This window comes from Phyllobacterium sp. YR620 (genome assembly GCF_900104165.1).
Classification (GTDB): Bacteria; Pseudomonadota; Alphaproteobacteria; order Rhizobiales; family Rhizobiaceae; genus Phyllobacterium; species Phyllobacterium pellucidum.
The window spans coordinates 974,093-1,028,224 of sequence record NZ_FNJP01000001.1 but is presented as its reverse complement, the minus strand read 5'-3'; the positions used below and the strand labels follow the sequence as shown (position 1 = coordinate 1,028,224).

Annotated in this window: 61 protein-coding genes (2 of these 61 only partly in view); 28 read left to right on the top strand and 33 right to left on the bottom strand. The window is 59.5% G+C overall.

Annotation, left to right across the window (positions count from 1 at the left end; all coding sequences use genetic code 11):
* The 4 genes from BLR72_RS04820 to BLR72_RS04805 form a co-directional block, all read right to left on the bottom strand.
* A protein-coding gene (locus BLR72_RS04820) for a virulence factor family protein (protein WP_091945640.1) crosses the window boundary here: on the bottom strand, positions 1 to 1,026 show its 5' portion. It extends 357 nt beyond the left edge of the window; 1,026 of the gene's 1,383 nt are visible here — the first part of the coding sequence; it begins with the start codon at positions 1,024 to 1,026; its stop codon lies beyond the left edge, outside the window.
* On the bottom strand, positions 1,023 to 3,653 hold the full coding sequence (gene mprF, locus BLR72_RS04815) for a bifunctional lysylphosphatidylglycerol flippase/synthetase MprF (protein WP_091945637.1): 2,631 nt from the start codon (positions 3,651 to 3,653) through the stop codon (positions 1,023 to 1,025). The genes BLR72_RS04820 and mprF overlap by 4 nt, the downstream gene beginning before the upstream one ends.
* Before the next feature lie 186 nt (positions 3,654 to 3,839).
* Positions 3,840 to 4,373 (bottom strand): hypothetical protein, encoded by a 534-nt coding sequence (locus tag BLR72_RS04810; protein WP_091945634.1) that lies wholly within the window; start codon positions 4,371 to 4,373, stop codon positions 3,840 to 3,842.
* Positions 4,374 to 4,581: 208 nt separating this feature from the next.
* Positions 4,582 to 5,277 carry a fumarylacetoacetate hydrolase family protein gene (locus BLR72_RS04805; protein WP_091945631.1) on the bottom strand — a complete coding sequence of 232 codons (696 nt, stop codon included), beginning with the start codon at positions 5,275 to 5,277 and terminating at the stop codon, positions 4,582 to 4,584.
* A 136-nt stretch (positions 5,278 to 5,413) separates the two neighbouring features.
* Here BLR72_RS04805 and BLR72_RS04800 point away from each other — a divergent pair, with 136 nt between their 5' ends.
* Complete coding sequence (locus BLR72_RS04800; RefSeq protein WP_091946588.1) at positions 5,414 to 6,679, top strand: glucoamylase family protein; 1,266 nt, start codon at positions 5,414 to 5,416, stop codon at positions 6,677 to 6,679.
* 127 nt (positions 6,680 to 6,806) lie between these two features.
* On the top strand, positions 6,807 to 7,709 hold the full coding sequence (locus BLR72_RS04795; RefSeq protein ID WP_027231610.1) for a diacylglycerol/lipid kinase family protein: 903 nt from the start codon (positions 6,807 to 6,809) through the stop codon (positions 7,707 to 7,709).
* Between the two features lie 52 nt (positions 7,710 to 7,761).
* Here the strand turns inward: BLR72_RS04795 and BLR72_RS04790 are convergent, their stop codons facing one another.
* From BLR72_RS04790 to BLR72_RS04755, 8 genes are all read right to left on the bottom strand, one after another.
* Entirely contained in the window at positions 7,762 to 8,205 is a 444-nt protein-coding gene (locus BLR72_RS04790; protein WP_036814356.1) for a hypothetical protein, read from the bottom strand.
* A 120-nt stretch (positions 8,206 to 8,325) separates the two neighbouring features.
* Complete coding sequence (locus BLR72_RS04785; RefSeq protein WP_244506639.1) at positions 8,326 to 9,198, bottom strand: alpha/beta hydrolase; 873 nt, start codon at positions 9,196 to 9,198, stop codon at positions 8,326 to 8,328.
* Positions 9,199 to 9,209: 11 nt separating this feature from the next.
* Positions 9,210 to 10,829 carry an NTP transferase domain-containing protein gene (locus tag BLR72_RS04780; RefSeq protein ID WP_091945625.1) on the bottom strand — a complete coding sequence of 540 codons (1,620 nt, stop codon included), beginning with the start codon at positions 10,827 to 10,829 and terminating at the stop codon, positions 9,210 to 9,212.
* Entirely contained in the window at positions 10,826 to 11,539 is a 714-nt protein-coding gene (locus BLR72_RS04775) for an XdhC family protein (protein WP_091945622.1), read from the bottom strand. Before BLR72_RS04775 ends, BLR72_RS04780 begins: the two co-directional genes overlap by 4 nt.
* 2 nt (positions 11,540 to 11,541) lie before the next feature.
* A complete protein-coding gene (locus tag BLR72_RS04770; protein WP_175492266.1) occupies positions 11,542 to 11,877 on the bottom strand; it encodes an XdhC family protein in 336 nt (111 codons plus the stop codon).
* Positions 11,878 to 11,894: 17 nt separating this feature from the next.
* Positions 11,895 to 13,172, bottom strand: coding sequence for a vWA domain-containing protein (locus tag BLR72_RS04765; RefSeq protein ID WP_244506616.1), 1,278 nt, complete (start codon positions 13,170 to 13,172; stop codon positions 11,895 to 11,897).
* Complete coding sequence (locus BLR72_RS04760) at positions 13,162 to 14,109, bottom strand: AAA family ATPase (RefSeq protein WP_091945617.1); 948 nt, start codon at positions 14,107 to 14,109, stop codon at positions 13,162 to 13,164. The genes BLR72_RS04765 and BLR72_RS04760 overlap by 11 nt, the downstream gene beginning before the upstream one ends.
* Positions 14,110 to 14,116: 7 nt before the next feature.
* Positions 14,117 to 14,572: a flavin reductase gene (locus tag BLR72_RS04755; RefSeq protein WP_051615011.1), complete on the bottom strand. Its 456-nt coding sequence runs from the start codon at positions 14,570 to 14,572 to the stop codon at positions 14,117 to 14,119.
* Positions 14,573 to 14,797: 225 nt separating this feature from the next.
* On the opposite strand from BLR72_RS04755, the gene BLR72_RS04750 reads away from it, so the two are divergent.
* From BLR72_RS04750 to purB, 5 genes are all read left to right on the top strand, one after another.
* Positions 14,798 to 15,877: a branched-chain amino acid ABC transporter substrate-binding protein gene (locus BLR72_RS04750; RefSeq protein ID WP_091945614.1), complete on the top strand. Its 1,080-nt coding sequence runs from the start codon at positions 14,798 to 14,800 to the stop codon at positions 15,875 to 15,877.
* The gene (locus BLR72_RS04745) at positions 15,877 to 16,884 is read left to right on the top strand and encodes a P1 family peptidase (protein WP_091945611.1); all 1,008 of its coding nucleotides are present in this window, start codon (positions 15,877 to 15,879) and stop codon (positions 16,882 to 16,884) included. Before BLR72_RS04750 ends, BLR72_RS04745 begins: the two co-directional genes overlap by 1 nt.
* Positions 16,885 to 16,954: 70 nt before the next feature.
* Positions 16,955 to 17,620 (top strand): ribulose-phosphate 3-epimerase, encoded by a 666-nt coding sequence (gene rpe / locus BLR72_RS04740; RefSeq protein WP_091945608.1) that lies wholly within the window; start codon positions 16,955 to 16,957, stop codon positions 17,618 to 17,620.
* Positions 17,617 to 18,354: a DUF2259 domain-containing protein gene (locus BLR72_RS04735; protein WP_091945607.1), complete on the top strand. Its 738-nt coding sequence runs from the start codon at positions 17,617 to 17,619 to the stop codon at positions 18,352 to 18,354. Before rpe ends, BLR72_RS04735 begins: the two co-directional genes overlap by 4 nt.
* A 90-nt stretch (positions 18,355 to 18,444) precedes the next feature.
* A complete protein-coding gene (gene purB / locus BLR72_RS04730) occupies positions 18,445 to 19,749 on the top strand; it encodes an adenylosuccinate lyase (RefSeq protein WP_027231621.1) in 1,305 nt (434 codons plus the stop codon).
* Positions 19,750 to 19,799: 50 nt separating this feature from the next.
* Here the strand turns inward: purB and BLR72_RS04725 are convergent, their stop codons facing one another.
* Positions 19,800 to 20,612 carry a VOC family protein gene (locus BLR72_RS04725; protein ID WP_244506615.1) on the bottom strand — a complete coding sequence of 271 codons (813 nt, stop codon included), beginning with the start codon at positions 20,610 to 20,612 and terminating at the stop codon, positions 19,800 to 19,802.
* Positions 20,613 to 20,925: 313 nt separating this feature from the next.
* On the opposite strand from BLR72_RS04725, the gene BLR72_RS04720 reads away from it, so the two are divergent.
* A complete protein-coding gene (locus tag BLR72_RS04720; protein WP_091945598.1) occupies positions 20,926 to 21,474 on the top strand; it encodes an RBBP9/YdeN family alpha/beta hydrolase in 549 nt (182 codons plus the stop codon).
* On the opposite strand, the gene BLR72_RS04715 is transcribed toward BLR72_RS04720, so the two are convergent.
* Together BLR72_RS04715 and BLR72_RS04710 are read right to left on the bottom strand one after the other, a co-directional pair.
* A complete protein-coding gene (locus BLR72_RS04715; protein WP_091945593.1) occupies positions 21,471 to 22,238 on the bottom strand; it encodes an HpcH/HpaI aldolase family protein in 768 nt (255 codons plus the stop codon). The genes BLR72_RS04720 and BLR72_RS04715 overlap by 4 nt on opposite strands.
* A 119-nt stretch (positions 22,239 to 22,357) precedes the next feature.
* Entirely contained in the window at positions 22,358 to 22,675 is a 318-nt protein-coding gene (locus BLR72_RS04710; RefSeq protein ID WP_027231625.1) for a DUF1476 domain-containing protein, read from the bottom strand.
* A gap of 315 nt (positions 22,676 to 22,990) precedes the next feature.
* Between BLR72_RS04710 and purC the strand changes: the two genes are divergently transcribed.
* The 6 genes from purC (at position 22,991) to BLR72_RS04680 (ending at position 26,554) form a co-directional block, all read left to right on the top strand.
* A complete protein-coding gene (gene purC, locus BLR72_RS04705; protein ID WP_027231626.1) occupies positions 22,991 to 23,755 on the top strand; it encodes a phosphoribosylaminoimidazolesuccinocarboxamide synthase in 765 nt (254 codons plus the stop codon).
* Positions 23,756 to 23,789: 34 nt separating this feature from the next.
* A complete protein-coding gene (gene purS, locus BLR72_RS04700; RefSeq protein ID WP_027231627.1) occupies positions 23,790 to 24,029 on the top strand; it encodes a phosphoribosylformylglycinamidine synthase subunit PurS in 240 nt (79 codons plus the stop codon).
* Positions 24,030 to 24,048: 19 nt separating this feature from the next.
* The gene (locus BLR72_RS04695; protein ID WP_091945588.1) at positions 24,049 to 24,306 is read left to right on the top strand and encodes a hypothetical protein; all 258 of its coding nucleotides are present in this window, start codon (positions 24,049 to 24,051) and stop codon (positions 24,304 to 24,306) included.
* Positions 24,303 to 24,971, top strand: coding sequence for a phosphoribosylformylglycinamidine synthase subunit PurQ (gene purQ, locus BLR72_RS04690; RefSeq protein ID WP_091945585.1), 669 nt, complete (start codon positions 24,303 to 24,305; stop codon positions 24,969 to 24,971). The genes BLR72_RS04695 and purQ overlap by 4 nt, the downstream gene beginning before the upstream one ends.
* A 402-nt stretch (positions 24,972 to 25,373) precedes the next feature.
* Positions 25,374 to 26,033: a glutathione S-transferase family protein gene (locus tag BLR72_RS04685; protein ID WP_091945581.1), complete on the top strand. Its 660-nt coding sequence runs from the start codon at positions 25,374 to 25,376 to the stop codon at positions 26,031 to 26,033.
* A 104-nt stretch (positions 26,034 to 26,137) separates the two neighbouring features.
* Complete coding sequence (locus tag BLR72_RS04680) at positions 26,138 to 26,554, top strand: hypothetical protein (RefSeq protein ID WP_027231631.1); 417 nt, start codon at positions 26,138 to 26,140, stop codon at positions 26,552 to 26,554.
* 256 nt (positions 26,555 to 26,810) lie between these two features.
* Here BLR72_RS04680 and BLR72_RS04675 read toward each other — a convergent pair whose 3' ends face one another.
* Both BLR72_RS04675 and BLR72_RS04670 read right to left on the bottom strand, forming a co-directional pair.
* Entirely contained in the window at positions 26,811 to 27,032 is a 222-nt protein-coding gene (locus BLR72_RS04675) for a DUF1127 domain-containing protein (protein WP_027231632.1), read from the bottom strand.
* Positions 27,033 to 27,116: 84 nt separating this feature from the next.
* Positions 27,117 to 27,350, bottom strand: coding sequence for a DUF1127 domain-containing protein (locus tag BLR72_RS04670; protein ID WP_139202494.1), 234 nt, complete (start codon positions 27,348 to 27,350; stop codon positions 27,117 to 27,119).
* 93 nt (positions 27,351 to 27,443) lie between these two features.
* Here BLR72_RS04670 and BLR72_RS04665 point away from each other — a divergent pair, with 93 nt between their 5' ends.
* Complete coding sequence (locus tag BLR72_RS04665) at positions 27,444 to 28,859, top strand: aminotransferase-like domain-containing protein (RefSeq protein WP_091945573.1); 1,416 nt, start codon at positions 27,444 to 27,446, stop codon at positions 28,857 to 28,859.
* 174 nt (positions 28,860 to 29,033) lie between these two features.
* Here the strand turns inward: BLR72_RS04665 and ttcA are convergent, their stop codons facing one another.
* From ttcA to rpsD, 3 genes are all read right to left on the bottom strand, one after another.
* Complete coding sequence (gene ttcA / locus BLR72_RS04660) at positions 29,034 to 29,876, bottom strand: tRNA 2-thiocytidine(32) synthetase TtcA (protein ID WP_091945570.1); 843 nt, start codon at positions 29,874 to 29,876, stop codon at positions 29,034 to 29,036.
* A 67-nt stretch (positions 29,877 to 29,943) separates the two neighbouring features.
* Positions 29,944 to 30,873, bottom strand: coding sequence for a glutaminase (locus BLR72_RS04655; protein ID WP_091945566.1), 930 nt, complete (start codon positions 30,871 to 30,873; stop codon positions 29,944 to 29,946).
* 70 nt (positions 30,874 to 30,943) lie between these two features.
* Positions 30,944 to 31,561: a 30S ribosomal protein S4 gene (gene rpsD / locus BLR72_RS04650; RefSeq protein WP_027231636.1), complete on the bottom strand. Its 618-nt coding sequence runs from the start codon at positions 31,559 to 31,561 to the stop codon at positions 30,944 to 30,946.
* A gap of 296 nt (positions 31,562 to 31,857) precedes the next feature.
* Here rpsD and BLR72_RS04645 point away from each other — a divergent pair, with 296 nt between their 5' ends.
* On the top strand, positions 31,858 to 32,859 hold the full coding sequence (locus BLR72_RS04645; RefSeq protein ID WP_091945563.1) for an extensin-like domain-containing protein: 1,002 nt from the start codon (positions 31,858 to 31,860) through the stop codon (positions 32,857 to 32,859).
* Positions 32,860 to 32,877: 18 nt separating this feature from the next.
* Here BLR72_RS04645 and BLR72_RS04640 read toward each other — a convergent pair whose 3' ends face one another.
* From BLR72_RS04640 to BLR72_RS04630, 3 genes are all read right to left on the bottom strand, one after another.
* Entirely contained in the window at positions 32,878 to 33,066 is a 189-nt protein-coding gene (locus tag BLR72_RS04640) for a DUF3008 family protein (protein WP_091945559.1), read from the bottom strand.
* A 136-nt stretch (positions 33,067 to 33,202) separates the two neighbouring features.
* Positions 33,203 to 33,742 (bottom strand): DUF992 domain-containing protein, encoded by a 540-nt coding sequence (locus BLR72_RS04635; protein ID WP_091945555.1) that lies wholly within the window; start codon positions 33,740 to 33,742, stop codon positions 33,203 to 33,205.
* Positions 33,743 to 33,907: 165 nt separating this feature from the next.
* Positions 33,908 to 34,324, bottom strand: a complete 417-nt coding sequence (locus tag BLR72_RS04630) for a winged helix-turn-helix transcriptional regulator (protein ID WP_036814544.1) — start codon at positions 34,322 to 34,324, stop codon at positions 33,908 to 33,910.
* Positions 34,325 to 34,471: 147 nt separating this feature from the next.
* Here BLR72_RS04630 and BLR72_RS04625 point away from each other — a divergent pair, with 147 nt between their 5' ends.
* Together BLR72_RS04625 and BLR72_RS04620 are read left to right on the top strand one after the other, a co-directional pair.
* Positions 34,472 to 35,113, top strand: a complete 642-nt coding sequence (locus tag BLR72_RS04625) for an NAD(P)-dependent oxidoreductase (RefSeq protein ID WP_091945552.1) — start codon at positions 34,472 to 34,474, stop codon at positions 35,111 to 35,113.
* A 144-nt stretch (positions 35,114 to 35,257) separates the two neighbouring features.
* The gene (locus BLR72_RS04620) at positions 35,258 to 36,304 is read left to right on the top strand and encodes an LLM class flavin-dependent oxidoreductase (RefSeq protein ID WP_091945549.1); all 1,047 of its coding nucleotides are present in this window, start codon (positions 35,258 to 35,260) and stop codon (positions 36,302 to 36,304) included.
* A 10-nt stretch (positions 36,305 to 36,314) separates the two neighbouring features.
* Here BLR72_RS04620 and BLR72_RS04615 read toward each other — a convergent pair whose 3' ends face one another.
* From BLR72_RS04615 to BLR72_RS04600, 4 genes are all read right to left on the bottom strand, one after another.
* The gene (locus BLR72_RS04615) at positions 36,315 to 37,538 is read right to left on the bottom strand and encodes a hypothetical protein (RefSeq protein WP_091945547.1); all 1,224 of its coding nucleotides are present in this window, start codon (positions 37,536 to 37,538) and stop codon (positions 36,315 to 36,317) included.
* 262 nt (positions 37,539 to 37,800) lie between these two features.
* Complete coding sequence (locus BLR72_RS04610; protein WP_091945544.1) at positions 37,801 to 38,244, bottom strand: hypothetical protein; 444 nt, start codon at positions 38,242 to 38,244, stop codon at positions 37,801 to 37,803.
* Positions 38,245 to 38,412: 168 nt separating this feature from the next.
* Entirely contained in the window at positions 38,413 to 39,279 is an 867-nt protein-coding gene (murI, locus tag BLR72_RS04605; protein WP_244506614.1) for a glutamate racemase, read from the bottom strand.
* Positions 39,254 to 40,105, bottom strand: a complete 852-nt coding sequence (locus BLR72_RS04600) for an RNA methyltransferase (protein WP_091945538.1) — start codon at positions 40,103 to 40,105, stop codon at positions 39,254 to 39,256. The genes murI and BLR72_RS04600 overlap by 26 nt, the downstream gene beginning before the upstream one ends.
* A gap of 188 nt (positions 40,106 to 40,293) precedes the next feature.
* Here BLR72_RS04600 and BLR72_RS04595 point away from each other — a divergent pair, with 188 nt between their 5' ends.
* Positions 40,294 to 41,508, top strand: a complete 1,215-nt coding sequence (locus BLR72_RS04595; protein ID WP_091945535.1) for an NADP-dependent isocitrate dehydrogenase — start codon at positions 40,294 to 40,296, stop codon at positions 41,506 to 41,508.
* A gap of 151 nt (positions 41,509 to 41,659) precedes the next feature.
* Positions 41,660 to 41,974 (top strand): YciI family protein, encoded by a 315-nt coding sequence (locus BLR72_RS04590; RefSeq protein WP_027231647.1) that lies wholly within the window; start codon positions 41,660 to 41,662, stop codon positions 41,972 to 41,974.
* A gap of 412 nt (positions 41,975 to 42,386) precedes the next feature.
* On the opposite strand, the gene alaS is transcribed toward BLR72_RS04590, so the two are convergent.
* Entirely contained in the window at positions 42,387 to 45,050 is a 2,664-nt protein-coding gene (alaS, locus tag BLR72_RS04585) for an alanine--tRNA ligase (protein WP_091945532.1), read from the bottom strand.
* A gap of 251 nt (positions 45,051 to 45,301) precedes the next feature.
* Complete coding sequence (recA, locus tag BLR72_RS04580; protein ID WP_027231649.1) at positions 45,302 to 46,393, bottom strand: recombinase RecA; 1,092 nt, start codon at positions 46,391 to 46,393, stop codon at positions 45,302 to 45,304.
* Between the two features lie 317 nt (positions 46,394 to 46,710).
* Between recA and BLR72_RS04575 the strand changes: the two genes are divergently transcribed.
* Both BLR72_RS04575 and BLR72_RS04570 read left to right on the top strand, forming a co-directional pair.
* Entirely contained in the window at positions 46,711 to 47,661 is a 951-nt protein-coding gene (locus BLR72_RS04575) for a carbohydrate kinase family protein (protein WP_027231650.1), read from the top strand.
* A 14-nt stretch (positions 47,662 to 47,675) separates the two neighbouring features.
* Positions 47,676 to 48,593 carry a pseudouridine-5'-phosphate glycosidase gene (locus BLR72_RS04570; RefSeq protein ID WP_091945529.1) on the top strand — a complete coding sequence of 306 codons (918 nt, stop codon included), beginning with the start codon at positions 47,676 to 47,678 and terminating at the stop codon, positions 48,591 to 48,593.
* Here the strand turns inward: BLR72_RS04570 and BLR72_RS04565 are convergent.
* Positions 48,586 to 49,248: a YiaD family glycine zipper/OmpA-like lipoprotein gene (locus BLR72_RS04565; RefSeq protein WP_091945527.1), complete on the bottom strand. Its 663-nt coding sequence runs from the start codon at positions 49,246 to 49,248 to the stop codon at positions 48,586 to 48,588. The genes BLR72_RS04570 and BLR72_RS04565 overlap by 8 nt on opposite strands.
* 278 nt (positions 49,249 to 49,526) lie before the next feature.
* On the opposite strand from BLR72_RS04565, the gene BLR72_RS04560 reads away from it, so the two are divergent.
* The 3 genes from BLR72_RS04560 to BLR72_RS04550 all read left to right on the top strand — a co-directional run bounded on the left by BLR72_RS04560 (position 49,527) and on the right by BLR72_RS04550 (position 50,980).
* Positions 49,527 to 49,787: a CopG family ribbon-helix-helix protein gene (locus BLR72_RS04560; RefSeq protein ID WP_091945524.1), complete on the top strand. Its 261-nt coding sequence runs from the start codon at positions 49,527 to 49,529 to the stop codon at positions 49,785 to 49,787.
* A 2-nt stretch (positions 49,788 to 49,789) separates the two neighbouring features.
* A complete protein-coding gene (locus tag BLR72_RS04555; RefSeq protein ID WP_091945522.1) occupies positions 49,790 to 50,095 on the top strand; it encodes a type II toxin-antitoxin system RelE/ParE family toxin in 306 nt (101 codons plus the stop codon).
* 171 nt (positions 50,096 to 50,266) lie between these two features.
* Entirely contained in the window at positions 50,267 to 50,980 is a 714-nt protein-coding gene (locus tag BLR72_RS04550; RefSeq protein WP_091945519.1) for an SDR family oxidoreductase, read from the top strand.
* On the opposite strand, the gene BLR72_RS04545 is transcribed toward BLR72_RS04550, so the two are convergent.
* Positions 50,977 to 51,672 (bottom strand): ArsR/SmtB family transcription factor, encoded by a 696-nt coding sequence (locus BLR72_RS04545; RefSeq protein ID WP_091945516.1) that lies wholly within the window; start codon positions 51,670 to 51,672, stop codon positions 50,977 to 50,979. The two genes, BLR72_RS04550 and BLR72_RS04545, sit on opposite strands and share 4 nt — an antisense overlap.
* Positions 51,673 to 51,804: 132 nt before the next feature.
* On the opposite strand from BLR72_RS04545, the gene BLR72_RS04540 reads away from it, so the two are divergent.
* Positions 51,805 to 52,137 carry an NIPSNAP family protein gene (locus BLR72_RS04540; protein WP_091921943.1) on the top strand — a complete coding sequence of 111 codons (333 nt, stop codon included), beginning with the start codon at positions 51,805 to 51,807 and terminating at the stop codon, positions 52,135 to 52,137.
* Entirely contained in the window at positions 52,134 to 52,481 is a 348-nt protein-coding gene (locus BLR72_RS04535) for an antibiotic biosynthesis monooxygenase family protein (protein WP_091921944.1), read from the top strand. Before BLR72_RS04540 ends, BLR72_RS04535 begins: the two co-directional genes overlap by 4 nt.
* On the opposite strand, the gene BLR72_RS22380 is transcribed toward BLR72_RS04535, so the two are convergent.
* Both BLR72_RS22380 and mbfA read right to left on the bottom strand, forming a co-directional pair.
* Entirely contained in the window at positions 52,478 to 52,618 is a 141-nt protein-coding gene (locus BLR72_RS22380; protein WP_153669021.1) for a hypothetical protein, read from the bottom strand. The genes BLR72_RS04535 and BLR72_RS22380 overlap by 4 nt on opposite strands.
* Before the next feature lie 227 nt (positions 52,619 to 52,845).
* Positions 52,846 to 53,829 carry an iron exporter MbfA gene (mbfA, locus tag BLR72_RS04530; RefSeq protein WP_091945513.1) on the bottom strand — a complete coding sequence of 328 codons (984 nt, stop codon included), beginning with the start codon at positions 53,827 to 53,829 and terminating at the stop codon, positions 52,846 to 52,848.
* 135 nt (positions 53,830 to 53,964) lie between these two features.
* Between mbfA and BLR72_RS04525 the strand changes: the two genes are divergently transcribed.
* Positions 53,965 to 54,132, top strand: the start of a protein-coding gene (locus BLR72_RS04525; RefSeq protein ID WP_091946583.1) for a LysE family translocator. It continues 453 nt past the right edge of the window; only the first 168 of its 621 coding nucleotides appear in the window; the start codon lies at positions 53,965 to 53,967; its stop codon lies beyond the right edge, outside the window.

The window sequence follows — 54,132 nt, the reverse complement described above, 5'->3', positions numbered from 1 at the left end:
GCCGAGGAGAACCACCGGCAGTTTGCCGGATGGATCGGCTTTCGCGACGATCCGGCCGATATCCTTGGCGATGTCCTCGGGCTTGCGCAGCGTCCAGAAATAGCGAAGCGAATCGACGCCAACGACATGAACGCCTTCCTTGGCAATGATGTCGCCGACCGACTTGTCGATATCGCGCCAGCCGCCATCGCCCGAGAAGAAGACGGCGAGATATTTAGGATCGCCGTTTGTTGCCGGCACGTCGATGATCGGCAGCGACTCAGCCGAAGCATCTTCCTTGGCGATTTCGACTGCCGCGTCCGCCGCGATCTGCAGCCGCTCGGGACGCGTTGCGCCGAGCTTTTCCTGCGCGAGGAAAAAGCCGGTGCTGGGTGGGCCCTTGGGGTCGGCGTCCGGCTTCTCGCGCACGATCGTTGCCGGATTGGGCAGATCGGCATCGTAGGAGTAGCTGAAGCCGTCATTGCCCACGGCCTCATAATCGGCGCCCTCGCAGGACGGAAGCTTGGTCTTGAGCCCGACCGAGGGATCGATAACGACCGCTCCCGCCAGGGTTGCCGCCGGCGTATCGGCCACCGAGGCATAGGCCATCACGGCGCCCTCGCCGATGCCAACGACTACCGGATGCATATAGGTATCGACAGCGATCATGCGCTGCGCCTCCTTGGCAATGCCTTCGAGGTCGGAGACGAAATAAGTGCAATCGCCGGTATCCTGATCGAGTTCCTTGCGCCACTTCTCAAGATCGACGGTCAAGACCAGAAAGTTGCGGTCGAGCAGGAGCTTGCTCAGCGCTTCGTCGTCGGCAGCCAAGCCACCTTTTTGCGAAACGACGATAGCGATACCCGACGGCTTGCCATCCGGCTGCAGCAACGGCACGTCCGTGAGCCGTTCGGACGAAACAAGAATGCGCTTGCCTCCGCCGCCGAACCCGAACCGCGGAAGGTAGTGAAGTGCTGCAGAAAGACCGATACTGACGATCAGCAATGCAAGAATGACGAGCAGGGTGCGCCTGCGCAGGAATTTCATCGTTTAAAGACCTCAAAGGGGCTGCCGCTCACCAGATTCGTCGCATCAATGAGCGAGCGGGGCGTCGCGAGGCCCGGTGGGCAAATCAGGTAATAGGGTGTCCATTTCGGGCCGAACTTATCCTTGAAAGCGCGCAATCCGTCAAATCGATAAAACTCGGCGCCGCGCCGGTAGATAAAGGAGCCGATCCGGTTCCATCGCGAGGCAAGATGACTGTCGGACAGACCCGACAATGGCGCCGCACCAAGATTGAACCAATGATAGCCCTCGTTCTTTGCCGCCATGAGCAGATTGGCAAATAGCCCGTCCATGACGACGCTGGAGGCATCCGGTACATGGCGCATCAGGTCGACGGCAATTTCTTCCTTGTTGGCGCCGCGCCACATATTGGCGAATGCGACGATCTTGCCCTCCTTGCGCAGGACACCGACGTCGAAATTGGCAAGGTAGGCGTTTTCAAACGAACCAAGCGAGAAACGCTTCTCTGAACCCGATTTCATCTCGAGCCAGGCGTCCGAGACCTCGCGCAGCTCGTCCATGATGTCCGGCGTATTCTCCCTCGCAATGACCTCGAATGTTACGCCCTCTTTTTCGAGGCGGCGCGCCGCGTAACGCAGCGGCTGGCGCTTCGAGCCCTCAAGCGAAAAGTCGGTCAGGTCTACGCGTGCAACTTCGCCAAGCTTCAGCGCTGTCAGGCCCATATCGAGGAAAAGTGGCAGCCTTTCAGGACCTACGCCATAGAACACCGTGCGCGATCCCGTTCGGTCGGCAAGACCGCGAAACGCCCAGGCGAGATCCGATATGACGGTCCCGTCGTTGCCCACGGGCTCGCCCATCGAAACAAGACTTCCGCCGGAGCGGGCATACATGACGAAACCCCTGCCCTGCGGATCCATTAGGAAGCGCTTGTCACCGAGCAGTGCCAGCGCATCGGAGGCACGCGGCGATGTGGCGACGACCTCGGGCACCTGATCGGGAATAGGCTGGGCCTTGAGCTTGCTGCGGCCGACGCCATTGATGACCGTATTGATCGTAACGGCTGCGAGAATGGTGAGGACGAGCACCGTCGCCCGCAAGAATCGCGAGGCCTGGGCATCCCAGGCGAACTCCCACCAGAGTTCGTTGGCATATTCGACATGGTGATAGGCAAAGAATCCGAGCCAGATTACCGCAAAGGCCGTGGTCCCGATGCTGGCGAGCCAGCCCCATGTGAGTGTGAAGCGTTCGTTGAGCGGCCTGCGATAGAAGGAATCGCGGAACAGGAGCAGCGTTCCCGCCATCAAGGTCAACATGAGCGCTTCTTCCCAGGCGAGACTCTTTGTAAGCGCGAAGATCGCGCCTAGGCTGAACAGAATGAGGGCGAGAAACCAGGCGCGCCAGAGCCGCCGGGCCAGGCCGCGAGCAACGATGAGCAACGCGAGGCCAACGAAGCTCGCGCCAAGATGCGACATTTCGAGAAACGGCATGGGCAGGATGTCTGCCAGCACTTCGAGGCGGGAGTGCAGGCCGGGAATGACCGCCGAAATCAGGAGAACGATGCCGCCAAGGAACGCGATGCCGGCTGAAAGCGGCGGTATCAGCGGCTCGAACATTCGCGCAGCCATCATCGTCGGCGCGGCGAGCAGATGGCGTTTGCGCAAAATCTCGGAAACGACGAAACCGGCGATCGCGATCAGAAAAGGGATAAGCGTATAAATCAGGCGGTAGGCGACCAGTGCGGCGATAGCGTCGGGATTCTGGCCAAGGCCAAGGCCGGCAATAATCGTCGCTTCGAAAGCGCCGATACCGCCTGGTGCATGGCTGACGATGCCGAGCGCGACTGCGACCACGTATACGAGCGCGAAGGCCGGAATGCTTCCAACCGAGCCCGCAGGCAGGAGAACGTAGAGCGTTGCAGCGGCGGCGGCGACATCGACAAGTCCGGCGATGATCTGCAGCAGAGCGCCCTGCGACGACGGGAGGCGTACCGACATGCGGCCGATCCGCAGCGTACGCTCGCGGCGCGACAGCCAATAGAGAAGCACCGCGACTGCCACAAGAATTCCCGTGCCAATCACCTGATCGACGATGGGGCCGAACGAGACCACCCACGGAATGCGTGTCGGGTCGATGACCAATGCAACGGCGATGAGGATCGTAAACGCGAACCAGATCGCCAGCCACGACGTGCCGATGATGCGACCGATATCGGCGATATCGATCCCCTCGGCGGCATAGACCCTGTAGCGCAAAGCTCCGCCGGTCAGAAGCGAGAAGCCGAGTGCGTTGGAAATGGCGTAGCCGGCGCCGCCGGCCATGGCGGAAATGTGATAGGGAACGCGTTTCGGCGCAATCGTCTCAACTGCAACAACGTCGTAAAGTGCAACGGCGGCAAAGCTGACGATCGTGAAAACAAGCGCGACCAGCAGCGTGCTTGTCGGAATGGCATGCAGCGACCGCTTCACGTCATGCAGCGAAATCTCGCTGGAAAAATGGGCGAGGACGAGCAGGCTGACGATGGCCACGCCAATGCCGAGCGCGGCGAACATCGCCGATCTGGCCTTCTTGCCCCACCAGGGAAGGCGAGACTTCGCGCGGGCTTCCAGCCTTTGCATCTGTTTTTCGTGGTCTGCGACAGCCGTCGTCATGGGTTATTCCAAAATCAGAATGGATCTGAAGGAAGCGAATTGCACCGTTTCAAGGTTGGCGCATTAGCCCTGCAATAATGGCGGGATTGAGCCCAGAATAAAGGCTAAATAATCTTTCATCTTCCGGTGGCCCGGATGACGATATGCGATCAGTTATTACAGTCTTACTGGGAGATCAATCTTGGATCATGCCGCGTCGAGCAATAGTTGCCGATGGCTCCCCGGCGCACGCACGCGGCCGACGGCCTTTCGCGGCGGGTTGAGACCCATTCCCTTGGCAATGGCGGTTGCTACCGAGTTGCTGTTCTGGATCAGGAAAGAGTAGCGCAGATCCGATTGCCGGATACGGTTCGCTACATCGATTGCCGCCCGCCAGCGCGCAGCAATCGTCGCGTAGCTGCCCTCCAGCATCATCGTCGTGCGCGAAGTGGGCCGCACGTAAAATTCCGGGAAATAGACGAGATCGCGCTTGGCATAGTCGGTGACGACAGCAGTCAGCGCGCCGCCAATCGCGCAATAGTTGAAACTTCCATCCGGATTTGCGGCGCCACCGTTGATTTCAAACAACGGACGCCCGGCCTCATCTGTCCAGACCACAAAGTTGTGGCTGGCGATCCCGCCGAATCGCGGGATGGGATAGGCGCCAAACAGAATGCGGTGTTCCATCAAATCGGTGCTCTGAGATACGAAATAGAAGAAGATGGATCTCAAATACCTCATTTATTTTCAAACACAAGGCCGCGAAGCTTCACGGAAATGCGAGGGGATTTCGCTTAGCCGGCACATATTTGCCTAAGCTGCGCCAATAGCGTGGAAATCCCCGCAACGGCCGGAGAGATTCCGCAAAGAATTATTTTCGCCGTCGCTATCTATCTCGGAAGAAACAAGTTCGGTTCGTTGGCAAAATTGTGTTGGGTTGCAGGCCGCCCTAGACGACCCGAACCTGAATTTCACCGACTCCATCAACGCCGCCATGCATTTCATCGCCGCGTTGCACGGCGCCGACACCGGCCGGCGTGCCGGTAAAGATCAGGTCACCCGGCTGCAGCGTGAACAGTGTCGAGAGGTAAGAAATAGTCTCCGGAACCTTCCAGATCATCTGGTCGAGGTCGCCGCGCTGGCGTTCGGTCCCGTTCACCTTCAACCAGATGGCGCCGGCAACCGGGTGGCCGATCGCCGCCGCCGGCACAATCGGCGAGCATGGCGCCGATGCCTCAAACGCCTTTCCGACCTCCCAGGGGCGGCCGAGCTTCTTGGCCTCGCCTTGCAAGTCACGCCGCGTCATGTCGAGCCCGACGGCATAGCCGTACACATGATCCAGCGCATATTCGACGCTGATGTCGGAGCCGCCCTTGGCAAGCGCCACAACGAGCTCCATTTCGAAGTGAACATCGTTGGTCGCTGTGGGATACGGAAAATCGCGCCCCTCGGTCAGGAGACTATCAGGGTTCTTCTGGAAGAAGAATGGCGGCTCGCGGCTCGGGTCATGTCCCATTTCGATGGCGTGGTCAGCATAGTTGCGTCCCACACAATAGATGCGGTGAACCGGGAAAAGCTTGTCCAGACCGGCCACGGGCAATGCCGGTTGCGGAAGCGGGTCAAAAACAAAACGGGCTTCAAACATCTATTCGCCTCTTTCGGGTTTTACCGGCTGCGCCTTCTCTCTCGGCGCCATGCGTACTATAGAGTCGAGACGCCCGCCTGATGCAACCCGGCATATGCAGCGGCATAATGCCCTTGGCAAGGATATTGCGCCTCCCATGCATCTTCGATTTGACTCGGCCCCAGCGTTTCATGGCGAGGACAGCGATGAAGCACTGCTTGAGCGGGTGCAGCGCGCAAGCTTCGGCTATTTCTGGGATGGCGCGCATCCCCATAGCGGTCTTGCCCGCGACAGGTCTGGCCGGACAGCTGATCCGAACAATGACCTCGTCTCGATAAGCGGCTCTGGCTTTGCATTCGTGGCGATCATTGTCGCCCTCGAACGCGGCTGGATCAAACGCCGGGATGCGCTTGCCCGTTTCGATGCAATGGTATCGACCCTCGAGCAAGCGACGCGCTACCAGGGCGTCTATCCGCATTTCATCAACGGCCGCGACGGCTCGACGGTCCCCTTCTCGCGCCTCGATGACGGCGGCGATCTGGTCGAAACGTCATTGCTGTTCCAGGGGCTTCTCTGCGTCCGCCAGTATCTCGCCTCGCAACATGCGGGGAGCTTCGACCTGAGGGCCCGGATCGATCGTCTCTGGCGCGCGGTCAACTGGAGCGCACACATAAAGCCCGGAACGAATGCGCTTTACTGGCATCACAGCCCGAAACATGGCTGGGCGCGCAATGTGCCGATCCGCGGCTGGAACGAAGCGCTGATTACCTATGTTCTCGCCGCCGCCTCCCCCGAATACGCGATCGAACCCCGGATTTACCACGAGGGATTTGCTGGCAACGGCGCAATCGCCAACGGGCGCGAGTACTATGGAGTAACGCTGCCGCTGGGTCCGGCCTATGGCGGCCCCCTATTCTTTGCCCATTACTCCTTCTGCGGCCTCGACCCGCGCGGCCTCAAGGATCGCTACGCCGACTACTGGGAACAGAACTGCAATCACACGCGCATCAACTATCTGCACAGCTTGGAAAAAACCCAATCCGACGATTGTTGGGGGCTGACTGCGAGCCACGCGCCCAAGGGTTACGCCGTCAGTTCACCGGTTTCCGACATGGGTTTGATTGCACCGACAGCGGCCCTGAGCAGCCTCCCCTACACGCCTTACGAGTCGATGCGGGCGCTGCGCCATTTCATGGCTTTGCCGCAAGGCCGGATTGCCGGACGTTTCGGGTTCGTCGATGCCTTTGCACCGGCGCGCAACTGGTATGCCCGGACCTATCTTGCGATCAATCAGGGGCCGATCGTCGCCATGATCGAGAACCACCGCAGCGGGCTGCTTTGGGAACTCTTCATGAGCGCGCCGGAAATCAGGGATGGGTTGCGCAAGCTTGGCTTTGTCAGCCCGCACGTGTCACAGGTGTAGGCCATTATGGCCGTCAATGCCCTACGAAAGTCGAGGAACGAAAACACGCCTGAGGGATTGTTTTTAGTGGGGCAATTGACCATCTTCCGCTCACCTCGCCGCGCTTCCCGCTGAACAAGGATCAGACATGAAAGTCCATGCCGTTTTCAACCGCGATGGCGGCACCTTTCGCACGATGGACATGGAAGCGTTCGCAGCGACGGCAAAGTCCATCTTCGAAAGCCATGGGCATACGTTCGAAAGCGAGATCATCCCGGGCAAGAAGCTTATCAAAGCGCTTGAACGCGTCTGCGCCGAGCCGGGCGATCATGTGCTCATGGCCGGCGGCGGTGACGGTACGATCTCCGCAGCCGCGGACTTCGCATGGAAGTCGCAAATACCCCTCGCCGTCCTACCAGCCGGCACGATGAACCTTTTCGCCCGAGCACTTAAGATCCCGCTCGACCTCAACGCTGCGCTTGAAAGTCTTGCGACCGGCTCGATCGAAGCTGTCGATATTTCAACGGCCAATGACGAAAGTTTCGTCCATCAGTTCTCGATCGGCTTCCAGCCGCAGATGATTCAGGTTCGCAACACTCTGGAATATCGCTCGCGTTGGGGCAAGCGGCTCGCCAGCATGCGTGCCTTTGCCAAAGCCATGGGCCGCCCGCCTAAATTCCTCGTTCGCATGGTCGTCGACGGAACCACCATCGAGCGAACCGTTTCCGCCATTTCCGTCGCCAACAATGCCTATGGCCACGGTGTCTTGCCGGTTCCCGAAGTCGTCAACCGTGGCGAGCTCGGCGTTTATATTGCTGGAAAATTGACGCCGGCCGCCCTTCTCAAGCTGGCCTTCACGGTGCTCACCGGCTCGTGGCGCAGCAACCCGGACGTCGATGAAGTTGTGGCCCGAAAGGTCGAGCTGCACTTCCCGCACCTGCGGCGCGGCGCCAAGGCCACGATCGATGGCGAACTGATCCCCCTGCCGCGCGACGTCAAGATTGCCGTTCGCGCCGGCGAACTCAAAGTCCTTGCGCCGAAGCTTCCCTAATGAAAACAGCGCGGCCATGGCCGCGCTGCTGAAATTATAAAGGAAAGACCGCTTAGCTGCTGGTTTTCTTGTTCTTTTTTGCCGGCGTCGCAGCGGGCGCTGCCGCTGGGGCCGGGTTCGTGGCCTTGCGTGCCGCAGCCTCGTCGGCTGCAGCCTGGTCTGCGCTCTTCGGCATGGTGTCGACGATCGAGCGGACCTTGCCCTTGTCGGTTACGGTGCACATGGCATCGCGAATATCCGCTTTGAGGCGCACCTGGCTTACGCCACCGCCCATCGATTCCGCTTCAACGGCCTTGATGTTGCTTTCGGAGAGGAAGTATTTGACTGCCGCCGCCTGGATGCAGGGTTCTGCCAGTGCTGAATCCACCGGCGGGCGAACCGGCGCGAATGTGGGGATCATCGGAACCAGTGGAGGCTGGCCGGTCGTGGAGCATGCTGCCAGGGGAATAAGAACCGCCAAAGGGGCAATTCGGCTCAGTATTTCAGGCAGGCGCATGGGTCTCTCCGCAAAGTCTCATCGCAGTATTGGATATAGGCCGGAAACTATTCGCTTTTCGCCATTTGTCTAGTGGCACAACTGCCACAATGGGACTTTATTGCCACAACACCAGGACACTCAGGGTGCGACCGACAGCATCCAGTTTAACGCGCCGCGCCAGTCCGTCATTCGGATAGGCGTGCCGTGGTTGCCGCTTTCAAACCGGGTAAAGCGCACGGGATAGCCTTTGGCGGAAGCCCGGATCTGCTGGTAGAAGGCTTCCTGCTTGTCGATGGCAAAGACAGGGTCTCGGCTACCGTGGCCGAAGAACACCGGTATGCGGCGCTTGAACGAAGCGGAGCCGATGAAGTGATCGTCCCAAAGTGATCCGAGGATCAGCAAACCGGAAATATCCTTTGCCGCCTTTGGATCGTCCGCAAGCCGCCAGCATAACATTCCCCCCATCGATCCGCAGGCAACGAACAGTTTCGCTTGCGGCGACTGCGCCTTGAAATGAGCAATCAAGCCAGCAACCTGCGCTGCACCCTTGTCGCCGAAATCGGTGAAATCCGGCGTGAGGTATAGACCGTTGTTCCGGTCCATGAGGTTCTTCAGCCGATTGAAATTGCCGCCGAACGTGAAATCGTTCATCCCCTGCTGCCGATTTCCGCCCTGCCCGTGCAGGTAGATCGTGATGACGGCCGGGCTGTCGAGATTGCCCACGGCCATGACCTTGACCGACCCGCTGTCGGTCGTGACCACGAGATCCTTTTGCGAGCGTTTCGGCTGCAAGGACACATAGTTCGGCTTGACCCGCCGTTCCGGCACCGTGTCGCGGCCATTGATATCCCGCAGTTCATTATAATCCACAACCACATAGTCGCCGCCATCCGCGCTTTTGAGAAGACCGGGATAGGCAAACAGATCGTCCTTGTACGGATCGAGCTGCACGGCGGAAACGGGCGCGGTGAGGCACAGCAGAGCGAACGCGGCGAAGAGGATGGGTTTCAGCAATGTTAGTCCTAAGGGTTCGGCAGGGCGATCGTGCCGCCGGCGCGATTGAGCATGTCCGGCGTGTCGACATCAATAGCCGCTGCCTCGCCAAGTTCAACATCGATCAGCGGAAAATCGCCCCGCTCGATCAGATGACGGGCACCGACATCACCGGCAAGCGTGAAGACTTCGTCAAATAATTGGCGTGGCAAAAGCACGGGGTTGCCGCGCTTACCATCAAAGGTCGCCCGCACGATCGACTGACCCCCTGCCTCGCTGAAACGCCTGATCATCGTCTCAACGTGCTCGCTCGAAAGCGCCGGCATGTCGGCAAGCAACATCAGGACACCGTCCGCCGAAGCGGGCACATGCCGGATCGCGGTTTGCAGCGAGGATGCTAGGCCGCTCGCGTAATCCTTGTTGAGCGCGATGACGACATTCAGGCCCTCGAGCGCCGCGCTACATTGCTCGGCCATATGGCCGAGAACGGCAATGACCGGACGCCCGCCCGCTTCGATCGCAGTCAGGGTCGAGCGCCGGATCAAAGGCATGCCGGCGAAAGTCGCGAGCAGCTTGTTTGATCCGTTCATGCGTGTCGACTGTCCCGCCGCAAGCACCGCGATCGCCACATCGGCGCGCGACGCGGCGGGTCGCGGATCACGCGGCTGCGGCCGAGATGTTATCTCCATAAGCAAGCCCCCTACGCCCATGCCGATGACATCTTCCTTCGTGACGGGCACATTTGCCATGAGGCGCTCGAGCACCCAGTCGAAGCCATTTTCCTTTGGACTGCGCGCACAGCCCGGCGCACCAATGACCGGCTTGCCGCCGAGTTCGCCAAGCACCAGGAGATTGCCTGGGTCGACCGGCATGCCGACATGATGCACAACGCCCCCGGCCTGCCTGATGGCCGCCGGCACGACATCGCCGGCATCGACCACCGCGGATGCGCCGAATGCGATGACGATGTCGTTCGATCGATGCAGGTCGCGAATGGCCTCCGCAAGCGCGCTTTCGGAATGGGTGGTCCGCCGCTCGGCCGTCAGTTCACCATGATTTCCGGCTATGCGCGCTTCGATGACGCGGCGGGTCTTGTCGAGTACGCTCGTCTTCACCGACGGCAAGGTCGTCTGGGCCAGGCCGACGCGCGCGCCGGTAAAGGCATGGACGCCAATCGCCACGCGCCCGCGCGCCAGCATTGCGATGCGATCAATGACTTGCGCCGGAACTGCAAATGGAATGATCTTGATCGTCGCAACCATTTGGCCGAGTTCAACACGCTCGAATGGTTTCAAGGTTGCAATCGTTGCGGCCGGATCAACCGCATTGATGGCATTGACGAGATCGGCATCGACAGCAAAAAGCCCGGCTTTTTCGGCGTAGCAGTTGACGCGGCCCGTCGTTGCGGTCCCCAGCCGGACATTGAATACATCAAGCGATTTGGTGATTTGCTCGGCCGCGGCGTTCTCTTCGAGATCGCCGCTTTCCAGCCGCGCCGCAATGACGTGCCTGACGCCTGCGGCCCGGAGCCCCGTGATATCGGCGGCTGTAAGCATATGCCCCTTTTTCAGCTTGAGCCCGCTCGCGTGGGTTGAGTGGGCGAGTATCGCACCGACCGCATCGTCGAGTGGCATTTCACCGAATATCATGCGGTTCGGTCCAATTGCTGCAATGGCTGCAGTTCGCGCGCACGGAATGTCTTGACGACCTCGGCGATAATCGCGACGGCGATCTCCGCGGGACTGGCGGCCCCGATATCAAGTCCTATTGGCGCGCTGATCCGGCTGATCTGTTCGTCAGCAAGCCCCAGAAGCTTGAGCCGCTCCACCCTCTTTGCATGTGTTTTACGGCTGCCGAGCGCGCCGACGTAAAAGCAGCCGGATGTCAATGCAGCCGCGAGCGCCGGATCGTCGATCTTCGGGTCATGTGTCACTGCGGCCACGCCCGTATAGGGGTCGAGCGGGCGGGCTTCCAGCACGTCTTGCGGCCATTCGGCGTGAAGCACGACATCCGGAAAGCGCTCCTCGGTCGCAAAGGCCGTGCGCGGATCGATGATTTCCATGTCATAGCCGGCAACCTTCGCCATGGGCGCCAATGCCTGGCTGATGTGGACCGCTCCGATAACAACGAGGCGTGGCGGCGGCAGATGCACATTCAGAAAAAAGGACCGGCCATCCACATCGGCAATTCCGGACCGGCCCGACAGGAATGCAGTTCGAACCGCGTGGGCCAGCGCACCGGCGACAGGATCGCCCTGACGGATCACCCGGTCGCGGCCATCCCCAATATCAGTCAGGAGGATCGCGGCGCGGCGTGCGCGTCGCTCTTCGTTGAGTTTCTTGAGGCAAAAGGGATCCACGATCAGCCCAGCCGCTCCACATAAACCCTGATGCGTCCGCCACAGGAAAGCCCGACCTGCCATGCCGTTTCATCGGCAACCCCGAACTCGAGCATGCGCGGCTCGCCGCTCTCGATCACGCCCATGGCCTCAGCGATAACCGCGCCTTCGACGCAGCCGCCCGATACCGAACCTTCGAAATTGCCGGAGCGATCGATGACCAGATGGCTGCCGACCGGCCTTGGCGCCGACCCCCACGTTTCGATGACGGTCGCGATGGCGACATCCCGGCCATCGGACATCCAATCCTGCGCGGTCATCAGCGGATCAAGTGTTTGTTGATTGGATTCCAGCATCATCGTGCCCTCCAGCAGGCTCAATATGGGTGCGATCCCGGCGCATGGGAAGGGGTCGCCCGGGCGAGCCAGCGTTTCGGATCGTCGTTGCGCTCGCGCGGCCGGCCGAGCGCCTTGCACAGATCGTCCAGGGCTTCAAGGTTATGCACGGCGCGAAAGTCATCGACATAGGGAAGCATTGCCCGAACGCCCCGGGCGCGCGGCTCGAAGCCTTCAAAGCGCAGCAAGGGATTGAGCCAGATCAGACGCCGGCACGATTTCGACAGCCGCTCCATCTCCGCTTCGAGTTCGATTGTATCCTCCCGCTCAAGACCATCGGTAATGAGCAGGACCACGGCGCCCTGGGTCAGGACGCGGCGCGACCATTGCCTGTTGAATTCATGCAATGTCTCACCGATGCGCGTGCCGCCGGACCAGTCCTTTACAACATCGGTGCACCGCGCAATGGCATCGTCAGGATCGCGGTAGCGTAATGGCCGCGTAATGTTGCTGAGACGCGTGCCGAAGACGAAGCAATGAACACGCCGTCGCCTCTCCATGATCGCATGCATGAAATGCAGAAAGATGCGCGTGTACTGGCTCATTGAGCCGGAAATATCCGCAAGCACGACGAGCGGCGGGTGGACGACGCGGCGCGAACGAAACTTTGGCAGGATGAGATCGCCTCCCGTGCGCAGACTTGCCCGCATCATGGCCCGCGGGTCGATGCGTCTCCCACGCGGATCGCTGCGGTAGCGCCTGGTTTCGACCTCATCGAGCGGCAGGGTGAGTTCGCTCATGGCGCGTCGCGCCCGACCGAGCTCAGCGGCGCTCATCTGCGCAAAATCCTTGGCCCGCAAGACTTCCTTGCCGGAAAATGTAAAGCGGGCGTCGATATCGATCTCTGGCGGCCGTTGACCCGGTTCTGGCTGACCATTGCCCCTGAGCAACGCCTCGGCGACCCGCGCTTCCGCTGCCCTTGACCGTTCCCGGTCCTGCGCCATCGCGACCGGGGAGAACATTGCCAGCATCTTTTCGATCAGTTCACGTGAGCGCCAATAAAGGCGGAACGCCTCATCGAATGTCGCATGGTCCTCGCGGCGCGTTACGAAAACACTGTGCAGTGTCCAGTAGAAGTCATCCCTCGATCCGATGCCGCCGATGAGCACCGCCTGGATTGCATCCTGGACGGAGGCTGGACCGACGCGCATGCCTGCCTTGCGCAGGGTCCGGGCGAAATAGACGATATTGTCCGCAAGATGACTGCCCGAACCCGCCGCCTGCGGTGATGGTTCGAGCGCCGCCATGTCAGACGGCATTCAAGCTGGCGGCCGATTGGCGTATCTCCGACTTGACTTCGTCAAGGATGCGGCGCCCTTCGCCGCCGGCGATGCGGGCAATATCGTCCTGGTATTTCAGGAGCACGCCGATCGTATCGGATACGGCTTCGGGATCTAGGGCGAGCTTGTCCATCTCCGTCAGGGCCCCAGCCCAGTCGATGGTCTCGGCTACGCCAGGCAGCTTGAAGAGGTCGACTTCGCGCAGCTTTTGGACATAGCGGACGATCTCATCCGATAGGCGCTCATTGGCGGCCGGCACCTTGCGGCGGACAATTTCGAGCTCGCGTTCCGCCGAGGGGTAATCCACCCAGTGGTAGAGGCAGCGCCGCTTCAGCGCGTCATGGATTTCACGTGTACGATTGGTGGTTATGATGACAAGCGGCGGCTCATTCGCCCGAATGGTGCCAAGCTCCGGGATCGTAACCTGATAATCCGACAGCACTTCAAGCAGGAAGGCTTCGAACGCCTCGTCCGTGCGGTCGAGTTCATCAATCAGGAAGACCGGCGCTTTACCCTGCTCGCCCGAAAGCGCCTGCAGCACCGGCCTCCGGATCAGGAACTTTTCGGAAAACACGTTCCGCTCGATCGCATTCTTGTCGATGACGCCGCTTGCCTCGTCGAGCCGGATCTCGATCATCTGCGCCGCATAGTTCCACTCGTAGACCGCCGAGGATACGTCGAGGCCCTCATAGCACTGCAGCCGGATAAGCGGACGGCCGAGGGTCGTCGCCAGCACCTTGGCGATCTCTGTCTTGCCGACTCCCGCCTCGCCTTCAAGAAACAGCGGCCGCTTCATGCGCAAGCTCAGGAACAAAACGGTCGCCAAGGCCCGGTCCGCAACGTACCCGCCGGATTCGAGCAGGGCCAAGGTGGCCTCGATCGATTGCGGCAGGGACGAAACGGCTTGCTTGCCCATGCTGGTCCTAGTCTCCGGCGGAGTGGTACGATCGGTTGAGATAGATCAGGGATTTGGCCGGATCACCCATGTTGAGCGCCGTCACCTTGCCATAGATCACGTAGTGGGTGGCGACCTCGTGCGTGGCGACGATGCGGCAGTCAAAGCTTGCCAATGCATCGACGAGAACGGGCGCACCTGTCTGCAACGTGTGCCAGTGGCCGAGGGAGAACCTGTCCTGCTGCGCAAGATCGCCCCTGCCGGAGAAGGCTTCGGACAACGCCTGCTGGCCAAGCGAGAGGGTGTTCAGCGCAAAGACCTGGTTTTCGATGAAGAGATGATTGAGTTCATGCTCGCGGTTGAGGCAGACGAGCATCGTTGCAGGATTGTCGGAAACGGAACAGACAGCCGAAACCGTCACGCCACGACGTCCGGCCGGACCATCGGTCGTGATAATATGCACGGCTTCCGCGAAATGGCTCATCGCATTGCGGAACGCGAGCGGCTCGATCTTCTGATCCTTGGCTATAAGCAAATTTTCAATTCCGTATCTGCAGCATCAGTATCGCAACAATCGCCACAACCAAAGAGTGCGGACAAATTTTTGTTCGATCCTATTATTATATAGACCCCAATTGCGCGGAATGAAGGAAACAGTTACCGAAATAATGTAACTGGTTACCATACAACACGAAATGGCCCGCTCTTGATGAACCGCTTGCTACGCGCCGCAACATTCCTTGGCCTTCTGGTCTCGAGTGTCGCACATGCGGAGGACAGGATTGGCGTTATTGCGCCGCTTTCGGGTCCCTTTGCGCGCCTCGGCATGCAAGTGGTCGATGGCAGCACCGTGGCGGTAAACACTGCCGGAAAAGGCCAGGCGATATCGATCACCACCGCCGACGACAAGTGCGACTCAGCCGGTGGCGAGGCCGCTGCGAGGCAAATGGTACAGGCCAACGTCATGATCGTCGTCGGTTTCCTTTGCGCCGACGCATTGGAGGCCGCCTTGCCGATCCTCAACCAGAAGGGCATCCCGGTCATAAGTCCGGGGGTGCGGTCGCGAACACTGACCGAACGGCGAGCCGAGCAACCCTATGCAGTTTTCCGGCTCGCCCCGTCCGAACAGAGTGAGGTAACGGAAACCGGCGATATTCTTGCGCAGCTATGGCATTCCACACCCTTCGCGATCATTGACGACGGCACCATCTTCGGCCGTGAACTTGCCTCCGGCGTGCGCGCACGGCTTGAGGAGAAGGGGCTGAAGCCTGTTTTCGCCGATACCTATCGCCCCGGCCTCGACAATCAAAACGCACTGGTCGGCCGGCTCAAGCGCGCGGGCGCCACGCAGGTTTTCGTCGGCGGCGAGCGCGACGACGTTGCAGCCATCGGGCGCAGCGCCGTCGCCCTGTCCTACCCGCTCACCATCGTCAGCGGCGAGGCGCTCGGTACTGTCGGCAACGGCAGCGACCTTGCCGCCGGAACCCTGATGATAGCCCCGCGCGACGCGGAAAAGCTCGACAGCGCCCGCAACGCGAAAAACGCTGTCGAACTTGCCGGGAAAGTCCCGGAAGGCTACGTCATACCGGCCTATGCCGCGACCGAGATCGCCTTGCAGGTTCTTGCCGGTGCGCAGGCGCAGCCGGGTTCCCTCAGCGAACTCCTGCACAAGAATGCTTTTAAGACAGCGCTGGGCACCGTCCAGTTCGATGCCCTGGGCGAGCGGATTGCGGATACTTACTGGGTACAGAAGTTCGACGGAACGCAATTCGTCCTGGAGGCGAAGTGATGGCCGGCGTTAAGGCAGGTCCCCGCAACCTCATAACCGATGTGGCTGGCGTGCGTGTCGGCAACGCGAGCGACGAAAAGGTAAAGTCCGGCACAACCGTGATCCTCTGCGATACGCCGGCGTCCGCCGCCGTGCAGGTTCTCGGCGGCGCCCCGGGAACGCGTGAAACCGACCTTCTCGAACCGCACAACACGGTTGGATCGATCAACGCGCTTGTACTGTCGGGTGGCTCTGCTTTCGGGCTCGACGCAGCCTCGGGCGTTCAGGCGGCGTTGCGCGAAAAGGGTGTCGGCTTCGAGGTCGGCGGTCACCGCATTCCGATCGTTCCGGCTGCGATCCTCTTCGACATGATGAATGGGGGCGACAAGGATTGGGGACGCTTCCCGCCCTATCGCGAACTTGGCTACGCCGCCGTCCAGTCGGCATCGCCCGCATTCGAAATCGGGACCGCCGGAGCTGGTACCGGCGCCACGGTGGCCGGATTGAAGGGCGGGCTCGGCTCAGCCTCTTCAATGCTGGCGAGCGGCGCAACCATCGGCGCGCTCGTTGCGGTCAACGCGCTTGGGTCGGTGACGATTGGCAGAGGCAAGCATTTTTGGGCCGCGCCTTTTGAAATGGGCGCGGAGTTCGGCGGTCATGGCCTGCCCCATCCGCTTCCCGCCGACACCAGTGAGATTAGAACCAAATTCAGCGAAGCAGCGGGCTCGAACACCACTCTCGGCGTCATCGCGACCGATCTTGTGCTGACCAAGGCGCAGGCCAAGCGCCTGGCTATCGCCGCCCATGACGGCTTTGCCCGTGCCATCTGGCCTTCCCATACGCCATTTGACGGCGACCTCATATTCGCACTTGCGACCGGCACGAGCGGCCGCATGCCGGAGGTTGGTGAATTCATCGATCTTTGCGCGGCAGCCGCTTCGACCATGTCACGGGCGATTGCCCGCGGCATATATGCCGCGACGCCAGCCGCGAACGATCCCTATCCGGTGTGGAAATCGCTGATCTAGACCGGTTTCGGTTGTGCCACCGGAACGCGCATGGTAACGGCGCGCAAGTTTTAAATTCCGGAGACTGAACATGAGCCGTCCGCTCGTCATTGCCCCATCCATTCTCGCGTCGGATTTCTCGAAGCTCGGCGTGGAAGTAACGAGCGTCCTCGACGCGGGCGCCGATTGGGTGCACATCGATGTCATGGACGGGCACTTCGTTCCGAACATCACCTTTGGCCCGGAGGTGGTCAAGGCCATCCGCCCGTTGACGGACGCGGTTTTCGATACGCACCTGATGATTGCACCCTGCGATCCATATCTTGAAGCCTTCGCCAAGGCTGGCTCCGATATCCTCACCGTTCATGCAGAAGCCGGCCCGCACCTGCACCGTTCGCTGCAAACGATCCGCGCACTTGGCAAGAAGGCTGGCGTTGCGCTGAACCCCGCAACCCCGGAATCGGCCATTGAGTACGTCCTGGACGATATCGACCTCATCCTGGTCATGACGGTGAATCCTGGCTTCGGGGGCCAAAAATTCATCCACGAGACGTTGGAAAAGATACGCAAAATCAAAGCGATGATCGGTGATAGGCCGATCGATCTTGAAGTCGATGGCGGCGTCACCGCCGAAACCGCAGCGCTTGCCACGGCGGCCGGCGCAAATGCCCTGGTTGCCGGATCCTCAGTATTCAAGGGCGCATCTTACCGCGATAACATTGATCTCATTCGCAATGCCTGCGTGAATAGCGCGTGAGCCCGTATCGCCGCCTTGCCATTGGTTTGCTGCTCGGCCTGTTTCCAGGGGCAACTGCATCATATGCGGGCGATGCGGCGAAGCTCAATATTCTCGGCTTCTCCAAGGATGGCGGCGTTTTCGCCTTCGAGGAATACGGTATTCAGGACGGTTCCGGCTTTCCCTATGCCAACCGGTTCTACATCGATACCGCAAACGACAAGTTCCTGCCAAAGACGCCGGTGCGCGTCCGCCTCGACGATGAGCATTCTTCGCTCGAAGAGGCGCGCGACAAGGCTGCGCGGGATGCGCAGGGCCTGACATCGCTCACCGACGTTGAGTTGCAAGCAAACATCGGCTTTACCGTAGCTTCGAATCCGGTAACGGAGCTTTCTGCCGATCCCTTTAAGGTAAGGGTGAACCCCCGGCCGATTTTTCCGGCGCTTGATCCAGCCCTCACCATCACGCTGGAGGAAATCGCCGCGCCGGCAAGCGAGATGTGCCAGAACATGGGCGATATCAAGGGGTTTCGCCTGACACTTGCCGACGGCAAGCCCGGGGCTGCGCCGCAGTTCCTCCATGCCGACGAAACGGTGCCGACAAGCCGGGGCTGTCCGCTCGGTTACAGCATCGGCGCCGTGCAAACCTATTATCCTCAAGGCACATCGCCGGTTGTTGCAGTTCTTGTCGCCATTAGGGCGTTCGGCTTCGAAGGCCCCGATCACCGCTGGATGGCAGTGACCACGCGCCGCTAGGCAAGCCGACGACAAAAACCTGCGTTGAGCGATCGGCAAAGGTCTGATAGACCGCACTCAACTTTTAATTCTTCGCCGACAGGAACACATATGATCCCGCGCTATTCGCGGCCGGAAATGGTCGCCATCTGGTCCCCGGAAACGAAATTCCGCATCTGGTTCGAAATCGAGGCCCATGCCTGCGATGCCCTTGCCGAACTCGGAGTCATCCCCAAGGAAGCGGCGAAAACCATTTGGGAAAAGGGCGGCAAGGCAACGTTCGACATCGACCGCATCGACGATATCGAGCGTGAGACCAAGCACGATGTTATCGCGTTCCTGACCCACCTTGCCGAGATTGTCGGTCCGGATGCGCGCTTCGTCCATCAGGGCATGACGTCCTCGGACGTCCTCGACACCTGCTTCAACGTGCAGCTGATGCGCGCAAGCGATATCCTTCTCGCCGACCTCGACAAGCTTCTCGCCGCGCTGAAGACCCGTGCCTTCGAGCACAAGGATACCGTCACGATCGGGCGCAGCCATGGCATCCATGCCGAGCCGACCACCTTTGGCGTGAAGCTCGCCCAGGCCTATGCCGAGTTCGAACGCTGCCGCAGCCGCCTCGTCGCGGCGCGGGCCGAGATCGCAACCTGCGCCATATCCGGTGCCGTGGGGACATTCGCCAATATCGATCCATACGTTGAAGAACATGTGGCCAAGGCATTGGGAATGCAGCCGGAACCAGTTTCGACACAGGTCATTCCGCGCGACCGCCACGCCATGTACTTTGCCACCCTTGGCGTCATCGCTTCATCGATCGAACGGCTGTCCGTTGAAATCCGCCACCTGCAGCGCACCGAAGTCCTCGAAGCCGAAGAGTATTTCTCTCCCGGCCAGAAGGGCTCTTCGGCCATGCCGCACAAGCGCAATCCCGTCCTCACCGAGAACATGACCGGCCTTGCCCGCATGGTCCGCGCCTTCGCCCTGCCGGCGATGGAAAATGTTGCACTTTGGCACGAACGCGACATCTCGCACTCGTCCGTCGAGCGCATGATCGGTCCGGACGCGACAATTACGCTCGACTTCGCACTGGCCCGTCTCACCGGCGTCATCGAGAAGCTTCTCGTCTACCCGGACAACATGCTCAAGAACATGAACAAGTTCCGGGGCCTCATCCACTCGCAGCGCGTGCTGCTCGCCCTCACCCAGGCCGGCGTGTCGCGTGAGGATTCCTACCGTCTGGTGCAGCGCAACGCCATGAAGGTATGGGAACAGGGCAAGGATTTCCTCGAAGAGCTTCTCGCCGATGCGGACGTGCGCGCGGCCCTGCCCGAAGAGACAATCCGGGAGAAGTTCGACCTCGGCTACCATACCAAGCATGTCGATACGATCTTCAAGCGCGTGTTCGGAAACTGATGCAGCAAACGCTCGACCTCAAAGGCCGCGCGTTGCCGAAGTATCGGCGGTCAGCCGCGTTTCGCAGGAACGATGCGGATCACATTGCCCCAGGGGTCGACGATTTCGCGTTCGTCATTGGCCGTAGCCGAGCTGAATTCCGCCCAGGCAAGCCCCGAGCGGTCATTGTCACGCCGTCCCGCGCCGCGGCTTTGCCAGGAATTTGCCGCGACGTGGTGGTGATAGCCGCCCGTCGACATGAATACGGCGCTGCCGCCGAAGCCTGCCACGGTTTCGAGACCAAGCTCCTTGTGCCACCATGCCTCCGCGTCCTTGGCATTGCCGACGCGCAAATGCAGGTGTCCGACCATTGTACCGTCGGGAGCCGACGACCAGGGCGTCTCGCTGCCGGGTTCCGCAACCAGGTTGCCTACATTGAGCGCCTCTGTGCCCATTGCCACCGACGAACCGTTCCAGGTCCAGCTCTCATGCGGGCGGTCCGCATATATCTCGATGCCGTTGCCCTCGGGATCGGTCAGGTAGATCGCCTCGCTGACGAGATGATCGGAAGCACCGACGATAGGCGTGCGCTTTTCGATGGCGCGCTTGGCCCAGCGGGCAAGATCAGCGCGGGCCGGCAGAAGGAATGCGGTGTGGTAAAGGCCGGCGCTGTGAGGATCGTCCGCGCGCACCGCATCTGCCTGCTCGATCTCAAGCAAGGGCGTTTCCCCCGCTCCGAGAGTGATCGATTGACCTTTGCGCGAAATCTCGCGCAGGCCCACGACCTCCTGATAATATTTTGCCAGCGTGTCGGCGTCCTTGGCCTTGATGCCGACCTTCGACACGTGGACCGGCGCCGTTGCCGCAAAAGATGTGTTTTCCATTCTCGTCTCCGCGCGGGCAGTTGCCGCTGTTGCGACGAAAGCAATAGACCCAACAACCAGTTCCCGGCGTGTGATCGCCATGCTTTCCTCGAAAAAATCTCGTTCGCAGTAAGGTCGGATTTATCGGCGCTTGATACAAGCCGAAAGCAGCGAACAGCTTGTTCACAAATATTGAACTTTAGAGCAACGATTGTTTACTAACCATGCGGGCCCGCTGAGGTGCAGCGACGGCGCCATCATTCCTGAGATTTTGCGGAGCGTGCTACACTTTTGGAATGTTGCGATCCCGAAGTGATTCTCCTAAATACGCTGCATGAAAGTCAAAGACGTCGATATTCTCATCGTTCCCGGTTACACCAATTCCGGCCCCGATCACTGGCAGACCCGCTGGGAAGCCAAGCTATCCACGGCCCGCCGCGTCGAGCAGGCGGAGTGGACGAAACCGGTGCGCGAGGACTGGGTGGCCGCGGTCGTCAAGGCCGTCAAAGCGGCGACAAAACCCGTGGTGATCGTCGCCCATTCGCTTGGTGTTCCGACATTCGTCCATGCAATTCCGGAGATCGGCGACAAGGTGAAGGGCGCGTTTCTAGTCACCCCGCCCGACGTTTCGAACCCGAAGATCAGGCCAAAGCACCTGATGACGTTCGGCCCCTACCCGCGCGAACCTTTCACCTTTCCTTCGATTGTCGTTGCAAGCCGCAACGATCACTATTGCGACTATGCGGTCGCCGAGGACCTTGCCGCCGCCTGGGGATCGCTTTTCATCGATGCAGGCGAATCCGGCCACCTCAACGCCGAATCCGGCCATGGCCCCTGGCCGGAAGGCTCGATGGTCTTCGCGCAGTTCCTGTCGCGGCTTTAGGCTTTCTTCAGCCCATCAAGGATGCTTTGCACGCCGAGTGTCAGGTAGCCCGTATCAACGGCAAGCGCCAGGTAAGTATAGCCGAGCGCACTGAAGCGATTGGCCATGTCGGCGTTCGCCGCATAGATCGCGGCGAACTTGCCAGCGGCCTTGGTTTTGGCGGCAATTTTTGTCAGTGGCTCAATGATCGCGTCTGAAGCTGCATTGACCTCGGCGCCCTTGCTCCAGGCGATGGAAAAATCCGACGGGCCGACGAAAATGCCATCGATGCCTTCGACGCCGAGAATGTCGTCCAATACCTCGTAGGCGGCGATGGTTTCTATCATTGCAAAGGCCAGCGTCGACTCATTGGACTCGCGCAGATACGCGCCGGAGCCGCCCTCCCCATAGCTCGCGGGCCGACCGCGCAATTGTCCCCATGACCGTTCGCCCAGCGGCGGATATTTCATCGAAGCAGCAAAAAGCCGCGCATCCTCGACGCTATTGATCATAGGCGCCACCACGGCATCGACCCCGATGTCGAGCGCGCGGCTCGCCATGTCGAAACGTCCGACCGGGATACGCACCAATGCCGGCTTCTGGTTTGCGCGCAGGACGCCGGTCAGCGCGACGACGCTCGCCGTGTCGTGGGCGCCGTGCTGCATGTCGAGAAGCACCGCATCGAGCGGGGTCCGGCACAAGGCTTCCATGACCAGTGGGTCGGTCACGCTCGACCAGCCGGAATAGAGTGTCTCCCCAGCCCTCAGGCGCGACGCAAATGACATGTTTCTTATCCTTCTTCGATTTCGCGGCGGAGTATGGGAAACGCCGCCACGGCGGGTCAAGTCACCGCCATGAAAAAGCCCGGCGCTGTGGCCGGGCTTTTGGGTTCATCAGGCTCGGATCAGGAACCTTCGATCTGGCGGATCGCCTCGACCATCAGTTCTTCCATGGTGCGGCGGATACGATGGTCGGACGTGTCGATACCTGCCGTATCGAAATCAGCGCGGATCTTGCGGAAGACATCGTCGTCACCAGCTTCCTGGAAATCCGCCTTGATGACTTCCTTTACATAGGCATCCGCTTCGTCACCGCTCTTGCCAAGCTTTTCGGCCGCCCATTGACCGAGGAGCTTGTTGCGGCGGGCCTCCGCCCTGAAACGCAGTTCTGCGTCATGCGCATACTTGTTTTCAAAGGCGTTTTTGCGATCTTCCATTGTCATCCTCAGTTGCTCCCGCAATATGATCGGTTGGTTCAATGCTTAAACTACATCCGGGCCTTGGGCGTTTTTCAGGCAGTTCCCCAATGTTTTCGCTTCTTGGGTTCATATAGCCATTCTGCACGAAATCGAAAGACCGAAATGACCCGCTGGAATCAATTTGTCGTAGATCGTTCATAGAGCACCTATATTCCACAAATCAGCGCACCTTAACAAAGGATCATTGTAGAATGCTTGCTTTTACGATAGTTAGCGCGCCAACATGACGGCGCTGCTAAGAACCGGGGCCGACCGATAACTCCAATACCGAGATTTGCAATGAACCGTCGCCGCCGTGTCTACGAAGGCAAAGCCAAAATCCTTTATGAAGGACCAGAGCCAGGCACACTCGTCCAGCACTTCAAAGACGACACCACCGTGCTGCATCCCAAGAAATCGGAAGTGATCGACGGCAAGGGCGTCCTCAACAACCGCATTTCCGAGTATATCTTCAGCCAGCTCAACCGCATGGGCATCCCGACGCATTTCATCCGCCGGCTCAACATGCGCGAACAGCTGATCAAGGAAGTCGAGATCATTCCGCTCCAGGTCGTCGTGCGCAATATCGCCGCCGGTTCGCTGGCCAAGCGTCTCGGCATCGAGGAAGGCACCGTCCTTCCACGGTCGATCATCGAGTTCTACTACAAGAATGACGAGCTCGACGATCCTATGGTTTCGGAAGAGCACATCACGGCGTTCGGCTGGGCTGCACCGCAGGAGATCGACGACATCATGGCGCTTGCCATCCGCGTCAATGATTTCCTGAGCGGCCTTTTCCTCGGTGTCGGCATCCAGCTCGTTGATTTCAAGATCGAATGCGGCCGTCTCTACGAAGGCGATCTCATGCGGATCGTTCTCGCCGACGAATTCTCGCCGGATTCGGCACGGCTGTGGGACAGCCAGACCGCTGAGAAACTCGACAAGGACCGTTTCCGCCGCGACATGGGCGGGCTTATCGAAGCCTACCAGGAAGTCGCGCGGCGTCTCGGAATCATGAATGAAAACGAGCCGACCCGCCCCGCGGGACCGGTTCTGGTCAAATAAGCACTCATCCAATCAGCTCGGAGAAGACAAGTCGATGAAGGCACGTGTCACTGTAACCCTGAAGAATGGCGTTCTCGATCCGCAGGGCAAGGCAATTGTCGGCGCATTGGGCAGTCTCGGTTTCGATGGCGTTGGTTCCGTGCGCCAGGGCAAGGTGTTCGATGTCGAACTCAACACGTCCGACCGCGCCGCGGCAGAGGCCAATCTCAAGGCGATGTGCGAGAAGCTTCTCGCAAATACGGTGATCGAAGATTATAGTGTGGCGATTGATTGATCACTTTTGAGGATTCGCCATGGACGGTATATCGCCCGATCTGATTTACGAAATTCTTCGGAAGATGCAGGGCGACATTGCGTCGTGGAAGGAAAACGGGCGCGAACAGCGCCAGGATAGTATTAGCGTCCGTAGTCATCTGCACCTGCTCGAGGGCGAGATGAACAATCTCAGGGCGTCGATGTCCTCCCTTCACGACCGTCTCGATCGCATCGAAAACCGTCTCGAACTTCGGGAACTCGCGGAAGCACAAGCAAGGTTTGAACCACACCCATGAAATTAGCAGTCGTTCTTCTCCCCGGCCTCAATCGTGACCGCGACATGATCGCGGCCTTGACCGACGTCTCCGGCGTCGCGCCCGAAACGGTGTGGCAGACGGACACCGAGATCCCCGATGTCGATCTTATCGTCATTCCTGGCGGGTTCTCCTATGGCGATTATCTGCGCTGCGGCGCTATCGCGGCGCGTATGCCGGTCATGCAGGCAATCCGCGAGAAGGCGAACAAGGGCGTCATGGTCATGGGCGTTTGCAACGGCTTCCAGATTCTCGTCGAGGCGGGCCTCCTGCCTGGCGCGCTTATGCGCAATGCGTCGCTGAAATTCGTCTGTCGCCAGGTGAAGCTCGAAGTCACCAATGCGAATACCGCATTTACGCGCGGCTATTCCCACGGCCAGATCATCCGCACCCCCGTCGCCCATCATGATGGCAACTATTTTGCCGACGCGGAAACCCTTGCCCGTCTCGAAGGCAACGGCCAGGTGGTCTTCCGCTACGCCGAGGGCACCAATCCCAACGGCTCGATCAACGATATTGCTGGGGTCGTCAACGAGGCGGGCAATGTGCTCGGCCTCATGCCGCATCCGGAAAACCTTATCGAAGCTGCGCATGGCGGCACTGACGGACGCGCCCTTTTTGCCGGTATCCTCGGAGTGGCTGCCTAAGAACTTCTGAACAAAGTCATCAGCGTCCAGATTCTGAACGAGTTCACGCATGTCGCCCGCCGCAAGCTGCGCATGGATTGGACAGAAACCGAGGAGGCGCTTTCACTTGTACGCCGTCTGTGCCCCACTGTCGTGTCACACTCGACCTAGCCACGCACGACACAGCGATCAGGATTGCGCGTCGCTATAATCTTCAGATCTTCGATTCCCTCGTTGTCGCTTGCGCCATCAACAGCGGCAGTTCGGTGCTCTGGTCCGAAGATATGGGGGATGGAATGACCATAGATCGCCTGACAATCAGCAATCCCTTTGGTCGTCCTTGATATCGCCCGCCATTTCGTTAGGCTCCTGCAGGAGCCCGGCAAATCATAGAAATAGCCGGCTCAAATGGAGGAACGTTCAATGAAGCTATATTCCCGCCCGCTATCTCCCTTCTCCTCCATCATCCGTTGCATTGCCTATTACAAGCAGGCGCCGATCAAGATCGTTGCGCCGCCGCCCGGCTCGCCCATCCCGGAGGAATTCCGCGCGATTTCGCCCTTCAACCGAATCCCTGTCCTGATTACCGGCTCTGGCCTTACGGTGATCGAAGCCACCGTCATCGCCGAGTATCTGGAAGAGCATTTTCCCGAGCCGCCGCTTTTGCCGGCCGACTCGCGCGACCGCGCTATTGTGCGGATGCTGGCGCGCGCGGCGGAGCTTGAGGTGCTCGCGCCTACCATGGAACTCCTTGAACTGCTGTTCATGAAGTCGAAGGACGAGGCGCGCATCAGCAAATTGTTCAAGCAGTTGGAGATCGGTCTTGCGGAAATAGAAAACCGGCTCGGCCATGGACCTTATGCACTCGGTGAAGAGATGACGCTGGCCGATGCATGGCTGACGCCGACCCGATTTGTCATGAACCCCTTCCGCCAATTGGCAAATCGTCCTGACCTGCTCGCTCCCTACCCGAGGTTCGACGCGCTGGAGCAACGGATTGTTCAGGATCCGGTGCTATCGCTCGTCTGGTACGAGATGGTGGACGGCCTGAAAATATTCCTCGGGGAGCTCGAAACCGCCTGATCCCCTTTCCCGCATAATCCCGGTGCCGAACAGTGGTTCCGGACAGCTTATGCATAGATGTCCTCTGCGCCCACGCGAAGTGGCGCAGTCGTGGAGAACGCCGCATGAAGACGCCGACGATCGGTATTGCCCTGATGATTTCGCTCGCTGCACTCGCCGGATGCCAATCCAAGAGCAAGCCCGGACCGGGCAGCCTTGCCTTCAATTCTGAGAAGGCCGCGCTGCCGACGATGGAACGCGTTGCGCTCGCCGCCAATGCTTGCTGGTTCAAGTCCGGCGATGCAACGTTCAAGCCCTACCGTCTTGCCCCCGAACTCGATTCCTATTCGGGAAGGCCGCGCATCCTCGTCGTACCGGCGAGCAATCCCGGAGGACGGCCTTTGCTCGTCGTTCATGCCGAGGGCAACCCTGCAAAGGTCGAGGCGTTTGGTCCGCTGATGATGCATTCTTCCGGCAATCGCATTGCAGCAGACGTTCGCCGCTGGGCGAGCGGACAGTCGTCCTGCGCAGCGAGCGGTTAGAGTCGCGGTCATCGTTGGCGTTGCCCGGGCCTCCCTCTCCACCGTCATGCAGGCGCCCCCTCTCCACCGTCATCCTCGGGCCCTTGACCCGAGGACCCATTTTTCCTTTCGACGGTCAACAGCTTCCAGGTGGATCCTCGGGCCAAGGGCCCGAGGATGACGCAAAGGGGGGCAAAAATATACCGCGGAAAATGGTTTCCAGGCGGATCCTTGGACTTACAGCCCGAAGATAACGTCGGTAGGACTGATAGCGGGATTATCCCGAGAAGTAGTTACCGAGATCGGCTTCGATGTGATCGCGCGTTAGGCCGAGGTCCTTAAGCCCGTCTTCGCCGAGGGAGCCAAGCTCAAGCCGCGACCGCCGCCGGTCGATTGCATTTCCCACCCAGCCAAACAGACGGCCGAAACGGTTGCTCTGAGCATGTACTGCCAAGCCTGGATGAACGGGCCTGGCGGGATCGATATAGGTCGTACCCATTACTGCCTCCAAATGTCATCACTTGCGTAATATCTCGTCATAAGCGTTGCACCGAACAAGAGCGTACGGCGCCCGCACGTTGCATCAATCCCAGAAGAAGCGCTTCACCTCGCGTCGCGCTTCGGCGGGCGCAATGCCAATGTCTTCGAGAAGTTCGTTGCTCAGCTCGCTTAGATGCATGCGCGTGCGCCGCTTCAGCATTGCGCGACCGAACCAACTGACGAGCGCAACAATTGTCACGGTCCGCGAGGGTGTCGATGACCGACGAATTTCGCTCGTGCCAGCGCGATCCGCGCCTATTGTCTCTATTGTGCTCATAATTGGCTCCTTTAAGCCGATCATTGACTCTTACTTTGTATGATTGTCTCTATGTATTGACTCAATTGGAAGCGCAATATATTAATTGTTACCATGACAAATTGGCTTCCGAACCTTGAACCTGGCAAAGGCCCGCTTTATTTGCAGTTGGCCGAGCGTATTGAATCCGACATTGCCGAAGGCGTTCTCGCCCCCGGCACGAAGCTTCCGCCGCAGCGCAACCTTGCCTTCGATATCGGTGTCACGATTGGTACCGTGGGCCGTGCTTACAATCTCATTCGGGAGCGAGGCCTCGTCAGCGGCGAAGTCGGTCGCGGGACATATGTCACCGAGCGCCGGGAGCCGATACTTGAGCAGCCGTCCCCCCGCACCGAGACGTTTGGCGGCACGCGCAACCAGGCGGTCGAACCTGGCAGAATACGGCTCGATAGCACGGCCGCCATCGACGTCGGCCAATCGGAAGCGATGGCAGGGTTGCTGGCTGGCATCACCAAGCAATATCCCTCGGAGGTCGCGAGCTACTGCCGCACCCTGCCCGCCTCCTGGCAGGCAGCCGGCAGCCGCTGGCTATCAGCTGCGGGATGGGTGCCGGAGCCCGCTTCGATTGTTCCGACCCTTGGTGCTCACTCCGCGATTCTCGCAATCATCGCCGCCGTAACGGTTCCCGGCGACCGCATCGCTTTCGAGGAACTTACCTATTGCTCGGCTGCCCGCAGCGCCAACCTCATGGGACGGAGAAGCATCATCATACAGACTGAGAGCGGCTCGCTCACCCCTGGCGATTTCGAACGGCATTGCGCCCAGCAGCACCCGAAACTCGTCTTCCTGATGCCTTCGTTGCATAATCCAACGGCCGTCACCATGCCGGAAGACGACCGGCGCGCAATTGTCGATATTGCGCGGCGCTACAATGTCTGGCTCATCGAAGACGAGATCTACGGTTCGCTCACCCGCCACGATCATGTCAAACTTGCCGAACTCGCGCCGGAGCGGACATTTCACATCGGCGGGCTGTCGAAATCCGTGGCCGCCGGTATTCGCAGCGGCTGGGTCGCCTGCCCGCCTCACCTCTCGGCCCGCGTCCTCACGGCCCACAAGATGGTCAGCGGCGGCGTTCCCTTCATAATGATGGAACTGAGCGCCCAACTGGTCAATACCGGCGAAGCTGACACCATCCGCAACGAGGTATGCGCGGAAGTGAACGCACGCGAGGCTTTGGCGGGCTCCGTCTTCACCGGCATGGAATTCGCGTCGCAGCCGCATTCTCCGTTCCTGTGGATGAAACTGCCCGATCCATGGCTCTCCGGCACTTTCAAGAACGCCGCTCTCAATGAGGGCGTGATGATTGACGACGAGGACGAGTTCAAGGCCGGACGCAGCGAAAAGGTGTTTCACCGTGTTCGCGTCGGCCTGACCGTCCCGACGACCCGCCAGGAGCTCGGCCAGGGTCTGTCGGTGTTGCGCCGCCTGATGGAGTCTGACAACGCGAGCTACGACAGCTATTCGTGAAGTGAGTAGTGAGCGGATGAGTAGTTAAGCGAGGGCGTCTTTGGGTAGGTAGGTGGACACCTGTCGGTGCGTGCGTGATTGTATAATCCTCGCCCTTCGAATGATGGGTGCTTTCCGCGCATGACGGCCGTGGTGTGGCGGTCATCCCTCTGGGCATAGCCCGAGGATCCACCTTCAACCCGCCACCAGCCCGGCAAAATCGAAGATCTTGCGGTCGAGCAGATGGCTCGGCCGGGTGTTGGCGAGGGCGCGGATCATCGTTTCCTTGCGGCCGGGCATGCGCCTTTCGATGTCGGCCAGCATGGCCTTCATGGCGTTGCGCTGCAGGCCCTCCTGGCTGCCGCACAGATCGCAAGGAATGATCGGAAACTGCATGGCGCCCGCAAACTTTTCCAGATCATCTTCCGCGCAATAACTCAACGGCCGCAGCACCATCAGGTCGCCTTCGTCGTTGAGAAGCTTTGGCGGCATTGCTGCGAGCCGTCCGCCGTGGAAGAGGTTCATGAAGAAGGTTTCGAGAATGTCCTCGCGGTGATGGCCGAGGACGAGCGCAGCGCAACCCTCTTCCCGGGCGACGCGGTAGAGATGTCCGCGACGCAGGCGCGAGCACAGCGAACAATAGGTCTGGTTTTCGGCGATCTTGTCCGTGACCACCGAATAAGTGTCCTGATATTCGATGCGGTGCTCGATACCGTTCGCCTTCAGGAAATCCGGCAGGATGTGCTTGGGAAAATTCGGCTGTCCCTGGTCGAGATTGCAGGCGAGGAGTTCGACAGGCAGAAGACCGCGCCATTTTAGATCGAGCAACAAGGCCAGGAGACCATAGGAGTCCTTGCCGCCCGAAAGTCCGATCAGCCAGCGCTCGCCGGGCTTGACCATGGCGAAATCCTCGAGCGACTGGCGCGTTTGGCGCAGGAGCCGCTTGCGCAACTTGTTGAACTCGACGGAGGACGGCACGCCGAGAAACATCGGATGGCAGCCGCTTGCGTCGGTGAGGTCAAGCTCATGGATGGTCATGGAAATATCCCGCTACGATCCGGTTCGTCGCCTTAATTGCATCGCAGGATCGCCGAAGGCAAGTCCTTCATTGTCCGAAGACGGACCAGCCGGTGCGCTGGGCGAGCAATTCGAGCGCGGCCGACCCGAGCAGCGAGTTGCCGTTCTCGTTCAATCCCGGCGACCAGACCGCAATCGAGGCTTTGCCCGGCGCCACGGCAAGAATCCCGCCGCCAACACCGCTCTTGCCCGGCAGGCCGACGCGATAGGCGAAATCGCCGGAGCCGTCATAATGCCCGCACATCAGCATCAGCGCGTTGATGCGCCGCGCCCGGCCCGGTGAAACGACGCTGCCGCCATTGAGCGGATTGCGGCCGGCCGACGCGAGATAAAGTCCGGCATGGGCCAGCTGGCGGCACGACATGGCGATAGCGCAATGGTGGAAATAGACCCCGAGGACATGCTCGACGGGATGATTGAGATTGCCGAAAGCGCGCATGAAATTGGCAAGCGCGATGTTGCGATAGCCGGTCTGCGTTTCGGAACGCGCAACGTTCTCGTCGATGGCAATGGTTTCATCATCGGCGACGTGGCGAATGAACTGCACGATTTCGCCGATCGCCTCCCGCGGCTGATGCCCGGCAAGAACCACGTCCGCAACCGCGATCGCACCCGCATTGATAAAGGGATTGCGCGGCTTCCCCTTCTCCTGCTCCAGCTGGACAATGGAATTGAAGGCGTTGCCGGAAGGCTCACGGCCGACTCTCTTCCACAGCCCGTCGCCGATCTTGCCGAGCGCAAGTGTCAGTGTGAACACCTTGGAAATGCTTTGTATGGAGAAATTGGTTTCGGCATCGCCCGCGACATGGATCTTCCCGTCAACCGTTATCATAGCGATACCGAACTGTTTCGGGTCCACCGTCGCGAGTTCCGGAATGTAGTCGGCAAGTTTGCCCTCGCCGATGCGGCCGGAAAGGTCGCTGTAGACACTGTCGACGATAGCCTGAAGGTCGGTCATGGCCGGACTCCGGTTGAAAAAAAAGCCGCCGAGATTTCTCCGGGCGGCTTTTTCTGAAATTCAGAACTGATTAACGCGAATAGAATTCGACGACCAGGTTCGGTTCCATCTGTACAGCGTATGGCACGTCGGAGAAAGCCGGAACGCGGCTGTACTTGGCAACCATCTTGTTGTGATCGACTTCGAGATACTCGGGAACATCGCGTTCAGCGAGCTGAACCGATTCCAGAACGATCACGAGCTGCTTCGACTTTTCGCGAACTTCAATGACGTCGCCAGCCTTGCAGATATAGGACTGGATGTTCGTGCGGCGGCCGTTGACGTTGACGTGGCCGTGGTTGACGAACTGGCGCGCGGCGAAGATCGTCGGAACGAACTTGGCGCGGTAAACGATCGCGTCGAGACGCGACTCGAGCAAACCGATCAGCTGTTCGCCGGTATCGCCCTTGCGGCGTGCAGCTTCCTCATAGGTCTTGCGGAACTGCTTTTCCGAAATGTCGCCGTAGAAACCCTTCAGCTTCTGCTTGGCGCGCAGCTGCACACCGAAGTCGGAAAGCTTGCTCTTGCGGCGCTGGCCATGCTGGCCCGGGCCGTATTCGCGGCGGTTTACCGGGGACTTCGGACGGCCCCAGATGTTTTCGCCAAGACGGCGGTCAATTTTATACTTGGACGATTCGCGCTTGCTCATCGCATTTCCTTTCAACAAATACGAACCGGAGCTCACGCGCCGGTTCAAGGAAACGCGCCCTCCTCTGCCTCCTTTGTGTGAAGACTGACAGAATGATTCACGCACGCATTGCGAAATCACTCACGGGACACGTCAAATGAAACGCAGAGCCGTTGGGCCCTGCGCTGGGGTGGCTTCTAGTGGGAAGGGCCAGGGATGTCAAGCGGGGGCGCGCCTGTTTCAGCGGCTCACATTATTTGAAACCCATGGCCCGGTTGAGGCGTTAGGTTAGACGCTCAACAGGAGTAGAGCCGATAATGACCCTATTCTCGCAGCATTCTCGCAGGTCCATACTTCTTTTATCCTTCACCGCCCTTATCGCAAGCACAACCATCATAACGACGCCCGACGACGCCGATGCACGGCGCCGGCGTCCGCCCCGTGCGGTCACAACGGCAGCGCCACTGCCTGTCGTTCCGCCGATCCCTGAATCCAATCCCCGGGCGGCACAATCGACCGAAGCGCCTAAACCGGAAGAGAAGCCCAAGGAGGAAATCCAGAAAGCGGATCCTGAAACGCCGGTTCCTTCGCAAAAACCTGCTGCAGGGGAAAGCAAGCTCGAACCAGCGTCGAAGCCCGACGTGAAAGCTGGCGAGCAACTGGGGCCCAATCCGCTGCCAAAACCGGAAGAAACCGGCAAAAACACCGAGAAGGGCGATCAGGAAGAGAGTGTTGAAAAAGTCGATCCCTCCATCTCGCCGGACCGTGTCTACCAGAACGCCTGTCCAGCGTTGATGAACGGGGAAGTCGAGGGCTCACTCATACCGCCATTGTCGGAGGGCATCTGCGGCGAACGTTCGCCTTTGAAAATTACGGCGATCGGCAAGGACAATCCGGTGAAATTTGCGGCCGCCATCACCACCAACTGCGCAATGGCCGGTTCGCTGGCGAATTGGATCGTCGAGGTGCAGGCGGAAGCCCAGAAGGATTTCGGAGCGGAAATCGAAAGCATCACCACCGGCTCAGACTATCAGTGCCGCAAGGTAAACAACGGGCATAAGGGCCGTGTTTCGGAGCATGCCTTTGCCAATGCCCTCGATATCGTCGCGTTCAAGTTCAAGAATGGGAAAAAGACGGAACTCGGTACAGGCTGGAAGGGATCGCCCGAGGAACAGACATTCTGGCGCGCCTTGCACAAGGCGAGCTGCGACCGCTTCATGACCGTCATCGGCCCCGACGGTGATGCCGCACACCAAGGCAATCTGCACCTCGATCAGGGCTGTCACGGAAAGAAGTGCGAGGCGCGCATCTGTCAGTAAAGGGCGCGCCTCGATCAATCACTCGCTGTTTTTCTTCTTCGGCAGGCCCTTGCGCTTGGTTTCGGCAAATTCCTCCAGCTGCTTTTCGCTCATCGAGTCATACATGCTCTTCGAGGCACCCTGGAGTTCGCTCTTCTTGGTTTCTCCGCGCTTTGCCGAAAGCGCAGCACCAGCGGCCTTTTGCTGGGCTTGGGATTTTGCGGGCATCGGATTTCTCCCTGTGGGTGGTTGCACAAGGAAAGAAACGCAAGCGCTATGGCTCGGTTCCACGTTCACATCTACGCTGACTTGGAAAGTATGAAGGGGGCACGCTGGCTCCCTTCGTTCACCTCTGGCTAATCTGTTAGCTTCGATGCTTATGCTTCTTGACCGGCCTGGCTGCTTCTACAGGCTCCAGCGACAGACTGCTGACACCGACAGCAACGTTAAAACCTTGCGTTCCTTCAGTGCTGAACGGCTGCAGGCCGATATTCTTGTTAGATCCGCCGACAAGGGCGTTGGCGCCAAGGCCGAGCCCGACGGAAGCACCCGCCGACACGCCGACATACTTGCCGGCAAGCGCATTGGCACCCGGCTTGTTGTCCGCTGTCGTCACCACGGTCCAGCTCAGATACGTTTTTTGCGTTATGCCGAGGTCAAGGCCGAGTTTACCGAGGCGGCCCTTGTAATTTTCAACCGAACCGTCGCGATGCTTGTAGGCACAGTTGATCGCCTTGTTCGACCCGAAAACCAGCCCGACGCCGCCATCGACCTGGCACGACAGGATTCCGATATGGGTTGCTTTCGCTGGTGTTTCGGCTTTCGTCGTCTTGGCAGTTGCTGCCATCGTGCCACCGGTAAGGGCGGTCGCCGCCACAATGAGCGCCGGAATGAATCGTACCATAATTGTCTTTCTCCGTTGATCTTAATGAAATCACTATCGGCACATGACGCGCCTCAATGAACCATTCCCCGGAAAATCCCGAGGGCTGCCTTAAACGTTCACATGATTGGATGGTTCCGGCGGCCGTGCAACCAATTTCGCAATTGGCGCAGCAATTGCCGTGTGTCAGCCTATTGGCGCCGCGTCGAACACCTTGCGCGCGTCCCTGAGATTGTCACGGTTTTTTACCGCCCATTCGCCAAGCGCCCCGATCGGCACCGCAATCGAATGGCCCATCGGCGTCAGCGCGTAGGTAACTTCCGGCGGCGAGGTTGGCTTGACCGTCCGCAACACAAGCCCTTCGCGCTCGAGCGAACGCAACGTTACCGTCAGCATGCGCTGCGAAATACCCTCGATCATTCGCCGCAGCACATTGAAGCGACGCGGTCCTGCCTGGAGATTGATGATTGTAAGCAGGCTCCACGAATCGCCGATAATATCCAGCACCTCGCGCATCGGACATGAACCGCTGCCGTCCGATTCCATTGCCGCCATGGAAGCGAGAAGCGGCGTCTTGCCTTCGGTTTTCGCGTGAATGCTCATGCGCTCGATGTCCTTGCTGTGGCAGGCGGTTACCTGGATGTGCCCTGAAACGGAAAAAGTGCGTTCTTCCCAATGCATGTTTCCTAGCATAGGTAGTTATCAATCGTAACTACAAAACGATGCGTACCCGCATCAAAGGAGCATCCCATGAAAATCGCATTGATTGGCGCCACCGGTTTCGTCGGCACGCAGATACTGAAAGAGGCTTCGTCGCGGGGTCATGACGTGACGGCGCTGGTACGAAACGTAGACAAGGTAGAGAAGCGCGATGGCATCACCGCTGTGGAAGCGGACGCGCTCAACACCGCCGATCTCGCAGCCAAGCTGAAGGGAAACGACATCGTCATATCAGCCTATAATCCCGGCTGGGACAATCCCGATATCAAGGCCGTCCATATCGCTGGCAGCAAATCGATCACCGAAGCGACGAAACAGGCCGGCATCAAGCGACTGATCGTGGTCGGTGGTGCCGGTAGCCTGCGTGCGCCAGATGGTTCCCAGTTCGTCGATGGCGCGGCGTTCCCGGCAGAGTACAAGGAGGGCGCTTTGGGTGCACGCCAGGCACTCGAGGATCTTCGCAGCGAAACCGCACTTGACTGGACCTTTGTCTCGCCGCCCTTCGCGCTTGTTCCCGGCGAGCGGACCGGCAAATACCGCCAAGGCAAGGACGAGCCTGTCTTTAGTGCCGACGGCAAGAGCACGATCAGCACCAGCGACCTGGCGGTGGCAATTCTCGACGAGGCTGAAAAGCCAGCGCATGCGCAGGAGCGCATTACAGTAGGTTATTGACAGCACGCGAGGTGCGTGGCGCTGCTTTCGGCGCCACGTGCCCCGCCAGTATCCTTTTTGTGCGTCGGACACCGTGATGTGCGTTCTTCACAGAACCACTTTCTGTGCTTACCTGTGCGATAAGGTTTCAACGGGGCATCAAAAATGGAACTTGGTATTTATACATTTGCCGGGATGAGCCCGGATCCTGCAACCGGCGTCGCCATCAGCGCGCACCAGCGCATGCAGAATCTCCTCGATGAGATGGAACTGGCCGACCAGGTGGGGCTCGACGTCTTCGGCATCGGCGAACATCATCGGCCGGACTTCGTTATCTCGACACCGGCGGTGGCTCTCGCCGCCGGTGCGGCGCGCACCCGGAACATCCGCCTGACGAGTGCCGTCACGGTGCTGAGTTCCGACGACCCGGTGCGGGTATTTCAGGAGTATGCGACGCTTGACCTGATATCCTCCGGGCGCGCCGAGATCATGGCCGGCCGGGGCTCCTTCATCGAATCCTTTCCGCTCTTCGGTTATGATCTCAATGACTACGATGAACTCTTTGCGGAGAAACTCGACCTTCTGCTCAAGCTGCGGGAAAGCGAGCGTATGACCTGGAAGGGCAATTTGCGCGCTTCTCTGAACGATCTCGGCGTCTATCCGCGCCCATTGCAAAATCCCCTGCCCGTGTGGATTGCCGTGGGCGGGACGCCGCAATCGGTGATCCGCGCGGGAACGCTCGGTCTCCCGCTTGCCGTCGCTATCATCGGCGGCGAGCCGCACCGTTTTGCGCCGCTGGTCGAGCTCTACCGCGAGGCGGGATCCAAGGCTGGCCATTCCCCAGATAAGCTCAAGGTCAGCATCAATTCGCACGGTTATGTTGCTGCGACATCGCAGGCTGCCTCCGACGAGTACTGGCCGTCCTATGAAGTCGTGATGAACAAGATCGGCCGCGAACGCGGCTGGCCGCCGAGCAATCGCGCCCAGTATGAAGCCGGCCGCACAATGCGCGGTGCCTTGCTTGTCGGCTCACCTCAGGAGGTGATCGACAAGATCATGCTGCAGCATACCTATTTCAGGCATGACCGCTTCATGCTCCAGATTGATCTCGGCAGCCTGCCGCACACGAACACCCTGAAGGCCATCGAACTCTACGGGACCGAAGTCGCACCGGTCATCCGCAAGGAGCTTGGTGGCGCGAAGCCATCTTGAGGAGGTTGGTTCAGCGATGCTCGATCGACAGCAGCGTATCAACCGCCCATTGCTTCAAGCCGGGGTCGTCCATCAGGATAAAAAGGTAGGTCACACCGTCGCTCGCAACGGCGCAGCCCTCGAGCCACTGATCGGTCTTGCCGTCTTCCTGTTTCTTGTGGTTCCATATGCCGTAAAAGCTGAGCTTGTCCTTGACGACTGAAACGTCGAGCTTGCCGGTAAAACCTTCCGGCGGGCGGCGGTCATCATGTTCGATGGTCGTCGCGGCCGGCACGACGATGCAGCCGATACTCTTGAACACATTCTGTTTGAAACGATCGTCCCAGCCCAGAATGAAATGTCCGGGCAGCGTTATCCACCAATTATCGTCAAAGGCTTGCGGCCGTGGATAGCGCAGATAGCCCATGCCGGGTGGCCTCAGCCACGTCTTCGACCGGCTCGCAGCCTCAAATGCGGCGACATTCAACTTCTTGTCTGTCTCGAGGCGTGGTTCTTCCCTTGCGATCTTGATGAGTTCCGAGAGCACTTGAATGAAAAGCGCTTCATACTGGTCGATCGGGCCACGCCAAGGGAACGAGCGCCACAACATCGCCTCGGCAAGTCCAAAAGCAACCCGCGCGGGCAAGCCGAAATCCCACCACGGAAAAAAGTTGGCAGCCTCGCCCTTGAAGCCGAAGAAATCCACGTCGCGGGGCCCGCGAACTGTCATGATCCGATCCTTGAAAACATCAAGCGCTTCGCGTGCTGACAGGGACAGCGACAGCGGGCCATGCTTGCTGGCGCTGCTGCGCTCGACGACGACTTTCGAGACCGAGTTGAAATAAACGCTCATGTGAGTCTGGAGGACATCGTAATTTCGGTCCGTCCAATACTGGGTGTCGTCGCTGAATTCCTCATCTTGCGTGAAAACCAGTTTTTCCTGTTCGACCAGTTCGTCCAGCAAGGCCACGAGATAATCATGATAACCCGGGCCGGTTGCCACCGTCGCCGCCGAGAAATTAACCTGAGCGCCATCTTGGTAGAAATGCACATCCTCGTCCGTCGGCAAGATCGAGCAACTTGATCTCGCCTTGCCGTCATCACCCTCGGCAGTGATGACAGCCAGCGGTCCCAAAGTCGGCTCCTTGCGCGCCAACAGGCAAAACTTGCGCGCCAGATCCTTGGCGCTTGGCCGCTGCTTTAAAGATTTGATCTTTTCTTGGCGAGAGAAGACGAGTCCCAGGATAATGCTCACGAAAGCCCTCGGCGATATTGGAAAGCGTTGTATCTGATCGGCAGTCTCGGCGGCGGGGCGCGGCGCGCTGTCAAAACCCCCCGGCACGAAGGTAATATAAATATTGCAAATGAAGGATCAGCGCGCAGTGACCGATGGAACTGGAAGGTGTCGCGGAGGTCATGCCGTACGGCACGGACTATCGCCACCACTTCCACTCTTATCGCCACACTTTCAGGCAGAGGGACAATTGAAGAGGGGCTGCCTCATTGGCAGCCCCTGTTTATTCGATGATCTGGATTGGCGAATTGTCCACCGGTTTTGGTGGCTCGGTGGTTTTCCCCTTTTTCTTCGGGGCAACGCTCGGCTCTACAGTCCGCGCCACGGGGGAGCGGGCATCCATGAACGATTGGATTTCGTTGAGACCGACCGTATCGCCATTGCCTCGGCTGATTTCATCAAAGTGGTCGGCGATGAAGCCCCAACCGGCATCCTTTGCCTGTTGCGCGGTCAAGCGGCCCGAGGGGCCGGCCGCCGCCTCGAACTGCCTCTTCAACCGCTGATCGAGTTCCTTCTGAATGTTCTGCGGCGTCATCGGCGTACGCACCGTGCCAGGCGGATCGGGCGGGGGGAAGCCCAGCTTCTCACCCGCACTCGCAGGCGACAAGAATAGGGTGCCGGCGGCAATTGCCAGCATCATCCCCGATAGAAGTTCGACAAATCGCATAAAATACTCCCAGTCCAATGCAATAGATGGGGCGGTATTGTACCGCCCAAATGGTATCACCAATGGCAACTCGATAAAATGCGAGCCTAGGAGCGCGGTCGCGCGGGGTCAATTATTCGAAAGTTCAACACGCCCGTTTTTTCAACGCCACGCAAAATGGCCTATGCTTTAGGCGAAAGTGGCGGAGTTGCCGTCCGAAACCAATTGCAGTCCAAGATTGGTATCGAGACCGAACCCTTGCATCAGGCGGCGCGTGGAGAAATCTGGATTGCCCGATGTGAACATGGCAAAATCGTCGCCGTGTTCGGGTTCTTCGCCGGTACCGTTGACTTTGAGCAATGAAAGACCACGGCGAGCAATGGCCTCGGCGGGATCGAGCCAGTCGACCGGCCAGGGAGCGAGCCGGCGAAAGACGTTGGCGAGGAAAGGATAATGGGTGCAAGCGAGGACGACGATGTCCGTACGCTTGCCGTCCCGTTCGTAGAAGCAGGGGGCAATCTCCTGCCTGATTTCGGCATCGTCGACGAATTCCCCGCGAATATGGGCTTCGGCCAGGCGGGCGAGGCTCTGGCTGCCGACAAGACGCACATGGCATTGCGAGGCAAACGACTGGATGAGGTCGCGTGTATAGGCGCGCCGGACCGTACCGGGTGTTGCAAGAACGCTGACGAGGCCCGAAGAAGTCCGCTCGGCGGCTGGCTTGATGGCCGGTACCGTGCCGACAAACGGGACGCCCGGATAGGCTCTGCGCAGATCGTCGAGCACGAGCGTCGATGCCGTATTGCAGGCTATGATTGCGATTTCGGGGTCGTATTTCCCGATCAATCCACCGAAGAGCTCAACGATGCGCTCGCATAAGGCCGCCTCCTCCCAATCGCCGTAGGGAAAGCCGGCATCATCCGCGATATAGACGAAGCGCCGGTCTGGCATCAGAACTCTCGCCTCGCGCAGAACGGTGAGGCCGCCAATGCCGCTGTCGAAGACAAGGATCGGTCGGTCTGCGACCCGCTCATTCATCGTCGGTCGGCCTTTCATTAGCCGGCTCATCGATTGGCTTTGCCCGCTTACGCCCTTCCGGCGCTCCGGCGCCGCGCGGCGTATCGGGGCTGAAGAAGTCGAGAGAGACAAGGACGCCGCGCAGGAGCTTCAGCTCCGAATCCGAAAAACCCGGCCGGGTAAGAACGCCGCGCAGATTATTGACCATGATTTCCTTGCGGGCCATCGGCCGGAAATATCCCCTGGCCTGCAGCGCTTCTTCCAGATGATTGAAGAAGCCCTGCAATTGATCCTTTGGCGCCGGCGCAAGCTCAGGGCCGCGAAAGGCGGTATCGGTATGTTTCTCGAGGCCGGATTTCATCCATTCATAGGACATGAGCAGGACCGCCTGGGCAATGTTGAGTGACGAGAACGCCGGATTGACCGGAAACGTCACCAACTCATCGGCAAGGCTGACTTCGTCATTATTGAGGCCGATGCGCTCGCGCCCGAAAAGAATTCCGGTTCGCTCGCCGCTGTTGAAGCGCTGGCGCAGCACGACGCCCGCCTCCACCGGCCCCCGCACCTGCTTGAATGCATCGCGCTCGCGCGCCGTCGTCGCATAGACGAAATTCAGATCCTTGATGGCGGATGGCAGATCCTCGAAAACCTGCGCCGCATCAATGATGTGGTCCGCCCTGCTCGCCGCGGAGCGCGCCTTCTCGTTGGGAAATTCCTCGCGCGGCTTGACGAGCCGCAGTTCCGCCAGGCCAAAATTGGCCATGGCGCGCGCCACCATGCCGATGTTCTCGGGCAATTGCGGTTCAACGAGAATAATTGCCGGGCCTTCGGCAATAAGCGTGCGTTGTCTATCTGTACCGGCCATCTCTTGTTCCTGCTGATATTGCCGCCGTCATAACGCGCGATCTTTTGATGGGCAATCCTGCCTTAAAATAACGGCATGGCTGGTCGGCAGCTTTGCGTTCGGCGATCCCGATGCTATAGGGGCGCGAACCCTCACTGAAAACCGATGCTGACATTCCCACACCCCAGCAAAATAGAGGCTGACTATCCATGGCAAAGATCAAGGTTGCAAATCCGGTCGTCGAGCTTGACGGCGACGAGATGACCCGCATCATCTGGCAATATATCAAGGAAAAGCTGATCCATCCTTACCTGGATATCGATCTGAAATATTACGACCTCGGGATCGAGCACCGTGATGCCACTAATGATCAGGTGACGATCGATGCGGCCAATGCCATCAAGGAGTATGGTGTCGGCGTCAAGTGCGCGACGATCACGCCGGATGAGCAGCGAGTCGAGGAATTCGGCCTGAAGAAGATGTGGAAATCGCCCAACGGCACGATCCGCAACATTCTCGGCGGCGTCATCTTCCGCGAGCCGATTATTGCCAAGAACGTTCCGCGCCTCGTTCCGGGCTGGACGCAGCCGATCATCGTCGGCCGTCATGCCTTCGGCGACCAGTACCGCGCGACCGACTTCAAGTTCCCGGGCAAGGGCAAGCTGACGATCAAGTTCGTTGGCGATGACGGCCAGACGATCGAGCACGAAGTATATGACGCGCCCGGCGCCGGTGTTGCCATGGCGATGTACAATCTCGATGAATCGATCCGTGATTTCGCCCACGCTTCGTTCAACTATGCCTATAATCGCGGCGTTCCCTGCTATCTGTCGACCAAGAACACCATCCTCAAGGCCTATGACGGCCGCTTCAAGGACATCTTCCAGGAAGTTTACGAGGCAGAGTTCAAGGCGAAGTTTGCCGAAAAGAAGATCTTCTACGAGCATCGCCTGATCGACGACATGGTTGCTTCCGCGCTGAAGTGGTCCGGCGGCTATGTCTGGGCCTGCAAGAACTATGACGGCGACGTGCAGTCCGATATCGTCGCGCAGGGCTTCGGCTCGCTCGGCCTGATGACTTCGGTTCTGATGACGCCGGATGGCAAGACGGTCGAAGCGGAAGCTGCCCACGGCACCGTGACCCGCCACTATCGCCAGCACCAGAAGGGTGAAGAAACATCGACCAACTCGATCGCTTCGATCTTTGCCTGGACGCGCGGCCTTGCGCATCGCGCCAAGCTCGATGGTAATGCCGAGCTCGAGCGCTTCAGCCACACGCTGGAGAAGGTCTGCGTCGACACAGTCGAAGCCGGTTACATGACCAAGGACCTCGCACTCCTGATCGGCCCGGATCAGCCCTGGCTGTCGACCACAGGCTTCCTCGACAAGATCAATGAAAACCTGTCAAAGGCGATGGCTGCCTGAGCCATCTGAAAGCATCAATGCTAAGAGCTCCGGTGAAAACCGGAGCTCTTTTTGTTGTGCGCTTCGCGAATGAGCGATGCGAAAATGGCGCGCCAAAAAGCGCTGTTTTGGGTATTATGCGTGATGCTATGATCACCCGAGGGGACCGAAGATGAGCAAGCAGCAGTTCTTTTTCCGCCTGATCCCGCCACGCCCGACCTTTGCGGACGACATGGACGATGACGAGCAAGAGCTGATGCGCCAGCACGCAAGCTATGTGCAGGAATGTTTCAACGAGGGCTTTGTCCTTGCCTATGGCCCGGTGCATGAGCCCGACGGCAGCTTCGGGCTCGCTCTTCTTGAGGTAAATGATCATGCGGAAGCGGTCCGCTTCGGCGACAACGACCCGACCGTACTCGCCGGCCTCAACAGCTATACGATAGCGCCCATGCATATCGCGGCTGCACAGGCTCCGCGCGAGGAGTAAGCGCGGCGCCAGCTTTCGTTGCCTGAACCCGCTTCCCCGGCCCCGACCCCGTTTTGCCGAGGTGGAGTAGCTGTCGCTGCGGCACATGTCAGAGCGGCAGTAAAGGTCGGAGCGGCAGCAACCTCAGCGAACCTGCTCTTTTGCTCCAGCAATGGAAGTGCCGCTCCGGAAACAAACAACAAATAATAAAACTTCAACCGGCCAATATCAGTCGGCCGATTCCGCAATAGTCACTGTAGTTTTAGTGCTTATACTAATCCAAAAACTTAATAACCCAAATACTATTTAAGAATTACATCACGCATCGCGTGAAGGAGCAAGATCATTTTAACGCAGTACTATTGACAATAAGTATAATACGCATAGCGGCGAGTTGGCCCGGTCATACAGCAGCATGACCGGGCATGCGAACCTAGGCGCCGAGCGCCTGGCGGACGGCCGAAATCGCGTCTTCGGCTTTTGCGCCATCCGGGCCGCCGGCCTGGGCCATGTCGGGCCGGCCGCCGCCGCCCGCGCCGCCAAGAGCGGCGGACGCAATGCGGACGAGATCGACGGCGCTGTACTTGCCGATCAAATCCTCGGTGACCCCGACAACCGCGCTCGCCTTGCCATCTTCGGAGACGCCGACGAAGGTGACGACTCCCGAGCCGACGCTCTTCTTGGCATCATCGGCGAGCGGCTTCAGGTCGCGCGGATTGACGCCGCTCACCACCTTGCCGATGAAGCCGACACCGTTGACCGTCTCCAGCGCGCCGCCTGCGGCTCCGGAAGAACCGCCGCCAAGAGCCAATTGCTTGCGGGCTTCGGTAAGCTCGCGTTCGAGCTTGCGGCGTTCATCGACCAGCGCCGTCACCCGGGCCAGCGCATCGGCCGGCGTCGCCTTCAGAACCGACGCGATCGCCTTGACGCGGTCGTCCTGCTCCTCGAGATAGCGCCGCGCAGCTTCTCCGGTCAGCGCCTCGAGGCGGCGCACGCCAGCAGCAACAGCGCCTTCAGAGACCACGCGAATGAGCCCGATATCACCGGTCGCGCGTACATGCGTGCCGCCGCAAAGCTCGGTGGAATAGCTTTTTCCGGCCTTCTCGCCCTGCACTGCCGTGCCCATGGAGACGACGCGAACCTCATCGCCGTATTTTTCACCGAAGAGCGCCATAGCGCCTTCGGCAATCGCATCGTCGACTGCCATGAGGCGCGTCGATACCGGCGCGTTCTGCAACACGATCTCATTGGCAATGTCTTCGATTGCCGCGAGTTCCTTGTCGGAAATCGGCTTCGGGTGCGAAAAATCGAAACGCAGCCGGTCGGGGGCAACAAGCGAGCCCTTCTGGGCAACATGGGTTCCGAGCGTTTCGCGCAGCGCCTCATGCAACAGGTGGGTTGCCGAATGGTTGGAGCGGATACGGGTGCGGCGCGCCTTGTCGACGATAAGTTCGACCGGTGCACCGACCTTTGCCGTTCCCTTCGTCACCTTGCCGATATGGACGAAGACGCCGTCATTCTTCTTCTGCGTATCGCTGATCTCGATGACAAGGCCGTCGCCGGTGATCGTTCCGGTATCGCCCTGCTGTCCGCCGGATTCGCCATAGAAAGGCGTCTGGTTGACAACGACTGCCACAGCATCGCCTTCGCCCGCCGTTTCGACGCTGGCACCGTTCTCAACGAGAGCGGTTATGACGCCTTCAGCCTGCTCGGTCTCATAACCGAGAAATTCGGTGGCACCGACCTTGTCGCGAACCGAGAACCATACGGTTTCGGTCGCCGCATCGCCGGAACCCGCCCAGCTCGCGCGCGCCTCGGCTTTTTGCCTTTCCATGGCCGCGTCGAAGGCTTCCGTGTCGACGCCGATGCCGCGCTGGCGCAGCGCATCCTGCGTCAGGTCGAGCGGGAAACCATAGGTGTCGTAAAGCTTGAACGCGGTCTCGCCATCGAGCTTGTCGCCCTCGCCGAGGGATTCGGTCGCTTCGCCGAGGAGGCCCAGCCCGCGATCGAGGGTCTTGCGGAAGCGCTTTTCTTCAAGCTTGAGTGTTTCCGAGATCAGCGCTTCGGCGCGCACGAGTTCGGGATAGGCCTGGCCCATTTCGCGCACCAGCGCCGGCAGCAGCCGCCACATCAGAGGCTCGCGTGCGCCAAGGAGCTGCGCATGACGCATGGCGCGGCGCATGATGCGGCGCAGCACATAGCCACGACCCTCGTTCGACGGCAACACGCCATCAGCGATAAGGAAGCTTGAGGAGCGCAGGTGATCGGCAATAACCCGGTGGCTGGCGCGGAACTTGCCCTCGGCCTTTACTCCCGTTGCCTCCTCGGATGCGTGGATCAGCGTCTGGAACAGATCGATGTCGTAATTGTCGTGCTTGCCCTGAAGCACAGCGGCAAGGCGCTCGAGCCCCATTCCGGTATCGATCGACGGGCGCGGCAGATCGATGCGCTGCTCTTTCGTCACCTGCTCGAACTGCATGAAGACGAGGTTCCAGATTTCGATGAAACGGTCGCCGTCCTCATCGGCGCTCCCGGGAGGGCCGCCCCAGATTTCAGAACCGTGATCGTAGAAGATTTCCGAGCACGGGCCGCACGGACCCGTATCGCCCATCGCCCAGAAATTATCACTCGTGGCGATGCGGATGATTTTCTCTTCCGGAAGCCCGGCGATCTTCTTCCAGAAACCGGCCGCTGCATCATCGGTGTGGTAGACGGTTACCGTCAGCTTGTCCTTTGGAAGCCCGAACTCCCTGGTGATAAGGTTCCACGCAAGCGAGATCGCCTCTTCCTTAAAGTAATCGCCAAAGGAAAAATTGCCGAGCATTTCAAAGAAGGTATGGTGACGCGCCGTATAGCCGACATTGTCGAGGTCATTGTGCTTGCCGCCGGCGCGCACGCATTTCTGCGATGTCGTCGCCCGATTATAGGGACGGTGCTCGATGCCGGTGAAAACATTCTTGAACTGCACCATGCCCGCATTGGTGAACATCAGCGTCGGGTCATTGCGCGGCACGAGCGGGCTCGACGCCACGATCGAATGGCCGTTCTTCTTGAAATAGTTCAGAAATGTCGACCGGATCTCGTTGACGCCACTCATGCTGCTTGCCTTCTGACTTCTTATATCCAAATGGAATTAGCCCCATTCTGTGCGAAGGAGCGGAACGAAACGCTTGTAGCGACAGGGCTGCGTGCTGTCCAGAAAATCCCTATTGCCGCGAGGTGCGACCGGCCAGGGAATTGGCCAAGCCAAAGCGCGACCGGCCAGGGAATTGGCGACGGCAAAATGCCAAGACCCGCAGCCGTCACCGGCCGCGGGTCTCAAATCCTCAGTCAATATCTGGAGGCGGCTCAGCCTTCGGCGGCGTCGGGTTCGTCATCCTCTACTTCCCCAACATTCTTGTCGAGCATCTGCTCGGCAATGAGACCGGCATTCTGACGCAACGCCAGTTCGATCTCATTGGCTATTTCCGGATTCTCCTTCAGGAACAGTTTCGCGTTGTCGCGGCCCTGGCCGAGGCGCTGCGAATTATAGGAGAACCATGAACCAGATTTTTCGACAATGCCGGCCTTGACGCCAAGATCGACCAACTCGCCCGTCTTGGAGACGCCCTCGCCATACATGATGTCGAACTCGACCTGCTTGAAGGGCGGCGCCAGCTTGTTCTTGACGACCTTGACGCGGGTTTGATTGCCAACGACCTCGTCGCGCTCTTTCAGCGATCCGATGCGGCGGATATCGAGGCGAACAGATGCATAGAACTTCAGCGCATTGCCGCCCGTCGTCGTTTCTGGCGAACCAAACATCACACCGATTTTCATGCGGATCTGGTTGATGAAGATGACCATGCAATTGGAACGGGAAATCGATGCGGTAAGCTTGCGCAGCGCCTGGCTCATCAGACGGGCCTGCAGACCCGGCAGGGAATCGCCCATCTCGCCCTCGATTTCCGCCCGCGGCGTCAGCGCCGCAACGGAATCGACGACGAGAACGTCGATGGCGCCGGATCGCACCAGCGTATCGGTAATTTCAAGCGCTTGCTCGCCCGTATCCGGCTGCGAGATCAGAAGGTTCTCAAGATCAACGCCAAGCTTGCGGGCATATACGGGGTCGAGCGCGTGCTCGGCGTCGACAAAGGCGCAAATGCCGCCCTTCTTCTGGGCTTCGGCGATCGTATGCAGGGCAAGCGTGGTCTTGCCTGAGCTTTCAGGCCCGTAAATTTCGACGATGCGGCCTTTCGGCAATCCGCCGACGCCAAGGGCAATATCGAGCGACAGCGAGCCGGTCGGAACCGTTTCGATCTCCACAACCTGCTCGTTGCGGCCAAGCCGCATGATCGAGCCCTTTCCAAAGGCCCTCTCGATCTGGGACAATGCCGCATCCAGCGCTTTCGTTTTATCCACCGAATTACCCTCAACCAACCGCAATGAATTTTGAGCCATGTTACACTACCCCTGTGTTATGCATGAAGTCCGGATGTCGCTTCTGATGAACTTATTTGTATCTGTTTTGTTCTCATTTTGCAATAGACATAAGTGATTGAAATAAATGCATAACTTTAAAATGTTCGTAAAATGTTCTTGTAGGGGCGCGACATGCTGTCAGGCAAGCTTTCCGCTAGTTCCAGGCGTTGCCGGACAAACCGAAGTTGCGAAAATCGAATCGGCCGGATTATTGCGCCTGTCCGACCGACACTTTAGAGAAGTAGCGCAACGCCAGCCCTTCAATCCGTGGTTTTAAATCGGACAAGCAATCACCTATGACGTCAGGCAACAAACCGCTGCTCTTTGCTGTTGGCGGCGCCCATCTCGACCGGCGCGGCCAAAGCACCGTACCGTTTGTGCCCGGTGCTTCAAACCCCGGTATCATGCGCGAAGAGCCGGGCGGCGGTGTCTTCAATGCGTTAAGGCTGGCGATGCAGCGCGGCATCGCAGCTGAACTCCTGTCCATACGCGGCGGCGACCGTATCGGCGAGACGATTAGCGCAGCGATCGAGTCAGCCGGCATCATCGATAGCTCCGTCGTCTTCATGGATCGGGCGACGCCGAGCTATACGGCAATCCTCGACGAACATGGCGATGTCGTCGCCGCAATCGCCGACATGGCGCTTTATGAAGTCGCGCTCCCCCGGCAACTGCGCCGGCGGAAGGTGCGCGATGCCGTGGCAGCGGCCGACGCCATATTTTGTGATGCCAACCTTCCGGCCGATGCGCTGGAAAGGCTTGCGGGCCTTGCGGAACATCGGCCGATCTATGCCCTGGCGATATCCCCGGCAAAGGCGGTGCGCCTACGCACGATCCTTGGCAATCTCAACTGCCTTTTCATGAACCGCCGTGAAGCATTGGCCCTGACAGGCCTTGGCCAATCGGCGGAGCTAAAGGAAATCTGCGCAGCGTTGCGCGCGGCGGGCCTTCAAGTCGCCGTCATCAGCAATGGCGCCGGTCCCACCCTCGCCTACCATAACGATCTAGCCTATACACTCGAACCGCCTGGCGTCGACGGGATTGCTGATGTGACCGGCGCAGGTGACGCGCTTGCCGGCGGAACGATTGCCGGGCTGATGCAAGGTGTCGCGTTTCACGAGGCAGTCCGTCAAGGTATGACCGCGTCGATGCTGACATTGAAGACACATTCCGCCAGCCCGATCTTTACCCCCGAGGAATTCGACGCAGCGCTTTCCTTGATACCCGATGCGACCCTGCTGCGTTGATCAAAGGAGCCGACATGACCCTCAATCCCTTTACCGATATTGCCCCCGAGGTCGAGCAGGCACTTGATGCGGGCAAGCCGGTTGTCGCGCTGGAAAGCACAATCATCACTCATGGCATGCCCTATCCCGACAACAGCCGCATGGCCGCGGATGTCGAGGCCATCATCGCGGAAGAAGGCGCTGTTCCAGCGACGATTGCCATTGTCGACGGCCGGCTTAAGATCGGGCTCTCCGCCGATGAACGTGAAGCGCTCGCGCAGGTGAAGGGCGCCATGAAGCTGTCGCGCGCCGACCTTGCCTTCGCGCTTGCCGAAGGACGCACTGGTGGCACGACGGTTGCAGCCACCATGCTTGCCGCGCACCTTGCTGGCATCAAGGTTTTTGCCACGGGCGGCATCGGCGGCGTGCACAAGGGCGCAGAATTGAGTTTCGATATATCGGCCGACCTTGAAGAACTCGGTCGAACCCCGGTCATCGTCGTCTCGGCCGGGGCCAAGGCCATTCTCGATATCGAAAAGACGCTGGAAGTGCTTGAAACCAAGGGCGTTCCTGTCGTCGTCCATGGCGCCGATGTGCTTCCCGCCTTCTGGTCGCGCCAATCGCCGATCAAGGCGCCGCTGCGGCTCGACTCAGCCGAGGCAATCGCCGGGTTTCAGCGGGCACGCGAAGCCATCGGCGTCAACGGCGGCATGCTGATCGCCAATCCCATTCCGGCAGCGGACGAAATTCCAGCGGAGAGAATGGCGGGCTATATCAGCGAGGCGATCGCCCGCGCCACGAAAGATGGCGTCACCGGCAAGGCCGTGACGCCATATCTGCTTTCCGAAATTCTCGACATCACCAAGGGTGAGAGCCTCAAGGCGAACATCGCACTCGTCGAGAACAATGCGCGCCTTGCCGCGAAAATCGCCGTGGCGCTCGCTATCAGGTAAGCGGCGCGATCTGGATTTCGACGCGGCGGTTCTGGGCGCGCCCGGCTTCGGTCGCGTTGGTTGCCACCGGCTGCGAGGGGCCGAAGCCGCGTACGTCGAAGCGGCGGTTGTCGATGCCCTGCTGGGTCAGGTAGTTGGATACGGAAAGCGCCCGGCGCTCGGACAGAAGCTCGTTATGCTGCAGGCTGCCGGTCGAATCCGTATGGCCGGCGACATCGACGATGGTCTGGTTGAACTTGCGCAGGACCACAGCGACGGAACTGAGCGTCGGGTAGAACTCCGGCTTCACCTGATCCTGGTCGGTGTTGAAGGTAATGTTCGACGGCATGTTCAAAATGATCCGGTCGCCATTTCGGGTCACCGAGACGCCCGTCCCTTGAAGCTGCGCGCGCAACTCCGCTTCCTGGCGGTCCATGTAGTTGCCGATCGCGCCGCCACTGAGCGCACCGATGCCTGCGCCGATTAGCGCGCCATTTCGACCCGACTTGCCGCTGCCGCCGCCAATGGCAAAACCGGCGAGCGCACCTGCTGCCGTTCCGATCAAGGCGCCGCCGGCGGTGTTCGACATCTTCTGGTCACCCGTATAGGGGTCCGTCGTCGTGCAGCCCGCCAGAAAGGTCGCTGCCAGGCAGCTGATGGCAAATTTCTTCATCATCGAATCAAGTCCCCGTTTGGATGTGGCGCGGACTATACAAGCGATTCGGGCAAAATATGGGAGGCCAAAAATGCGTGGTGGACGCACCTATACAGCCATCCTCGCGACTTGGCCGGCGGCCTTTAGACTAAGGTCGAACTGATTTTTGGGAAGGCTCGGTTTGACGGCGCGTGGGGCTTAAAGCCGTGGCCGCATCGATACACTAGAAAGCACGATGGCAGCGCCTAAGAAAACGTGCTAGGGTGTACACAATCCAACACATGAGGGAAGCAAGTTTCATGACCACCAGCACTACCATGACGATTCGGGTTCGGCCCGATGTGAAAGAAAAGCTCGACCGGATAGCGGCCGACACGCAACGGAGCAAATCGTTCCTCGCCGGCGAAGCTGTCGCCGCCTATGTTGATCGCGAGCTTGAAATCATCGACGGCATCAAGCGCGGCATGGCCGATGTTGCGGCCGGCCGTGTCGTGCCCCATGAACAGGTGATGGCGGAAGCCCGCCAGATCATCGCGGACGCGAAGCGTAAAGCCTCGTAAGAATGAGGCGGGTCATCTGGTCGGCCGACGCACGGCACGATTACCTCGACATTCTGCAATTCGTGGCCGCTGACAACCCGCTTGCTGCTGAAAAGGTAGCGGATGCGATCGAGCAGGTGGGCAACGGACTTGGCGAGTTTGCGACCGGAAGGCCGGGCCGGGTCACAGGTAGCTATGAAAAGTCCGTTGCCCGCCTGCCCTACATCATAGCCTATGAGATCAAGAGCCACGGCGGGCAAGAGGTTATAGCCGTCTTGCGCGTCATCCACACATCGCGGGATTGGTCGGCCGAGGAATGGCCGGACTAACTTAAGAAGTAGTGACAACTCTCGCTATATGTCGTCAGATTTCAATTCGACTTTTGACTCATTTTCTCAACGTTCTTCAAAAAATTTGACAGCCTTTGCATCCTGAATTCATTTGCGTCCATCAGGACAATCAATGATGCTCGCCACCATTCGAGAATAAAGGCGAGAACCATGACGCAATCACAAGAAGCTCCTGTTGCAATCATCACCGGCGGAGGACGCGGCATGGGCGCCGCCATCGCGCGCGAACTGCATTCCCGCGGCTACCGCCTCGGCCTGATGTCGCCCTCAGGCAGCGCCGTCGAGCTTGCAGGCGAACTTGGCGCGATCGGTCTGAAAGGATCCGCGGGCGAAGCCAGCGATCTCGAGGCGCTGGTCGCACAAACCGTAGGGGCCTATGGCCGTGTCGATGCCGTGGTCAACCACACGGGACATCCGCCGAAGGGGGATCTTCTCGACATCACCGACGACAAATGGGCGATTGGCAACGACCTGATGGTACTGAGCGTCGTGCGCATGGCGCGGCTGGTGACGCCCTACATGCTCAAGCAAGGCAAAGGGGCCTTCGTGAACATCACGACTTTCGCGGCCTTCGAACCGAGCCTCGTCTTTCCGGTTTCCTGCGCCTATCGCGCCGCCGTAGGCGCCTACACCAAGCTTTATTCGGACCGTTATGCCGCCGATAATATCCGCATGAACGCGTTGCTCCCGGGCTTCATCGACAGTCTGGACCACAAGCCGGAGACTGCCGAAAAGGTCCCGATGAAGCGCGTCGGCACGATGAACGAAATCGCCAAGACGGCCGCTTTCCTGCTATCGGACGATGCAGGCTATATCACCGGGCAGAATATCCGTGTCGATGGCGGGATTACGCGTCACATCTAGGAAAGGCTGACGCCGAACGTCTCACGCAGCTGCCTTTGCCCGTTCGGCGTGACGGTTACGGCCCGCGTCCCATCCACGCGCGTGATCCAGCCGCGCTCGAAGCAATGGCTGCACAGAGCCGCGCCGATGGCCCCGGCAAGATGCGGGCGTCTTTCGCTCCAGTCGAGGCAGGGCCGGCAGAGAATACGGCCACGGGCTGCGCTCAAGGCCGCAATGTCGATACCGGCGCTGTCAAGCAGTGCGCGCCCGCTCTCCGTCACCTCGCCGGCGTCGAGGCCGAGGTCGAGGTGACCCGCGTCAACCAGCGCGTCGGTGATTGCGACGCCGAGATGGCCGGCCAGGTGATCGTAACACGTTCGCCCTGCCCGCAAGGCTGCGTCGCGCGGCCCTGTTCGAACGGGCTTGGCAGCGACGCCCGGCGCCGCAATGCGCATGATGCTCTCGATCATCTGCGCCACGGCGGGCGATGCCAGGCGGTGGTAGCGATGCCGTCCCTGCTTTTCCACCGCCAGCAATCCGGCGTCGGTCATGCGTGTCAGGTGGCTGCTCGCGGTCTGCGCGGTGATCCCGGCGAGTTGCGCGAGTTCCGATGCCGTCAGCGCGCGTCCGTCCATCAAGCCGTTCAGCATGCTTGCGCGCCCGGGATCTCCCGCCAGCGCTGCAATTTCGGCAAATTTCGCATTGTTCGACATCGCATCTTCCTCACGCCATCTTGCCCTAATTTGCTTTGCCGCTGACGACAATGCTTCGAAAACGGCCGAAGTATCAAGCCGCCTTCGCGGCCTATGTTGATGGCCGGTTAGAAACGCGATGGAGCGAGAGAAATGGCGATCACCTGCATTATCAAATACGAAATCGATCCCTATCAAAGGGGTGCATTCGAAGAATATGCCCGCAACTGGAATGAGGCGATCCCGCGCTGCGGTGCCGACCTGATCGGTTATTTCGCCCCGCATGAAGGTTCTGCTACCCTGGCCTACGGCATCTACAATATAGAAAGCCTCGCAGCCTACGAGGCCTACCGTGCCAAGCTGCGGGACGATCCGGTCGGCCGTGCGAACTATGCGTTCTCAATGGAGAGGAAATTCATCCGCCGCGAGGATCGCACGTTTCTCACCCACGTTTCCGGATTGAACGGGAAGGAACTGATCCGATGATTGCAGTGATTTTCGAGGTTGAGCCGGCAGAGGGCCGCTCCGGGGATTATTTTGATCGGGCAGCGGATCTGCGTCCGCTGCTGGAGACGATGGACGGGTTCATCTCTGTGGAACGGTTTCGCAGCCTTGCCAACGCGAACCGCTACCTTTCCCTTTCCTTCTGGCGCGACGAAGCGTCAGTGGCGGCTTGGCGCCAGACCGAGGAACATCGCCTTGCCCAACGCGACGGCCGTGGTGGGATCTTTGCCGACTATCGGCTGCGGATTGCGTCCGTTGTGCGTGACTACGGCCTCAGAGCCCGTGACGAGGCTCCGTCTGATGCGCGGGCTTACCATCATGCCTAGGCCCGTTGTCCGTGATTGCGCTCGGCGCATGCCGGTCCTGGACCACGCATATAGTGGCGTTCGGGCCGGTAGCTCGGCACAATGAACTCGCGGACGACGCGAAGCGTATCGCGCAGCTGGATAATCATGGTCATCATGTCTGGTCTCTTGCATTTTGGCTGCCGGGCGAACCGGTAGCGATCAATTAGCTAAAATTTAACTCATAAATATGAACAGCTCCTGAATGCCATTGGTTAAAGACAGATAAATTCATCAATTGTTAGCCTTAACCACTTGGGCAGAAAGACGTTTTCTCAACGGATATTGCCACGAGAATGCCCCTTTTAAAGCATTGCGACCGCTTCGGGCTTGTCCCTACGTTCCATCACGCATTGCCGATCAAGATACCCGTCGCGAGCACAAGGCTGCCTCCAAGGACCACCTGGATCGCCGCACGGAAGAAGGGCGTCTCCATGAAGCGATGCTGGATATAGGCAATGGCCCAAAGCTCAACGAAGACGACGAGGGCAGCGACAGTGGTGGCTGTCCAGAAATCGGGGATCAGGTAAGGCAAGGCATGACCGAGACCGCCGATCGCCGTCATCAACCCATTGGCAAGGCCGCGTTTCAGCGGCGATCCGCGGCCGGAGAGCTTGCCGTCATCGTGGGCGGCCTCGGTGAACCCCATGGAAATGCCGGCGCCAAGCGAGGCCGAGAGACCGACCAGAAAGGTCTGCCAGGTGTCCTGCGTGGCAAAGGCCGCCGCGAAGATCGGCGCGAGGGTTGAAACTGAACCATCCATCAGACCGGCAAGCCCGGGCTGGATATAGGTCAGTATGAACTGGCGGCGCTCGGTTTGCTTTTCCGCGTCCTGTACCGTGTCCGGCGTATGTCTGAGACCAAGCCGGTGCGCCAGCGATTCATGGGCCTTTTCCGCGATGGCAAGATCGCCAAGCAGCTTGCGCGTCGAGGCATCGCTGACGAGTTTCATCGCCTCGGTATAAAATCTGTAGGCTTGCTCCTCCATTTTCTCGGCCATCTCGCGCACCTTGTCGATACCAAGCGGACGCATCAGCCAATCGGGCCGGCGCTCGATATAACCGCGCACATGCTCCCGGCGAATGAGCGGAATCTGGTTGCCGAAGCGCTCCTGATGCAGCTCGATCAGCACTTGCCGGTGCCGGTTTTCCTCCTCGGCCATGTCTTCGAACACTTTGGCGCTGTCGGGAAAATTCTCGCGCAACCCATCCGCATAGGCGAGGTAAATTCGCGCATCGTCCTCTTCTGACGAAATGGCAAGCGCAAGAATCTCCTGTTCGGTGAGCGATTCGAGCGAGTGGCGGCGATGGGAGAAGAACCGGCTGAGCATGACAACATCCTAATTTAGAATAATTCTAAACTATAGTTTCCAGCGTCATTGTTCAAGTCCGCGCGGGCCTTTCAATGGACAGAAAGAAACCACACGGATATGGTCCGTTCGGTCGCAATCACCCAGGAACTTAACATGACGCTTGCCGGTTTTGTCGCCTATTCGGGCGCTCTTGCCATCGCCGCGGCCATACCCGGCCCGGGCCTCACCGCACTGATCGCACGCGCGCTCGGTTCCGGCTTTCGCTCCGCGCTGTTCATGTCGATCGGGCTCATTATCGGCGACCTCACCTACCTTACCGCA

Excerpts from the sequence above, each read along its gene's own strand:
- mprF (WP_091945637.1), bottom strand. The coding sequence starts at position 3,653 with ATGACGACGGCTGTCGCAGACCACGAAAAACAGATGCAAAGGCTGGAA.
- BLR72_RS04810 (WP_091945634.1), bottom strand. The coding sequence starts at position 4,373 with ATGAGGTATTTGAGATCCATCTTCTTCTATTTCGTATCTCAGAGCACC.
- BLR72_RS04805 (WP_091945631.1), bottom strand. The coding sequence starts at position 5,277 with ATGTTTGAAGCCCGTTTTGTTTTTGACCCGCTTCCGCAACCGGCATTG.
- BLR72_RS04800 (WP_091946588.1), top strand. The coding sequence starts at position 5,414 with ATGCATCTTCGATTTGACTCGGCCCCAGCGTTTCATGGCGAGGACAGC.
- BLR72_RS04795 (WP_027231610.1), top strand. The coding sequence starts at position 6,807 with ATGAAAGTCCATGCCGTTTTCAACCGCGATGGCGGCACCTTTCGCACG.
- BLR72_RS04790 (WP_036814356.1), bottom strand. The coding sequence starts at position 8,205 with ATGCGCCTGCCTGAAATACTGAGCCGAATTGCCCCTTTGGCGGTTCTT.
- BLR72_RS04780 (WP_091945625.1), bottom strand. The coding sequence starts at position 10,829 with ATGATATTCGGTGAAATGCCACTCGACGATGCGGTCGGTGCGATACTC.
- BLR72_RS04770 (WP_175492266.1), bottom strand. The coding sequence starts at position 11,877 with ATGATGCTGGAATCCAATCAACAAACACTTGATCCGCTGATGACCGCG.
- BLR72_RS04765 (WP_244506616.1), bottom strand. The coding sequence starts at position 13,172 with ATGCCGTCTGACATGGCGGCGCTCGAACCATCACCGCAGGCGGCGGGT.
- BLR72_RS04760 (WP_091945617.1), bottom strand. The coding sequence starts at position 14,109 with ATGGGCAAGCAAGCCGTTTCGTCCCTGCCGCAATCGATCGAGGCCACC.
- BLR72_RS04755 (WP_051615011.1), bottom strand. The coding sequence starts at position 14,572 with ATGAGCCATTTCGCGGAAGCCGTGCATATTATCACGACCGATGGTCCG.
- BLR72_RS04750 (WP_091945614.1), top strand. The coding sequence starts at position 14,798 with ATGAACCGCTTGCTACGCGCCGCAACATTCCTTGGCCTTCTGGTCTCG.
- BLR72_RS04745 (WP_091945611.1), top strand. The coding sequence starts at position 15,877 with ATGGCCGGCGTTAAGGCAGGTCCCCGCAACCTCATAACCGATGTGGCT.
- rpe (WP_091945608.1), top strand. The coding sequence starts at position 16,955 with ATGAGCCGTCCGCTCGTCATTGCCCCATCCATTCTCGCGTCGGATTTC.
- purB (WP_027231621.1), top strand. The coding sequence starts at position 18,445 with ATGATCCCGCGCTATTCGCGGCCGGAAATGGTCGCCATCTGGTCCCCG.
- BLR72_RS04725 (WP_244506615.1), bottom strand. The coding sequence starts at position 20,612 with ATGGAAAACACATCTTTTGCGGCAACGGCGCCGGTCCACGTGTCGAAG.
- BLR72_RS04720 (WP_091945598.1), top strand. The coding sequence starts at position 20,926 with ATGAAAGTCAAAGACGTCGATATTCTCATCGTTCCCGGTTACACCAAT.
- BLR72_RS04715 (WP_091945593.1), bottom strand. The coding sequence starts at position 22,238 with ATGTCATTTGCGTCGCGCCTGAGGGCTGGGGAGACACTCTATTCCGGC.
- BLR72_RS04710 (WP_027231625.1), bottom strand. The coding sequence starts at position 22,675 with ATGACAATGGAAGATCGCAAAAACGCCTTTGAAAACAAGTATGCGCAT.
- purC (WP_027231626.1), top strand. The coding sequence starts at position 22,991 with ATGAACCGTCGCCGCCGTGTCTACGAAGGCAAAGCCAAAATCCTTTAT.
- purS (WP_027231627.1), top strand. The coding sequence starts at position 23,790 with ATGAAGGCACGTGTCACTGTAACCCTGAAGAATGGCGTTCTCGATCCG.
- BLR72_RS04695 (WP_091945588.1), top strand. The coding sequence starts at position 24,049 with ATGGACGGTATATCGCCCGATCTGATTTACGAAATTCTTCGGAAGATG.
- purQ (WP_091945585.1), top strand. The coding sequence starts at position 24,303 with ATGAAATTAGCAGTCGTTCTTCTCCCCGGCCTCAATCGTGACCGCGAC.
- BLR72_RS04685 (WP_091945581.1), top strand. The coding sequence starts at position 25,374 with ATGAAGCTATATTCCCGCCCGCTATCTCCCTTCTCCTCCATCATCCGT.
- BLR72_RS04680 (WP_027231631.1), top strand. The coding sequence starts at position 26,138 with ATGAAGACGCCGACGATCGGTATTGCCCTGATGATTTCGCTCGCTGCA.
- BLR72_RS04675 (WP_027231632.1), bottom strand. The coding sequence starts at position 27,032 with ATGGGTACGACCTATATCGATCCCGCCAGGCCCGTTCATCCAGGCTTG.
- BLR72_RS04670 (WP_139202494.1), bottom strand. The coding sequence starts at position 27,350 with ATGAGCACAATAGAGACAATAGGCGCGGATCGCGCTGGCACGAGCGAA.
- BLR72_RS04665 (WP_091945573.1), top strand. The coding sequence starts at position 27,444 with ATGACAAATTGGCTTCCGAACCTTGAACCTGGCAAAGGCCCGCTTTAT.
- ttcA (WP_091945570.1), bottom strand. The coding sequence starts at position 29,876 with ATGACCATCCATGAGCTTGACCTCACCGACGCAAGCGGCTGCCATCCG.
- BLR72_RS04655 (WP_091945566.1), bottom strand. The coding sequence starts at position 30,873 with ATGACCGACCTTCAGGCTATCGTCGACAGTGTCTACAGCGACCTTTCC.
- rpsD (WP_027231636.1), bottom strand. The coding sequence starts at position 31,561 with ATGAGCAAGCGCGAATCGTCCAAGTATAAAATTGACCGCCGTCTTGGC.
- BLR72_RS04645 (WP_091945563.1), top strand. The coding sequence starts at position 31,858 with ATGACCCTATTCTCGCAGCATTCTCGCAGGTCCATACTTCTTTTATCC.
- BLR72_RS04640 (WP_091945559.1), bottom strand. The coding sequence starts at position 33,066 with ATGCCCGCAAAATCCCAAGCCCAGCAAAAGGCCGCTGGTGCTGCGCTT.
- BLR72_RS04635 (WP_091945555.1), bottom strand. The coding sequence starts at position 33,742 with ATGGTACGATTCATTCCGGCGCTCATTGTGGCGGCGACCGCCCTTACC.
- BLR72_RS04630 (WP_036814544.1), bottom strand. The coding sequence starts at position 34,324 with ATGAGCATTCACGCGAAAACCGAAGGCAAGACGCCGCTTCTCGCTTCC.
- BLR72_RS04625 (WP_091945552.1), top strand. The coding sequence starts at position 34,472 with ATGAAAATCGCATTGATTGGCGCCACCGGTTTCGTCGGCACGCAGATA.
- BLR72_RS04620 (WP_091945549.1), top strand. The coding sequence starts at position 35,258 with ATGGAACTTGGTATTTATACATTTGCCGGGATGAGCCCGGATCCTGCA.
- BLR72_RS04610 (WP_091945544.1), bottom strand. The coding sequence starts at position 38,244 with ATGCGATTTGTCGAACTTCTATCGGGGATGATGCTGGCAATTGCCGCC.
- murI (WP_244506614.1), bottom strand. The coding sequence starts at position 39,279 with ATGAAAGGCCGACCGACGATGAATGAGCGGGTCGCAGACCGACCGATC.
- BLR72_RS04600 (WP_091945538.1), bottom strand. The coding sequence starts at position 40,105 with ATGGCCGGTACAGATAGACAACGCACGCTTATTGCCGAAGGCCCGGCA.
- BLR72_RS04595 (WP_091945535.1), top strand. The coding sequence starts at position 40,294 with ATGGCAAAGATCAAGGTTGCAAATCCGGTCGTCGAGCTTGACGGCGAC.
- BLR72_RS04590 (WP_027231647.1), top strand. The coding sequence starts at position 41,660 with ATGAGCAAGCAGCAGTTCTTTTTCCGCCTGATCCCGCCACGCCCGACC.
- alaS (WP_091945532.1), bottom strand. The coding sequence starts at position 45,050 with ATGAGTGGCGTCAACGAGATCCGGTCGACATTTCTGAACTATTTCAAG.
- recA (WP_027231649.1), bottom strand. The coding sequence starts at position 46,393 with ATGGCTCAAAATTCATTGCGGTTGGTTGAGGGTAATTCGGTGGATAAA.
- BLR72_RS04575 (WP_027231650.1), top strand. The coding sequence starts at position 46,711 with ATGACGTCAGGCAACAAACCGCTGCTCTTTGCTGTTGGCGGCGCCCAT.
- BLR72_RS04570 (WP_091945529.1), top strand. The coding sequence starts at position 47,676 with ATGACCCTCAATCCCTTTACCGATATTGCCCCCGAGGTCGAGCAGGCA.
- BLR72_RS04565 (WP_091945527.1), bottom strand. The coding sequence starts at position 49,248 with ATGATGAAGAAATTTGCCATCAGCTGCCTGGCAGCGACCTTTCTGGCG.
- BLR72_RS04560 (WP_091945524.1), top strand. The coding sequence starts at position 49,527 with ATGACCACCAGCACTACCATGACGATTCGGGTTCGGCCCGATGTGAAA.
- BLR72_RS04555 (WP_091945522.1), top strand. The coding sequence starts at position 49,790 with ATGAGGCGGGTCATCTGGTCGGCCGACGCACGGCACGATTACCTCGAC.
- BLR72_RS04550 (WP_091945519.1), top strand. The coding sequence starts at position 50,267 with ATGACGCAATCACAAGAAGCTCCTGTTGCAATCATCACCGGCGGAGGA.
- BLR72_RS04545 (WP_091945516.1), bottom strand. The coding sequence starts at position 51,672 with ATGTCGAACAATGCGAAATTTGCCGAAATTGCAGCGCTGGCGGGAGAT.
- BLR72_RS04540 (WP_091921943.1), top strand. The coding sequence starts at position 51,805 with ATGGCGATCACCTGCATTATCAAATACGAAATCGATCCCTATCAAAGG.
- BLR72_RS04535 (WP_091921944.1), top strand. The coding sequence starts at position 52,134 with ATGATTGCAGTGATTTTCGAGGTTGAGCCGGCAGAGGGCCGCTCCGGG.
- BLR72_RS22380 (WP_153669021.1), bottom strand. The coding sequence starts at position 52,618 with ATGATGACCATGATTATCCAGCTGCGCGATACGCTTCGCGTCGTCCGC.
- mbfA (WP_091945513.1), bottom strand. The coding sequence starts at position 53,829 with ATGCTCAGCCGGTTCTTCTCCCATCGCCGCCACTCGCTCGAATCGCTC.